Below are 57,671 nucleotides of genomic sequence, written 5' to 3'. Positions count from 1 at the left end.
CGCCGCCGAGGTCGAGCCGCTCTCGCGGCTGATCCACGAGAAGACCGGCGGCAATCCGTTCTTCGTGCTCCAGCTCCTGCTCGCGCTGCACGAGGAGGGGCTCATCGCCTTCGATGCGGACGAGGCGGCATGGCGGTGGGATATCGCCGCGGTCCGCGACAAGGGCTTCAGCGACAACGTCGTCGACCTGATGGTGGGCAAGCTGAAGCGGCTCTCGGGCCCGACGCAGGACGCGCTCAAGCTCGCCGCGTGCCTCGGCAGCAGCCTCACCCTCGACACCCTCGCGGTGGTCGCGAGCCGTCCGGCGGCGGAGCTCCGCGACGCGCTCGAGGAGGCCGTGCGCGAGGGGCTGCTCCTCTGCCAGAACGGCAGCTGCCGGTTCCTCCACGACCGCGTGCAGCAGGCCGCCCACGCGCTCATCCCGGCGGCGCAGCTCGCCGAGGTGCACCTCTGCATCGGACGGCTGCTCCTGAAGGGGCAAGGCGCGGGAGAGCGCGAGGAGGCGCTCTTCGACATCGTGGGCCACCTCAACCGCGGCGCCGCGCTCATCCGCTCTCCGGCGGAGCGGGGCGACCTCGCCGCGCTGAACCTCCGCGCCGGCCGGCGAGCGCGGGCCGCGGCGGCCCACGAGTCTGCCGCCGCCCTCTTCGCCGCGGGCATGGCCCTCCTCGGCGAGGATCGCTGGGAGACGCAGTACCAGCTGACCTATGACCTGAGCCTCGAGCGCGCGCGCTCCGCGTACATCACCGGCAGCTTCGAGGAAGCCGAGCGGCTCCTGGAAGAGATCATGAATCGCGCGAGGACCAAGATCGAGACGGCCGCGGCCGTCGAGCTCTCGGTCGCGGTCTCCCAGACCCGCGGACAGTGCGCCCGCGCGGTGGAGATCGGGCTCTCGTGGCTCCGCGCCTGCGACATCGATCTTCCGCTTCACTCCTCGGGCGCACGGGTCGAAGAGGAGGCGAAGAGCGTCTGGCAGGCCCTGCGCGACCGACCGATCGAGGACCTGATCCGCCTGCCGCCCATGACGCACCCGGAGATCAAGGTCATGATGGACGTGCTGCAGGGGGTGACGGGCCCTGCGATCTTCGTGGACCACGAACTACACTGTCTGCTCGTCACGCGCATGGTCAAGCTCAGCCTGCACCACGGCAACGCCGAGAGCTCCGCCCTCGCGTACGCCGCCTTCGCGAGGCTGATCGGCCCGAGGTTCGGGCGATACCAGGAGGCTTATCGGTTCGGCAAGCTCGGCCATGACCTGGCGGACAGGAGCGGCTCTCTCACCACGAAATCGCTGGTGTTCACCCTCTTCGGACAGATTGTCGTCTCCTGGACACGCCACTACAGAGAGACGTATCCGTACACGCGCGCCGGCTTCAGCGCCGCGGCCGATTCCGGCAATCTGAACATGGCGTGCCTCAACTGCGTCTGGGCCGCGCTGTTCCCGCTGCTCTGCGGCGAGCCGCTGGAGGACGTGGTTCACGAGGTCGAAGAGCGCCTCGGCTTCGTGCGCAGGGCCGGCTTCGCGTTCGCGCACAGCGCCCTCGTCGGCGGCCACGCCGTGATCCAGATGCTGCGAGGCAGGCCGGTCCGCTTCCCAACGCTAGATGGCGCCGATCTGGAGCAGTCGGTCTTCGAGGCGCGGCTGAAGGAGGGGGATCTACAGGGCGCTCGCGGTCTCTATTACAGCTTGACGGCCCAGGCGCTCTTCGTGCTCGGCTCTCCCGGAGAGGCGCTGGCGGCGGCGACCCGCGTGGCGGTCGAGCACCCCTGGAGGACCGAGCCGTACGCGCCCCTCGCCGAGAACGTCTATTATCTCGCGCTCGCGCTCGCGGCCCTCCGCGACGACGCGCAGCCGTCCCCGCTCGGGGCGCTCCCCGCGCAGCTCCTCGACTGCGAGCGGCAGCTCGGCGAGTGGGCCAGGAGCTGCCCCGACAATTTCCTCCACAAGCACGCGCTGGTCCGCGCCGAGATCGCCCGGCTCCGAGGGAACGATCCGGAGGCCGGCCGGCTCTACGAGCAGGCCATCGCGTCGGCGCGGGAGGGCGGCTTCGTCCAGCACGAGGCCATCGCCTGCGAGCTCGCCGCGGGGTTCTACCGCGCGCGCGGCCTGTCCACGCCCGAAGGCGCCTACCTGCAACAGGCCCGCGCCGGCTATTTCCGCTGGGGCGCCCACGCCAAGGTGGAGCAGCTCGACCAGCGCTATCCCTTCCTGGTCGAGCGCAAGCCGATCGCGCCCACCGTCACCTTCGCCGTGCGGGCCGAGCAGTTCGACGTCTTGGCGGTGGTCAAGGCCTCGCAGAGCATCTCCGGCGAGCTCAGGCTTCCGCGGCTGCTCGAGATGCTGCTGCGCATCGTGGTCGAGCACGCTGGCGCCGAGGCGGGATACGTCCTCCTGGTCCGGGAGGAGCGCCTGTCGATGGCGGCGATCGAGACGCCGGGCGGCGCGGTACGGCTGCTCGACGCGCTCGAGGCGTCGACGGCCGCGCTGCCGCGGTCCGTCCTCAACTATGTTCGCCGGAGCCACGAGCGCGTGCTGCTCGACGACACCGCCGCCAGACACCCGTTCGTGGAGGACGAGTATTTCAGGTGCAAGCGTCCGAGATCGGTGCTGTGCCTCCCCATCATGCGACAGGACCGGCTGCTCGGCCTGCTCTATCTAGAGAACAACCTCGTGACCAGGGCCTTCACCCCCGGGCGGCTCAGCGTGGTCGAGCTGCTCGCCTCGCAATCGGCCATCTCGCTGGAGAACGCCATCCTCTATTCCGAGCTCGAGCAGGAGAACGCCGAGCGGCGGCGGGCGGAGCAGGCGCTGAAGACCAACCAGCAGACCCTCCAGGCCATCATCGACAACTCGGCGGCGTCCATCTACCTCAAGGATCACCAGGGCCGACATCTGCTCGTCAACCGGCACGTGAGCAACACGTTGCGCCTGCCGCCCGAGGAGATCCTCGGCAAGACCATCGCCGATCTGCTCCCTGCTCCGCTCGCCGCGACCGTGGAAGACCACGACCGGAGGGTGCTCGCTGCGGGCGTGCCGATGGAGTGGGAGGAGGAGGTGCCGCTGGAGGACGGGCTGCACACCTTCTTGTCGGTCAAGTTCCCTCTGGGCGAGGGGCCCACGCCCCGCGCGCTCTGCGGCATTTCCACCGACATCACCGAGCGCAAGCGGGCCGAGCAGGCCGAGCGCTTCCTGGCCGAGGCGAGCCGCAAGCTGATGGCCCTCGGCTACAGCGCCACCCTCGAGAGCGTGGCGCAGCTCGCGGTGCCCGAGCTGGCCGACCAGTGCGTCATCGACGTCGACCTCGCCCGCGGCGCCCTGGAACACACGGTGACCGCGGGGATACCCGCCGAGCTGGCCGACGCGGTCATCGACGCGCTGCGGCCCCTGGCGGCGGCGTCGCTCGACCGGCCCGAGGTGGGCGACGTCCGCGCCGCGCCCCTGCTGCAGCAGCTCGGCATCCACGCCTTCCTCCGGGTTCCGCTCCTCGCGCGCGACCGGTGCTTCGGGGTCATGACCTTGCTGTCGGCCGCGCCCCGGCGCCGTTACGGCCCGGTCGACCTGTGGCTCGCCGAGGAGCTGGGGTCCCGGGCGGCGCTCGCGCTCGACAACACCCATCTGTTCGCCGAGGCCCAGCAGGCGATCGAGCGCCGCGACGAGTTCCTCCTCGTCGCCTCGCACGAGCTCAGGACCCCGCTCACCTCGCTGAAGATACAGGCGCACCTCCTCGAGCGGCTGCTGCCCCGCTACCGGCGCGCGGAGGTCGCTCCGGAGCGGATCGAAGCCGCGTTCCAGGTCTTCCATCGCCAGATCGCGCGGCTCGGCCACCAGGTCAACGAGCTGCTCGACGTGACGCGCATCAACGCCGGGCGCATGACGCTCGCGCGCGCGCCGGTCGATCTGGCCGCCCTGGCGCGCGAGATCGTCGAGCGAATGAGCCAGCAGCTCGCGGACGCCCGCTGCGACGTCCAGCTCGATCTGGACGAGCCCGTGCTCGGGCGCTGGGATCCGTCTCGCATCGAGCAGGTCCTCATCAACCTCCTGTCGAACGCGATCAAGTACGGCGCCGGCGACCTCGTTCAGGTCGTCGTCCGCCAGCAGGCCGATCGAGCGCTCCTCGTGGTCCGCGACCACGGGATGGGCATCGCGGAGGCGGATCAAGCCAGGATCTTCGAGCGCTTCGAGCGCGCGGTGTCGGTCCGGAACTTCGGTGGTCTCGGCCTCGGGCTCTACATCGTGCGCTGGATCGTGACCTCGCACGGCGGCACCGTCCGCGTGGAGAGCAAGCCGGGCGCGGGCGCCACGTTCATCGTGGAGCTCCCTCTGGATCCGGCGGAGCCGGAAGCAGAGACGGGCAGCGCCGGCGCCCTCCTCCCGCAGGCGTAGTCCTTCACCCGGTCGGCGGCCTGCGCGGCGAGGTGTCGTGGAGCCATACGACGCCAGTAACCCGGACGGGAGCGACGGCGAGGAGCCCAGCGGCGACGCGCGCTCGGCGATGAGGGCACGAGGGCGCGAGTATCGCCGAACGGCGGACGACTTCCACTCTCGTTAGGATGTGCGGCTCGAGGGCGGCACCTTCTATGCGAGCACCTACGACTCTCCCGCGAACGAGCGGCTCGAGAACGCCTTCGACGAGGACGTCGGGACGAAATGGCTCATCTTCGCGGGCCAGGGCTTCCTCCAGTACGACGCGCCGAACAACGAGGCGTACGTGCTCGGCTCGTACAGCATCTCCTCGGCGAACGACTCTCCGGAGCGCGATCCGCGCGCCTGGCGCCTCCTCGGCTCGAACGACGGCTTCACGTGGACCGTGCTCGACACCCGCTCGAACGAGAGCTTCTCGGCGCGTTTCCAGACGAAATCGTACACGGTCTCCGGCGCGCAGGCGTACCGGAAGTTCCGCCTCGAGATCCAGCAGAACTTCGGGGGTTGGGGCGAGATCCAGCTCTCCGAGCTCGCGCTCTTCGGGTCGCCGGGCACGCCGGTCCTGCCGGCGGCGCCCGTGATCACCGCGAGCGGAGAGAACGGCCCGCAGGAGACCGCGGCGAGGGCCTTCGACGGCCGCCCCATCAGCAAGTGGCTCACGTTCAGCAACACCGGCTGGATCCGCTACGAGCTGCCCACCGCGTTCACGATCGACGGGTACGCCATCTCCTCTGCGAACGACTACCCCTCGCGCGATCCGAGGTCCTGGACGCTCGAGGGCTCCAACGACGGCGTGGCCTGGACGACGCTCGACACCCGCGCGAGCCAGAGCTTCGCGAACAGGTTCCAGCGCAACCATTACTTCATCAACAACACCACGGCATACAAGAAGTACCGGTTCAACTTCACCAGCGACACCTCCGTCCTGCAACTCGGCGAGATCGAGCTCCTCCGGACCGACGATCCGTACCGCGCCGTCCTCCCGCAGACCGTCCAGTACCAGAACGTGTCCACGACCACGGGCGGACAGCGCTTCAACGACGCGATCGGCAGCACCCTCGTGCGAGACGTGCGCGAGATCTCGCGCGAGGTGGTCGAGGGGCTCTATTCACAGCCGGGCGCCTTCTGGAAGCGGAGGAACACCCTGAACATCAGGGTGGTCGACGAGTCGGGGTTCGCCTGGGCGAGCTACAGCGGTGACGTGGCCACGGTGTCGTTCAGCGCGTTCTGGATAACGATGTGTACAACAGCGGCGGGGACGTGCGGCGCACCATCATCGGCACGCTCTACCACGAGCTCGGGCACGTCTATCAGTACGACGACGTGGGGACCGGCAACGGGTACATCATCGAGGGCCTCGCCGACTCCCTGCGCCTGCGCGCCGGGCATCACGACCTCACCGTCCGGACCGCCGGCAACTTCGTGCAGAACGACGGCGAGATGGCGACGTTCCTCCTCTGGATCGAGCAGTTCAAGAAGCCCGGGTTCATCGCGGCCTTCAACAGGAGCCTCGCGCCCTACGACGCGCTCCCGTACGACGAGAGCGTCTTCGTCACGGAGACCGGGCAGACGCGCACGGCGCTCTGGAACGAGTTCCGCGACCACTACCGGTGGGGCGTGGACTTCCCCGGCCCCGGCAGCCTCTGAGGGATACCTCCCCTGACTGCGCCGCGCGCCCTCACGGCGCGCGGCGCAGCGTGCCTATCGTCCCGGCCTCCGACCCGTCGCGCTCGACCTCGACGCGCGAACGCCGCCGTAGTACGGCATCGTCGAGGAGCACCGGCTTGAGCGACACGGCCAACGTGATCGGGGGAGGCCTGAAGCGGCGCCCCTGGATCGGCGTCACGCTCGGGCTGATCGCCGGCGTCACGCTCTGTGCGCTCGCCGTCCGGATGTGGCAACGGCTGGAGTCGTTCGGGGACGCGCCGCAGCGGCTGAGCGCGGGAGAGGCGCTGCAGCGCGCGCGAACGCAACCTGTGTGGGTGGAGCTGACGGACGCGCAGTTCTCGTGCGAAGGGAGCGTCGACCTCGCCGGGACGCGGTACGGTCGCCTGCTCGCCCCCTCGCTGGGCGACGCTGTGGCCCTGGCGAGCGCGGATGGGCCGCTGTGCCCGCCGCCCGGTCGACCGCTCACGGGTGCTTTCGATACGATGACGGACCGGCAACGGTCCCTGCTGGCGGACAGGGGCTTGCGCGCAGCGGCGGATCCAGCGGCGCTGGTGCTGTCCCTCAAGGACGGTCCGGACAACGCGCGCGCGGGCGTCTGGACCCTGTTCGGCCTTGCGGCAGCGTTCTTTGCGCTCGCCCCCGTGGGCTACATGATCCGCAGCTCGGACGCGAAGGCCGCTCGGCGCGCCGCCGGTGCCCTGCCGCACGCGGAGCTTCGCCAGCGCCTCGCCCGAGGCAACCTGCGCCTGCGGCCGCGCTACCTCCTGAGCTCCCTCGCGTTGACGATCCTCTTCGTTCCCGTCCTCGGCGCGGTGACGGTGATCGCTGGCGTGGGTGCGGCTCACATCGCCCGCGAGGTGCTCACGCAGCGGGCCCGCTGGGCCGCCGCGAAGCCAGCCGCCGTCGAGGGCCCCGTCTTCGTGTCACGCCACGGTGAGACCAGCTGGACCGACGATTACCTCACGGAGCTGGCCATCAGCTTCCGCGTGGCCGGCGAGGAGCAGGAGGTGACCTATCTGGTCGCCTGGGCCCCGAGGGCGTTGCCGGACATCGAGGTCCGGGAGAACGGACACGAGTTCTTGACGAGCGCTGAGCCGGCCCTGAGGAGCCCACGGCTCGTCATCGCAGCCGCCAGCGCCGGCACCGCCGCCTCCATGCTCGTGCTGGTCCTCTGGTTCATCCGCGAGACCTGGGCGAGGTTTCGATCGCTGAGGCGCGCCGCGCGCTCCCCGGAGGTCGTGCTGCTTCGGTTGCGCGACCTCAGGGAGGTGCGCCACAATGGCTTTCTGTCGGGCTGGGAGTGCGAGTACCTCGACGCGCGAGGGAAGCAGCGCAGCGAGACGTTCGGGCGTCTCCATCCTCCCGCGCTGGACGACTCGGGTGCCCACGTGCTCGCCGTCCGCCCGCGCGACGTGCCAGGCGCCGAGCCGGTCCCGGTGGCGGCCGACGGGTACCCGTTCCGGATCGCGCCATGAAGCACAGGGCGAGGCCGCGCTCGGGTGGTGCTGTCATTTGCCCAGAGAGGGTTCACATGAAGGCGGTAAGGCGGGAAGATCATTGAGATTTTCTTCCCGCCTTACCGCCTTCATGTTCCAATGACAGCACTACCCGCGCTCGGGGCGGTCGGGGCCCTCGACTGACCGGCACTGGGCCTGGCTGGCAGGAGGTCACGGTTCGACGACGACGCTCACCGTCGCGGTGGGCATCGTGAAGGGCACCACGATGCGCGGCAGGTAGCTGGTCGGGAACCCGGAGAGCTCGTCGCGATCGAGGCCAACCTCCACGACCAGCTCGTGCGGCCCGTCCTCGACGAGCGCGCGTCGGCTGCGCGCACAGTCGGGCCAGTACGGGCCCTTACGCATCAATTGTGCCAGCAGCGCAAAATTCCAACGTCGGTCCGATGGCAGAGCCCGCCCTTCCGCCGATGTCGAGCGGCTCGATCCGCGCGCTTGACCAACCATAAGTCGTGGCTTATGGTTGGTCATGCAGAGCGCGGCGGTGGCCGAGAACAAGATCTTCCAGGCGCTGGCTGACCCCAGCCGCCGGGCGATCTTCGAGGCGCTCACGCGCGGCGAAGCAGCGGTGAAGGACCTCACGGCGCGCTTCGACATCTCGCAGCCGGCGGTCTCGCAGCACCTCGCCATGTTGAAGGACGCCGGCCTGGTGAACGGCCGGCGCGAGGGGCGCTGCGTCTACTACCGGGTGGAGCCGCGCGGGATGAAGCCGCTCCTCGACTGGATCGCGCACTACCGCGCCTTCTGGACGGAGCACGTCGATCGACTTGAACAACTGCTGGAGAAAATGGACGCGTGAACCTCATCGACAAGACCGCCCCATCGCAAACTGACTCCCTTTCATTCGAGTTCGACCTGCGTCATTCGCCGGAGAAGGTGTGGCGCGCGCTCACCGACCCGACGCTGCTCACCGAGTGGCTCCTGCCCGTCGCCGGCTTCAAGCCCGAGCCGGGGACCGCGTTCACGTTCAAGACGCAGCCGTACCCCGGGTGGGACGGCACCGTGAACTGTCGGGTCCTCGAGAGCGAAGCGCAAAGGAAGCTCAGCTACGCGTGGGTCGTCGGCGACATGGAGATCGACACCGTCGTGACCTTCACGCTCACGCCCACGGCTTCGGGGACCCGCCTGTCCCTCGTGCAATCGGGGTTCAAGCCGGAGCAGAAGCAGAACTTCGGTGGCGCGCGCTACGGCTGGAGGATGATGGGCGAGAAGCTCGTCGACCTGCTCGCGAGGAACCCATGAGCGCTCAACTCCAATCCGCTGCGGGCTCGTCTTCGGAGGGCGTCCCGTTGAGCTGGAACAGATGGGTCCGGGAGATCCACCGCTGGCTGTCCATCGCCTTCACGGTGGCCGTCATCGTCAACGTCGCCGCCATGGGACAGGAGAAGGCTCCGGTCTGGGTGGGCTTCCTGGCGCTGCTCCCGCTCGCCTTGTTGCTGTTCTCCGGTCTGTACCTGTTCGTGCTGCCGTATGCCACCCGGTGGCGCAGCGGGCGACGCGCTGACTGAGCGGGCGGCCGGCCGTACGACGAGAGGCCGCGTCGCCCACACACGGAGGGCGGCCACTCAGCGTGGATTTCGCGCCCACAGGGCACGAGTGGGTGCGGACGCCGGGATGGCAGTAGACCACCCCTTCGTCCGGGTTCACGCCCCTCAATGACCGACGACGGAGAGCCCCATCACCACGCAAGCGAGAATGAGCGCCGAGCAGATGGGCAACACGATCCAGAAACCGAGGTACGACGTGGAAGGGTGACGGAGGCGAACGACGCTGATGGCAAGGACGTAGAGCGCAGACGTCAGCGTGAAGGTGAACGCCAACGGCTTGAGCATCTTCGTCCCTTCAACCGAAAAGGCGTAGAGGGAAAGCAGCGTTGGCAGCGCGAGCACAAGGACGGTGATGATTTTGAGGAGCATACCGAACGCTCGTCCTGTCGGTCAGGGTTTCAGGTTCGCAGCAACAGCCACTTTGCGCGGGATCTGAGTCTCGAGGTGGGCTCGACTACGGCCGCCCAGCGCATGCTTCGTCGCTGCCCCACCGGGGGCGCACCTGCCGCTCGCCGGTCGCGACCGTGCCTCGCGCGTCGGTCACCACGCCCCTCACCCGGAGCGAATGGCCGATGGCACAAGCTGGCTCGCGGAGCACGGCCGGCCACCCGATGAACTCGCACCGGCCGTCCTCGAGCGCCGCGAGCTCGATCCTCCCCCGGCTGGTCGTCGCCGAGGAGGGGTCGCCGACCACGGTCGTCGTGACCTCGAGCTGGACGCCCTCGGGCTCCAGGCCGAGCGTCCGGACGCTCGTCCACAGGTGCCAGCCGCCCTGCGCGCCGTGCGCGAGCTCGACCTCCTGGCCGTCGGCCAGCGGCTCGAACCGCCACTCGCCGGTGCCGAGCTCGACGACGCCCTGCACCGGCGGCTCGTCCCCGCCAGCGCAGCCAGGAGCGAGCGCGAGGAGCACGACGAGACCGGCGGCGCAGGTCGAGCAGGCCACGGCGTGAACGCCTAGGAGCGCCGGCGGCGGCGCACGGCAAACAGCAGCCCGAGCAGCGCGCCGCCGAGGCCGCCGGCGCCGCCAGCACGGCCGCCGGCGTTGCAGCCTCCAGAGGCGGCCTCGACGGCGGGCGGCGGCACGTCGACCGGCCGGCCACCCGGGAGCGAATCGGGCAGCGGCGGGACGCGCCCGTCGTAGAAGGACGCGGGGACGGGCTCGTCAGGGAGCACGCAGGTCGTCTCCCGGCTGCCGTCGTCGGCGATGTCGCCCACCGCCACATAGCCTGTCGAGCAGCGGCAGGTCGGCGTCATGTTCATGGGCACGCACTCGCCGTGCGGGCCGCAATCGAACGTCGCGCAGGGATCCGCGAGCGGCGGCGCGTCAGGGAGCGCCCGGTCACCCGGGTTGAGGAACGACATGCGGAGGTCCTGGCAGGTCACCGTCGGCCGGCCCGACGGATCGAACGTGGTGCGCGCGGTGGTCCCGGGGACGCACGCGCAGGCGGCCACCGGCTGGGCGCCGCCCGCGACCTCGACGACGCGGCACAGGCCGCCCGCGCCGCACGCCGCAAAGTCGCACGGCGACGCGCCGGCAGCGTCGGCGCCCGGCGCGACCTCGCACAGATCGCGGCCTTCGACGTGGCGCGGGAGCACGCGGACGTTCGATACCTCGGGACCGTCGGTGCGCCGGAAGATCGGATCGACGGTCATCTCCTCGGGCGACAGGCGGGTATAGAGGCGCGTGATGGTGGCGTTGCCCTCCAGGAGCGGCAGCAGCGCGTCGCGCGCGGCCACCTGCGCCTCGTCCGAGGTCATCGTGTTGCGGACCTGCTCGGCGATGCTGGCCGTCGGTCCGCTCATCTCGGTGACGAAGCCACGACCGCCGGCCTCGTCGACGCCGCGCGCGACGAGCGCCGTCCAGTTCGTCTGCACCGGCCAGGCGTCCGACCTCCAGACGATCTGGTCGTCGTCGATCTCGACGTCCGGCCAGTTGGCCGGCCCGTAGCGCCTGTCGCCGAGGAGCATCACGGTGATGCCCATCTCCGGCTCGGCCGCGATCGCCGTCAGCCGGATCGGGATCGACGGCGACCCCGACGGGAGCGTGAAGCGGAACGGCTGGATGTCGCTGACCTCGGCGTCCGGCTGGAGCCGCAGCGCGAGGAACTTCATCCCCTCGCTCGTGTAGATACCGATGTACGGCGCCATCGCGTCGTTGACGCGGAAGCCGTTGTCGCGGAGCCAGCTGATGAGCGCCGTGGGATCGGCCGACTCGATCACGGCCACGTCGTACGGCCCGACCTCTTCCCGGATGTGCACCGTGACGCCGCCGTCGTCGACGCCGCCCGCGGTGGGCCCGCCCCCGGCGTTGAACACGGGAGGGTAGCAGCCCGGGTCGTCGGGCCACTGGAACTGCGGGCCCGTCGCCGTGTCGAGGGCGGTGAGCGCGAGCTGCGGGAACACAGCAAGGCTGTCCACCGCCGGCACCTCGGCGAGCGGGACCACCCAGGCGAAGTCCGGCGCCGCGCCCGCATACTGGATCTGCGTCACCATCGTGACCGAGCCGTCCTGGTTCGTCGCGAACAAGATCCGCTCCGCCGTCTGGTCCACCGGCTGTCGTCCGCAAAAGAATCCGCCGCACGCCTCGGCAGGTCGTGGCGCTGTCATGAGCGCCGCCGCCGCCATCACCGTAGCCGCCCACAGCTTGCGCATGGTCCAGAACCTCCTCGCCCGATCGCTCGGGCGGACGCCCTCAAGCAGACCCAGTGCCACGCTGGAAAGCAAGGCGATTCCTGGGCACGACGCCGGCGGACGGCCGACCCAGGCGGACGGCCGACCCAGGTTGAGTCCGCCGGCGGCCAACCCGGGCTGGCCGCCGACCCGACCCCGGGCCCGCCTCGTCGTTGGGCGACGAGGGACTAGCTCGATGCGTCGTAGTTGAGGTTCGGGCCGAGCCAGCGCTCGACCTCCGCGACGGTCATGCCCTTGCGCGCGTGGTAGTCGACCACCTGGTCACGATCGATCTTTCCCAGGCTGAAGTACCGGGCCTGCGGGTGCGCGAAGTACAGGCCGCTCACGCTCGAGCCGGGCCACATCGCGAACGACTCGGTGATCCGGATGCCGGTGCTCTTCTCGACGTCGAGCAGCCGCCAGAGCGTGCCCTTCTCGGTGTGATCCGGGCACGCCGGGTACCCCGCCGCGGGCCTGATGCCGCGGTATTTCTCCTCGATGAGCTCGCTCTTGGTCAGGTCTTCCTGCCGGCCATAGCCCCACTCGTCGCGCACCCGCTTGTGCAGGCACTCGGCGAACGCCTCGGCCAGGCGATCGGCGATCGCCTCCGCCATGATGGCGTTGTAGTCGTCGTAGCTCGCCCTGAACCGATCGCACAGCTCCTTCAGGCCGATGCCGGCGGTCACCGCGAAGCCGGCGATGTGGTCCGGGAGGCCGGTCTCCCTGGGCGCGATGAAATCCGCGAGCGACCGGTTCGGCTCGCCGCTCTCCTTCGCCGTCTGCTGGCGCAGGAAGTGAAACCGCTCGAGCACCTCCTTGCGCGTCGCGTCCGTGTACACCTCCACGTCGTCGCCCACGGCGCTCGCGGCGAAGAAGCCATACACGCCGCGCGCCGTCAGCAGCCTCTTCTCGATGATCATGTCGAGCAGCGCGTTCGCCTCGGAGAAGAGCTGGCGCGCTTGCTCGCCGTATTTCTCGTGCTCCAGGATCCGCGGATAGACGCCCTTCAGCTCCCACGTGTGGAAGAAAGGCGTCCAGTCGATGTACTCGCGCAAGGTGGCGAGCGGGAAGTCCTCGAGCACGCGCGCGCCGGTGAACTCGGGCACCGGCAGGTCCTCCGCGCGCCACTCGATCCGCGTCCGGTTCGCGCGCGCGGCCTCGATGGGGACGAGCTTGTGCTTCGGCGCCGCGTGGAGCCGCCGGAGCTTCTCGTACTCGGCGCGGTGCTGGGCGACGAACGCCGGCTTGCCCTCGTCGCTCAGGAGGCTCGTCGTGACGGGCACGGCGCGGCTCGCGTCGACCACGTGCACGACCGGCTCGCTGTAGTGAGGGGCCACCTTCACGGCGGTGTGCGCCTTGCTGGTCGTCGCCCCGCCGATCAAGAGCGGCAGCTTGAAGTTCTGCCGCTCCATCTCGCGGGCGACGTGGATCATCTCGTCGAGCGACGGCGTGATCAGCCCGCTCAAGCCGATCAGATCCGCCTTCTCCTGCCTGGCGCGCTCGAGGATCTTCTCGCACGGGACCATGACGCCCATGTCGATCACCTCGTAATTGTTGCACGCGAGCACGACGCCCACGATGTTCTTGCCGATGTCGTGGACATCGCCCTTCACCGTGGCGAGGACGATCTTGCCCTGCGTCTTCACGTCCTGCCCAGCGGCGGCCATCGCCGCCTTCTCCGCCTCCATGAACGGCGTCAGGTACGCGACGGCCTTCTTCATCACGCGCGCCGACTTCACCACCTGCGGGAGGAACATCTTGCCGGCGCCGAAGAGATCTCCGACGACGCCCATTCCATCCATCAGCGGGCCCTCGATCACGGCGAGCGGGCGGCCGAGCTTGGCGCGCGCTTCCTCGGTGTCGGCGTCGATGTACGCGTCGATGCCCTTGACAAGCGCGTGCGACAGCCGCTCCTCGACGGTGCCTTTGCGCCACTCCTCTTCTTTCTTCTCGGTCGCGGCGGCGCCGGCGCTCCTGGCCTTCAGCGCTTCGCCGAAATCGACCAGCCGCTCCGTGGCGTCCGGACGCCGGTTGAGCAGGACGTCCTCGACCAGCTCGCGGAGCTCGGGCTCGATCTCCTCGTACACCTCGAGCATGCCCGCGTTGACGATGCCCATGTCCATGCCGGCCTGGATGGCATGGTAGAGGAACGCCGAGTGCATGGCCTCGCGCACCCGGTTGTTGCCGCGGAAGCTGAAGGAGATGTTCGACACGCCGCCGCTGACCTTGGCGTGCGGCAGGTTCGCCTTGATCCAGCGGGTGGCCTCGATGAAGTCGACGGCGTAGTTGTTGTGCTCCTCCATGCCGGTGGCGACCGTGAGGATGTTCGGATCGAAGATGATGTCCTCGGGAGGGAACCCCACCTCGTCGACGAGGATGCCATACGCCCGCTTGCAGATCCGGATCTTGTCCTCGTAGGTGGCGGCCTGCCCCTGCTCGTCGAAGGCCATGACCACGACGGCGGCGCCGTACTTGAGGATGGTCCTCGCGTTCTCGCGGAACTTCGCCTCCCCCTCCTTGAGGGAGATCGAGTTCACGATGCCCTTGCCCTGCATGCACCTGAGGCCCGCCTCGATGACCTCCCATTTCGACGAGTCCACCATGAACGGGACCTTCGCCACCTCGGGCTCGCTGGCCAGGAGCAGCAAGAAGCGCGTCATCGCGGACACGCCGTCGATCATGCCCTCGTCCATGCAGATATCGATGACGTTGGCGCCGTTCTCGACCTGCTGGCGCGCCACGCTCACCGCTTCCTCGAACTTCCCTTCCTTGATGAGCTTCGCGAACTTCGGCGACCCGGCGACGTTGGTGCGCTCGCCCAGGATCATGTACACGCCCGGCTGCTGCGTGAACGGCTGCGAGCCGGACAGGCGCAGGGGGATCGGCGGGCCGGAGGGCGCGCCGCCGGGCTGGGCGTCAGGGGAGGTCTTCGGGCTGAGGGCGCGCGGGGGCTTGCCGGCGAGCGCCCTGGCGATGGCCGCGATGTGCTCGGGCGTGTTGCCGCAGCAGCCGCCGGCGATGTTGAGGAGACCTGCCTCCGCGAAGCCGCCGATGTGGCGGGCCATGTCCGGCGGCTCCAGGTCGAAGCCCGTGGGCGAGAGCGGGTTGGGCAGGCCGGCGTTCGGGTAGCAGGAGATCGCGGCGCTGGACTTCTCCGAGAGGTCGGCCAGGAACGGATACATGAGGTCCGGGCCGAGCGAGCAGTTCAGCCCGATGGCGAGCGGGTCCACGTGCTTCACCGCGTTCCAGAAGGCCTCGACCGTCTGCGCCGAGATCATCGTCTCTCCGCCGCGCCCGACCGCCGCCGAGATCATCACCGGCAGGGTCTTGCCGTCCTTGTCGAACACCTCTCGAATGGCGACGAGCGCGGCCTTCGCGTTGAGCGAGTCGAAGATGGTCTCGACCAGCAGCACGTCGGACCCGCCGGCGATCAAGGCGCGGATCTGGTGGACGTACGCCTGTTTCACCTGATCGAACGTCACGACGCGGAAACCGGGGTCGTCGGCGTCCGGGGAGTTGGACAGGGAGACGGTGAGCGGGCCGATGGCGCCCGCGACGAACCGCTGCCGCCCGTCGGCGTTCGCCACGCGATCCGCCCATTCGCGGCACTGCCGCGCGGACTGCTCGTTGATCTCCCAGGCGAGGTCGTTGAGGAACGGGTCGTCGATGATCCTCTGGTAGAAGGCTGGATCCTTCCGCCCGCCGTGCTCGCGCGGGTCGTCCACGAAGAACTCGCTCTGGGTGATGCTGGTCGCGCCGAAGGTGTTCGTCTCGATGATGTCCGCGCCGGCCTCGAGGAAGCGCCGGTGGATATCGCAGATCATCTTCGGCTGCGTGAGCGTGAACAGATCGCCGTTGTTCAGCAGGTCTTTCTTCGAGTCCGCGAATCGCTCGCCCCGGATGTCCGCTTCCTTCATCCCGTAGGTGCGGATGGTCGTCCCCATCGCCCCGTCGATGATGGCGATGCGGCTCTGGAGGAGCTTCTGGAGTGGATGAAGGGGAGGCGTGGGGTGGTTGGACGGCATGATCAGCCTCGCTTGGCGCTCTTGGAGGGACCGGGGGTCGGCTTGTCGGCGATCGCGAGCACGACCTGAAAATGTGGCTTTTTTGTCTCGCGGCAGGCGACGTCGGACGCGACGACATCGAGCTTCGCGCGGGTCAGCATGGCGCGGACGTCGGAGGGCGAGAAGCCGGGGTGGCGCTCGCCGTAGGGCACGGTGATCTCCCGCTGCTGGTGCGCGTCGAGCGACAGGACGACCACCCGACCGCCTGGGCGGAGCACGCGGGCGCACTCTTCCAGCGCCCGCGGCGGGTGCTCGGCGTAGGTCAGCGTGTGAAACACGAGGACCGAGTCGAAGGAGGCGTCTCCGAACGGCAGATCGTGGACGTCCGCGACCTGGACGCGGACGTGGGGCTGGGTCGAGAACCGCTCTCTCGCGGCCTCGATCATCCGGCTGCTCGAGTCGACGCAGGTGAGCGAGCGGCAGTAAGGCGCGAGCGAGCCGGCCGCCGCGCCGTCGCCCGATCCGACGTCGAGGACGTCGCCGAGGCGGAGCAGCGCGGCGATGCCGATCGCGAGCGACTGCCACGTGCGGCCTGGGGAGTAGTGCTTCTCCATCTCGCCGGCGAACGATTCGGGGAGCCCGCCGCGCCGCTCGGCGTCGAGCTCCAGGAGGCGCCGCTGGTCGCCATCCAGGGTCGGGTCGGCCGATTTCGTGGCGTCATCGAGGAGGGCCTTCGCTGTCGCGGGCAGGGTGTCGACCGCGAGCGTATAGAACGACTGCGGCCCCTGGCGCCGATCCCGGACGAACCCCGCCTCGCGGAGCCGCCCGAGGTGCGTCGAGACGCGCGACTGCGCGATGCCGGTCACGCGAACCAGGTCCGTCACCCGCAGCTCGCGCTCGCGGAGGAGCACGCAGAGCCGGATCCGGCTCTCGTCCCCGAGGAGGTTCAGCGTCTCGATGTACTCGGAAAGACCCATGTATCCCTGTATCTCGATGCGCGAATGTACTAGGACCCCCGACTTCCGGAGTCAAGCGCGCCGGGATCTTTCGTCCGCGGACTACTTCAGCTCGTACGCGTCGACCCTGGCCTCCAGCACGTGGGGCACGAGGACGCGCCCGCGCTTCGTGTCGTAGCCGATATCCGTGGGGGTCTTCTGCTCGGGGATCGCGATCTCGAAGGCGCCGCCGAGCTTCCCGCGGAGCACCGCCGACGCTTCGTGGCTGGTCACGAGGAGCGCGTCTCCGACGGAGACCAGGCCGTCGAGGCGGCCGCCGGGCGCTGTGGTGGTCACGTCCAGCCTGCCGCCCTTGTCGTCGAGGCGGAAGACCTCGGGGGCGCCGCTCGAGCAAACCACGAGCCCCTTGTCGGTCCACGCGATGCCGTTCGGCATGTGCATGTCGGTGGTCTTCGCCAGCGGCCTGGCCTTGCCCTTCTCGATGACGTACACGGCGTCGCTCGACGTCGCCTCGAGGTTGCCGGTCGCGCCGATCGTGAAGCCGGAGTCGGACACGTAGACCTTGCCGTCAGGGGCCGCCGCGACGTCGTTGAGCAACGTCGCGCCGGGGATGGCGATCTCCCCCTTCGGCGCCCCGGTCGCGAGGTCGAACATCCGCACGGTCTTGAGGTCGGCGACGTAGAGCACGCCCTTCACGATCGCCGAGCCCGTCGGCGCGTCGAGCTTGACCTTGTTCTTGCCGCCCTCGATCCACTTGAGGTTCGTCACCTGACCGTCGGGCGAGAGGACGGAGATGAAGCCGTTGTTATCCTTGTCGTTGGGATTGCCGTTGACGTTCGAGACGAGGTAGCGGTCGTTGTCCGCGTCGTAGAGCACGCTCTCCGGCATGGCGAAGCCGGTATACGTGGCCACCGGGCTCGGGGCGCCGAGCCTGGGCGCCGCGGGCGCTGGCGGAGCCGCAGGCGGCGACGCGACGCTGTCCGTCGCCGCGGGCACGACGGAAGGAGCGGAAGCCGCCGGCGCCACCGCGGGCGGAGGGGCCTCGCCCCCGCAGGAAGCCATCGAGGCCGCGACGACGACGGACGTGAGCGTGCCGAGGAACCGTGCCATGGAGTTCATGGAAGTCCGGACGCCATCCGAAGGTCAAGCCTCTCGTGGCGGCCATGGCCTGGTCATTGGCCGGCGGGCGGCTGCCAGAGCTCTACCTTGTTCCCTTCTGGATCGATGACCCAGGCGAATTTTCCGTACTCGGAATCGTCGATCTTCTCGAGGACGTTGCAGCCCTCTTCGCGCAGGACCTTGACGAGGGCGTGGAGATCCTCCACACGGTAATTGATCATGAAGGTTGCGGTGCTGGGCGCAAACTGGTCACCTTGCGCCGGACCGATCGACCAGATGGTCGTCCCGGCGACCGGCTTACCTTCACCGTCGGTCCAGGTGAACGCAGCACCGCCCCATTCCTGGACATCGATCCCGAGGTGCCGCTTGTACCAGGCCTGCAGCGCCGGAGCGTCCTTGGCCTTGAAGAAGATACCGCCAATCCCAGTGACTCGCTTCATACAAACTCCGAGGTCGGGTGATGGTGAGGGAGAGCCTGTCTTGTGCGGCCTGGCCATCAGTCGACTGGTCGACCGAAGCCGCCGGACCGGGTCTGTCTAGGGCATCGATCAGCTTGAAACACCCGGGAATGAAGAGATTTGAACCACAGAGGCACAGAGGACACAGAGGAACAGCCAAAAAACTCTGTGTCCTCTGTGCCTCTGTGGTTCACTTTCTCGGGGTTTCAACCTGTTCAGTGTCCTGGATCATCGTCTTTGTGACATCCCCCACGAAAAGTCTCACGGATCGGCGCTGTGCCGCAAGGCCCAGATGCGCGCCGCGCTCCGGGGACAGCTGCTCCGCCCGCTCCCGCTCGAGGAGCTCGGCGAGCCCGCCTTCCTGCGCTGCCGGGTCGAGGTGCCGCCAATCCTCGATGCAGAGCAGCATCTCGGCGCGATCCACGAGGGACCACGTGCCGGTGGCGACCCGGGCCGAGTCTATGCCAGGTCCGGGCTCGTGTCGAGATCGCGCGCGCGAGCCGAACGCGCGCTCGACGTCATGCGGGGCGAGCTCGCGCGCCGTGCCTCCTGCCCGAGTTGACGGCGAGCATGGCCCACGATATCAGCATCAGCGATGAGGCGACCCTGATGGCGGAGCTCGGACATCATGTCTCGGTCCCCCGCGGGGCCCCGCGAAAGCCGGTGGTCTCCCGCGCGAGCGATCTCCGGCCCCACCACCCGATCTCATCGCCTTGTCCGGGCTGAACCAGAGAGGAGCGAGCGATGCAAACAGACGAAGACACGACGATCTACAAGGTCGTGATGAACGACGAGGAGCAGTATTCCATCTGGCCGGCGGACCGAGAGAACGCGCCTGGCTGGAAGGACGCCGGCAAGTCGGGCAACAAGGAGGAGTGTCTGGCGTACATCAAGGAGGTCTGGACGGACATGCGCCCGCTCAGCCTCCGGAAGCAGATGACCGGCGGCTGAGGCCGCCAGGCTCGACGGGCCGCGTGCGCCGGCCCTTGTGCCGGGCCGCGGGCTCCCGTATCGCATCCCGGCATGCCGCCCCTCGATCTGCACGTCGCCGTGTTCGGCGCTTCCGGCGCCGGCAAGACCGTCCTCCTCGCCGCTTTCTACAGAGCGCAGACCCAGCCCTCGTTTCAGGAGGAGTACGCGTACAAGATCCAGGCGGTCAACAAGGCGCAGGGAAACCAGCTCCTCGGCCGCTTCTACCGCCTCGAGGAGGGCAAGTTCCCGGAGGGCAGCACGCGCTTCGACGAGATCGAGTTCGACTTCTTCCCGAGGGACCTGCCCGAGGCGGCGGTCCGCGTTCACTGGTACGACTACCCCGGGCGGTGGTGGGAGGACGATCCGGTCGACGCGGAGGAGCGGGAAGCGATGCGCCAGGGCCTGCTCAAGCTCGGCATGAGCCAGGTGGGCATCCTCCTCGCGGACGGCGCGAAGTACCGGAGCGAGGGCACCGGGTACATCCGCTGGCTCTTCGAGCACTTCGCGGACGAGTGCGACCGGCTGCGCCGGACGAGCGCCGCCACGGGCGACGAGGTGAGCTTCCCGCGCGAGTGGATCCTCGCCCTCAGCAAGGCGGATCTCTTCCCGCCGGACTACGGCGCGCGCGACTTCGAGCGCGAGGTCTGCCGTGACGCCGACGATCAGCTCGCGAAGCTCTGCTCGGTGCTCCGCGCCGAGCACGCGTTCGGGCACCGCTTCATGCTGCTCTCGTCGGTCGCCGCGCCAGTCAACGCGCACGCGCACGCGCAGGTCGACCCGCGGACGTCGCTCGGCGTGCGCACCCTCGCCCCCGCGATCCTGGTGAGCACGGTCGAGGGCGCGGTCCGCGAGGCGCAGGCGACGCGAAAGGAGAAGTCGGCGAAGGAGACGTTCTTCCAGGGGCTGCGCGATCTCGTGCAGTTCGTGGACTCCGTGGACGACTTCCTGCCGAAGAGATACCAGATCGTCAGCAAGATCCTGAGATTCGTGTCGATCAAGGACTTCGCGAGCACGCGGGTCGACCGGCTCAAGAAGGTGCGCGAGGACGCGCTGCGGCGGGGCGACACGTTCAAGGCTGTCCTGACCGGGATGGTGGCGGCCCTGCGCGACGAAGAGGGGCTGCGGGCCTACCACCAGAACCAGTAGCGCTGGTATGCTCGCGCCCGTGCCGGCCCTCCTCGTCGAGACATCGCGGCTCCTCTGGAGGACGCGCGGCGCGCACTGGGATTACGAGTTCATCTGCGTGCCCGAGACCCCGGCGCTCCCCGCCTGGCTCACGACGCTCGAGGCCATCGTCGGCGACGCGGACGCGGCCGCCGGCGAGCTCCGCTATGGCCTGCTCGAGGTCCACGAACAGGGGCCGAGGGAGCCGGGCGTGTTTGCCTATGTGGCGGCGCGGTTCCTCGATCCGGCGCGGAAGGACTGGACCGGGCGGCCGGTCCAGCACTTCGCCGTCTGGTTCCCTCCCGTCGCGCCGGAGGCGGTCGAGACGCTGCCCGGGGCGGTCCCCGCCGACTGGCACCTTCGCGTGCTCGCCGGGCTCGCGGCGACGTACGGCTCTGGCGAGGTGTTCGGGCTGCCGGAGGAGCAGATCCGCGCCTGGAAGCGGGGTCATCAGGTGAGCCGGGCGGCGAGCGCGATGGCGATCGTGAAGCGCACGCCCGCGCTCTCGCTGGCCGGTTGCGAGGCGGCGCCGTCGCGGTGGAGGAGGGCGCCGACGGTAAAAAAAAAGTCCCCGCCGGCGCGCGGCGAGGTGGCCCTGCAGGCGGCGGGGACAGGCGGTAAGGTGGGCGGGCGGCGGGGGTTCGGCTGCTTCGCGATCGGCGTGATGATGCTCGTCGCCCTCCAGCACCTGATGGCGTGCGGGGCGGGCTGAGCCGAAGCGGTGTTCACGGCGGACCGCGCCGATGCCGGTGGCTGAGCGCGCCGACGCCCCTTACACTCGCCGCGACCGTCGCGCCGCTCGCGGGCGCGCCCAACGCATGACGGAGATCCCCAGTGAATGACCATCCCGCATTGACGCCCGGCCGCGTGGCCGTGGTGACCGGCGCGGCGAGCGGCATCGGCCTCGCCGCCGCCCGCCGCTTCGCGCGCATGGGCCTGAAGGTCTGCCTCGCCGACCTCGACGGGCCGGCGCTGCACGAGGCGGCCGCAGGCGTGGCCGCCGTCGCGGCCGGCGGCAAGGACGACGTGCGGGCCGTGCCGACCGACGTCGCCAGGCTGGACGACGTGCAACGCCTGAAGCAGCTCGCCTACGAGGCGTTCGGCGAGGTGGCCGTGCTGATGAACAACGCCGGCGTGGGCGGCGGCGGCAAGCCCTGGCAGAGCTACGACCGCTGGCGGCACCTCATCGAGGTCAACCTCTGGGGCGTGATCCACGGCGTGCAGGCGTTCACCGAGGCGATGCTCGCGCAAGGCACCCCCGGCGCCATCGTGAACACGGGCTCGAAGCAGGGCATCACCACCCCCCCGGGCGACGCTGCCTACAACGTGAGCAAGGCCGGCGTGAAGGTGCTGACCGAGCAGCTCGCGCACGAGCTGCGCAACGTCGCCGGCTCGAAGATCACCGCCCACCTGCTGATCCCGGGCTACACCTACACCGGAATGACCGCGCGCGGCCCGGAGAAGCCCGCGGAGGCATGGACCGCCGACCAGGTCGTCGATTTCATGATCGACGGCATGGGTAGCGGGAATTTCTACCTATTATGCCCCGACAACGCGGTCACGCGCGAGATCGACGAGCGCCGCATCCAGTGGGCGGCCGACGACCTTATCCGGAACCGCCCCGCGCTGTCTCGGTGGCATCCCGATCACGCGGAAGCGTTCGCGGAGTACATGGCACGCGCGGCGAAGCCCTGACGCTCACAGCCTCCGGCTCACGAGCGGCCCGCAGGCCGCCGGCGACTCAGCTCTCCCCCCACCCCATCTCGAAGCGCTGGACCTCGGACGCGGGCCGCGGCGCGAGCCGATCCCTCGATCTCACGTACCGTATCAGGGGAAATCTACGTGCGTTTTGCCGCGCCCAGGAATCGGTATTTCAAATTGACGTGCTGATCGGAAGCCTCGGCGCAACTAGCGTAACGAGCGCAACAAGCTGTCCTTTCTCGCGGCGTGGTGTCGGTTTCTTGAGGCCTCCGTTGAGATCTTGCTATAATGTCTTCAACAGATAGTCATCCACGCCACATCCTATCGCGCTCACCATGCTGACCATCCCTGAACAGCCACTGCAGAGTCATTGGTGTCTCGATGGCACCGTGAAGGTCTGGTGCCCTGCCCCGGGGCTGATCGTCACGTGCGTCACCGGGACGCTGGTGGACGATGGAGCCGCGGCGATCGAGGAGGCGATGTTGCGCCGTGTCGCCGAGGATGGCCGGGTCCTCGTCTTCAACGACTGGGAGGCGATGACCGACTACGAGCACGCCTCGCGCACGCGGCTGACCGAGGCGACGACCTCTGTCCTCCACGCGGTCGAGGGAGGGCACTTTCTCCTCAACTCCAGGTCCGTTCACTTCGGGGTTCAGGTCGCGAACGCCGTCATCCGGAAGCTGACGGTCCATCCGTCCCGCGTCCTTTTCGAGCGCGCGCTGCAGGACGTGCTCCGCCAGCGCATCCTGTACGGCGTGGCCTGACCGGCCGATCTGGAGCCGGGGCGACGCGGCGGCGGCTCGAGGGGCTCGCCCTCCGCCGGCGACCTCACGGCGAGCCGGTGGCGCCCGCGTGACGACGCCGGGAGCGTGCTCCGCCGTTCGCGCGCCGGCCTGCCGGGCGGATCCTGCGAGCATGCTCGAGGTGCGCGCCCGCCGTGCCGTCGCCGCCGGCCTCTGCGCCGGCTTCCTCGCCCTCGCGGGCTGCAGCCGACCGGCCTCGCACTATGCCATCGAGACCGCCATGGCGAGCGCGTACAGGCCGCCTGCGCTCGCGACGATGGGGTCGCCGCCCGTGAGCGACGCGCCGGATCTGGTGCTCGCGGGCGACATGCACTGCCACCTGAGCCCGCCCGATCACCCGCGCGAGGCGTCGCGCGATGCGGCGGCGACGGTCGCGCTCGCGGCGGACGAGGGGCTCGACTTCCTGGTGCTGACGCCCCACGTGCCGGCGCGCTTCTTCGAGCACGAGGAGCTGCGCGCGGCCGTGCTCGCGGCGCAGGATCGCCTGCGGGACGAGCTCGCGGCGCGCTCGGCCGGCCGCACGGTGTACGTCATCGGGATGGAGTACACCGATCCGGTCCACGGCCACGTGGGCGCGGCGTTCGCGGATCTCCGGGCGGTGCTCGCGGACGTTCCGGTCGACGAGGCGCGCGCGCACCCCGGCCGGTTCTTCGAGCGGTTCGTGGCGCGCGGCGGCTTCCTCGTGATCAACCACCCGCTCTCCACGCCCCTGGACTCGTCGTTCGCGATGGCGCGCGCGGATCTCTCGTGGCGCCCCTTCACGAGCGCCGCTCCGGTGCCCGAGGAGATCGCGACGGTGAACCGCCTCGCGCCGGGCATCGAGGCGTACAACATGGTCGTCACGCACCTGCGGGATCGGTACCTGCTCCTCGACACGCCCCGCACCCTGCTCGCGACGATGGCCCGCGTGGATCGGGAGATCGCGGCGCAGCAGCGGCGGCTCGTGCCGGTCGGCGGCAGCGACAGCCACACCGATTACCTGCGGCCGACGACGTACGTCCGCGCGGCGGGGCGCTCGGAGGCCGCCGTCCGCGACGCCCTCGCCGCGGGCCGCGTGTGCGTCCGGAGCCCGGAGGCGTGCTCGTTCGAGGTGCGGGCGCCGGGCGGCGCGTGGCAAGGCGTCGGGGCGTCGCTCGGGGCCGCGCCGGTGATCGAGGCGCGCGCGCGAGGCGGAGACGTCGAGGTCCTGGTCGGCGGCGAGGCGGTCGCGAGCGCCGGCGACAGCGAGATCGTGCGCGTGCCGCTCGCGAAGCCAGGGTGCGCGGTGGTGCGGGCTCGCGTGGGCGACGGCTTCTCCGCGCCGATCTACGTCGGGTGTCCGTTCGCCGGTTGAGGCCCGGGGGCGCGTCCGGAGCGCGCCATCGCGCGCGTGCGCCCCGTGGACCGGCGGCGCCGGCGAGCGCCGCGCGGGAGAGGGAGCTCCGGGCGACGGGTCCGTGAGCTCTCGACCCGGAGCTGCGCGGGCGCCGTGCTATGCCGAGCCGCATGGCAACGCCGCGAATCGCCGTTGTGGGCCACGTGGAGCACGTCACGCTCGGGCGCACCGAGGGCGTCCCCGGGCCGGGCGACATCGTTCACCTCCAGGACGCGCGCTTCCTGCCCGCCGGGGGCGGCGGCCTCGCCTTCGCGCAGCTCTGCCGGAGCGACGCCGAGGTCCACCTGTTCACGGCGCTCGGGCGCGACGAGGCGGCGCGGGCGGTCGAGGAGCGCATCCGGGCCGCGAACGAGCGCGTCCACGTCCACGCGGCGCGGCGCTCCGCGGCGCACCCGCGCGTGGTGATCTTCGTCGACGCCGACGGCCGCCGCACCATCATCGTCACCGGGAGCCCGCTCCAGCCCGCGGCGACCGATCCCCTCCCCTGGTCGCTGCTCGCCGACTGCGACGCCGTGTACTTCACCGGCGCCGACCCCGAGAGCCTGCGCCTCGCGCGCGCCGCGCGCCGCCTCGTGGTGACGGCCCGCAGGGGCGCGGCGCTCCGGGCCGCGGCGGTCGCGCCCGACGTGGTCATCGGCAGCGTCGCGGATCCGCGCGAGAACGCGCCGATCGACGCCTACGACCCCCTCCCCGGCGCGCTGGTGCTCACCGACGGGCCGCGCCCGGTGCGCGTCGTCCGGCGCGGGGGCGCGACGCTGGTGGACGCGCCGCCCGCGCCCGAGAGGGTCGTCGGCGACTACGGCGCGGGCGACAGCTTCGCGGGCGCGCTCACGTTCTTCCTCGCCCACGGCCTCTCGGTCGAGGAAGCCTGCCGCCGCGCCGGCCCGCACGGGGCCGCGGTGCTGCGCGGGATCGATCCGCTGGAGACGCAGGCGCCTCTCGTCGCGCCGTGATTGTCTCGGACTGGAGGGGGCCAGGTGGCCTGTCTCGTGCGGCGGTGGATGGCCGGGGGGCCTGCGGGAGAGCCCGCATCGTCCTCGACGACTAGAACACCCTATCCCGTTGAAACCCGGAGAATTTTCACAGGGCGGCGGGGAGGAAGAAAAAAAATGAATTTCTCCCTCTCGCCGTCTCTCGCTCCCCGCCTCCCCGCCTCCCTGTGAAATTCCTGCTTTTTCTCGTGGTTTCAAACCGTTTGTCGCTCTAGCCCCACGGGGCCAGCACGGCGCGGCGGAGCGCGAGAGCGCGCGCGAGCTGATACTCCAGGCGCTCTCGCCGCAGCTCCGGGATGATCGCGGCCAGCTCGCGGAGCGCGAGGTTCGCGTGCTCTTCCTGGAGCGCACCCAGGAAGCCGTCGACCCCGCGGAGCAGGCCGTAGTCCTCCCACACGGCGAGCTCGAGGAGATCGCGCAGGAGGCCGTCGAGCGCGGCGTGGTCGCGGGCGAGCCCGAGGTAGGCGCGCTCGCTCGCCGCGAACACCTCGCCCATCCGCGCGAAGGAATCGTCGACCTGCTCCATCATCTCGATGATCGCGGTCATCGCTGCCCGGTGCAGCGCCAGGCGCTCCAGATCCGACGCCATGCTCGACTCGAGGAGGTCGATCTGGCTCTCGACGAAGCTCGCGAGCAGATCCGTGGCGCGGTGATCGTAGTAGCCATCGGGTCCGGCGAGGCTGCGGAGCGCGGGCTCGAAGCGCGCGGGCGACACAGGGAACCGAGGCCAGTGCCCCCGGAGCGCGCGCGCCTCCAGCCGTCGCCGAGGCGTGTTGCGCATCGCGTCCGTGCGGTGGCTTGGACCGCTGTGCCAGACGCGCTTCCATGCCTTCTTCAGCAGCCACTCGCTCGCCTGCTCCTCCGCGTCGAGGACACCCGCCGGAGTCCGCGCGAGGCGCTCGATCCGGCCGCGAAGGTCGACCACCTGCGCGAGCATCGCCTCGGCCGCGTCGCCGCGGATGCCTCCACTGGCTGCGCGCGCGCGGAACTCCCGCGCGATCGCGTCGAGGCCGCGCGGCTCCTCCAGCGCGAGCCGCAGGAGCCATCGATCCCAGTGGCAGAAGGCGACGCCGTCGATCTCGCGCCACGTCTCCGGGCCGTAGCGCACGCCGTCGTCGAGCGGACGCTCTGCCGGGCGCGGCAGGCGCCTGGCGCGGGCATCGGCTTTCACAAACACCTCCGCTCGGTCCGCTCCGGGGAGATCCGGTCCGAGGTGCGCCCGCTGCCGAACAGGCATGCTTCGTTGCATCCGACCTCTCGCATCGCGGCGCAGGGTACGCGACCTGCGCGGCAGAGCCAGGGAGATGAGCCATCGAATCGTGATGGTTTGCGAAAGGCCCCCAACACATTCCGACGAGCAGACGGATTTTTCCTATCCAGAGACAGGAATCTGCTGCTCCGGACGCGGAATGTTCCCGCTAGAGGATTGATAATTCATGAAGACAGTTCGGAATGCAGCAGCGCATGGAGAACGGTTCGATGCGTTCCCCGCCCGGAGCGGCGTGCGCTCGGCGTTGTCATGCACAGGAAGGCTCCACGCGAGGCATCGTTTGTGGCATGAGCTGGCGCGCAGATGACGACGGGTTGCCACAAGCCCTCGCTCCTGGACGAGCGCCGCTTCTTCCGTGGTTGTCCTCGGGACGGTCGGCTGCTTCCCGGCGCCATGCAAGCGGCGCGTGGGCGCGTCGCTCCTCGCGTCGGGTCCGCAGGCGGCGGCGCAGGGGTTGCCTGAGATGGCTGCCCGCGGTACTGGCGCGGGGTGGGCCCGCGCGAAGCTGGCCATAGAGGCAGCCTTCGCGAGCTCCGGCAGGGCTCGGGTCGACCGCGTGAGCAAGGTGGGTCACGGCCTCTCCAGCGAGGTCTATGCTGCCCACGTCGAGCTGGTGCCCGATCCAGAGGGCCGCTCTGGCGCCCATGTGGCCCTTCTGCCGGTCACGGGCAGCGCCTCGCGGACGCTTGCAAGCTGGCAGCGAGAAGGCGCTCTCCTCGAGCGGATCGCCGCCCGCACGAGCGCGATCCGCGTGCCCACCTTGACGGCGATCGTCCCCATCGGAGGGGTCCACGTCGTCGTGCGACCTTACCTCGACGGGCTCCCCCTCGACCTGCGCGCCGGCCGCCAGCCCAGCGTGGCGCCCTGGGAGGTCATCGCACGCGTCGCCGCGACGGTGCATGCCATCGACGTGGACGACATCCCCGACCTCGGGGGACACGCCACGCGGCGCGCGCACGCCCTGTCGGAGATCTCGGCCCTCCATGGAGTCTCCGAGCTCCGCGAGGCGGAGCAGTGGGCGCTCGCTCATCTGCCGCAGGAGGAGCCCTCGACGCTCGTCCATGGGGACCTCCTGGGTCAGAACATCCTGCTCCACTGGGAGAAGCCGTTCGCCGTGATCGACTGGGAGTACGCGACGCGCGGCGATCCCGCGTACGACATGGCCATCGTCACGCGCGGGGCGAGGAGGCCGTTCCAGATCGACCACGGCCTGACGCGGCTCCTGGACGCGTACGCCACGCAGGGACGGCCGCGCATCGAGGCGTCGGCGGTACGCCTGTACGAGCTTTGCCTCGCTGGACGCTGGTACCGCAATGCGCTCGAGGGCAAGGGCGGCGGAGAGCCCCCGGACCAGAGCTTGGGACACGTCGAGAGAATCCTCCGGCGAGCCCGCGCGGCGGGCGGAGGACGCGAGCAGGGGTGAGGTGGGAGGGATATCGATGGCTACAAGCTCGCCCGCAGTGCATTGCGGCACACCCGGGTCCGGACCTCCTGAAACGATCTCCGAAGCGTCCGTCATACCACTGGTCTCGAGCAGCCTGGACACCGGCTCGTGGCAGCCGCGACCAGGAAAGTCTCCTCGACGCGGAGTTGCAGGCGCGCTTGGCCCGCGAGACGACGCAGGAATCCCTGAGATCCAAGAACGATCTCCACCGCGCGCCAGCAGGGCCGCGCGTTTCTCGTTCCACGCCGGCCACCGACGCGATATGCTCTGGAAGGTATGGTGCAGGTCACGCTGGACGAAGCATTGGCTCGCCTCGACGAGCTGATGGGGGCCGCGCGCGGCGGGGAGGCGGTCGTGATCGTGCATGGAGGGGCTGCGGTACAGCTCGTTCCAGTACCGACGCCCGCCGCGACGCCCGGGAAGCGGCGCAAAGCTGGCGGGGCCGCCGGCCAGATCTGGATGGCTCCGGATTTCAACGCGCCTCTCGACGACTTCGAGGAATACGAGCGGTGAGGCTGCTCGTCGACACTCATGCTTTCCTCTGGTTCCTCGCGAACGACCCGCAGCTCAGCCCCCGTGCGAAGAGCTTCCTTGAGGAGCCCACGAATGAGCTTGTGCTGAGCGTGGCAAGCCCATGGGAGATCGCCATCAAGGTGAGCCCGGGGTAAGCTGTCCATCCCCGGCGACGTCGAGACGTTCATCAAGCACCACATGGCGATGAACGACATCGAGCTCCTCGACATACGGCTACGACACGTCGCGCGCGTGAGCGACTTGCCATTCCATCATCGCGATCCGTTCGATCGTCTCATGATCGCGCAGGCGCTCGTCGAAGACATACCCATCCTGAGCCAGGACGTGGTCTTTGACGCATACGGCATCAAGCGCATCGGCTGATCCTGACCCACGAGCTCCCCTTCACGCCGGCGCCACGCCAGACCCACGCCGCCGCCCATACGCTCGTGGTTGGGCTCGGGCACTCCGGAAATGGCGCGCGGCACGACCGAGGTGCGGCGCGATGCGGCCAGCGCAGCCGCCTGCCCGAAGCGGCGACGGGCCGCGGTCGCGACAGAAGCCGTGCTGTGCCGCGCCGCCGGGCAGGGCCTACCCGGTCCGGCACCTCCGGCTTCTCCGCCGACGGGCAGCGCCGTCATGGCCGCGTGACAGCGGCGGTCCGCTGACCTGAACGCTGTCATGGCCATGTGACGGCGGCTGTCCGCGCCGCGGTCACCTGTCGCACCGCCGTTACACCGCCGCGCCGCCGCGCCGGGAGGGCCGCGGGCGATCCGCGGGTTCCGCGCCGCTCGCGGCCATGGCATGGCGCGTGCTATCTTTTCCGGATCGCAGGGCGGCGCGCATCGCCGCCGGCATCCTCGGTCGGCAAGCGTGCCGGGACGACGGCTTGAACCTCTCCGGAGGAGGAGATCGCAATGAAGCGCTCAGTCTTTGGGCTCGGGATGGTGATGGCGGTCGGGCTCCTCGCAGCGGCTTGCGGGCCGGAGTCGCAGCTCGACGGAGAGCTCGCCGGGCCGGGGCTCGAGGCGATGGCGGGCAAGCCCGGGTCGGAGGACACCAACGGCACCCCGAAGCTCGCGTGGGACACCTGGAAGGAGCCGGTGGCCCGCGCGCTGCGATTCCCGCTGCTCAACGGCGACGGCACCATCAACCAGGTGATCCTCGACCTCTGGATCCTCGGGGACCCCAGCGGCGACGGCGCGGGCGGCGAAGACGCGGGTGGCGAGTGGGTCTCTGGCCTCGAGGTCTTCGACCACACCGTCCGCTGCGCCCTCGCGAGCGGCACCGCCGTGACCCACAACGGCAAGTCCTACGTGGGGCGAGGCATGGTGGGCGGCGCGTCGGTCTGGACGAAGCAGGGGCTCCCCGAGAACGTGCTCAACAATGTGCTGGAGTGCGTGATCGCGTTCGTCAACGACAAGACCGATGGCGTCAACGTCCTGCTCACGGGCCCGAACGTGAACGACGACAAGGGCGAGCACGCCGAGTTCATGTTCGGCGAGGCGGTCTGGTGCGCGAACGCCACCGGCCCCGTCGCCGTGGATGTCTACCCGACGCGCTCGTTCGTGAGGGGGTGCGGGGTGGACGCCAAGGCCGCGCTGGAGCAGCGGTACTGCTACGAGCCGGAGGCTTGCAACCTCGTCTACAAGGGGATCGTTGAGCTCAACGAGGAGTGCGTGCGCGTGGGCGCGCCGGGAAGCGGTCAGTACAAGTGCAACGGCCAGGCGTGCACGATGACATGGCTGAAGGACCCCGACCCCGAGTGGTGCGTGCCCCCTGCCACGACGCCTCCGACTCCCCTGCCCCAGTGAGCCCCGGCGCTCCCGTGCGGCTCAGGGCGCGGCGGGGGCCGGCGCCTCGCCCGTGAGCGCGGGCGCCTCGCCCGTGAGCCGCCGCGCCTCGGCGAGGCGCGCGCCCAGCGTCCGGGCCCGCAGCGGGTTCGCGCGGATCGCCGCCTCGAGGGCCGCCACCTCCCGCAGCGTGTCCTGCCTCCGGGCGGCCGCGTCGGGCGCCGCCGCGGCGCGCAGGCGAAAGAGCGCGCCCTGCGCCGCGAGCGCCCGGTCGTGCCGCGGGTTCAGCCCGAGCGCCGCGCCCGCGTGCCGGAGCCCCTCGGCGATGTCGTCGGCGCCGTCCTGCCGGCGGCCCACCGTCCGAAGCGCGGCGCGGGCCTCGTGGATCTCGGCCAGCACCGCGTACAGCAGCGGATCGGCCAGCGGCTCGCCCAGCAGCAGCGGGCGGAGCGGGACGAGCGCCGCGTCGAGCCGCGCCGCGTCCGGACGGCCCCGCTGCGCGCCCCACCGGAACGCGAGGAGCTCCGCCTCGGCGCGCTGCACGCGGTCCCACACGTCCCAGGGCGTCTCGGACAGGCTGCGATCGAGCGTCTCGCGCACGACCTGGATCGCGGGCGCCGGGTCCTCGCCCCGCGCCATCCGCACGCGCGCCTCGAGCATCGCCAGCATCGCCCGCAGCGACTCCGGATAGCCGGCCACGCCTGGCTCCATTTCCCGCGCGCTCGCCTGCACGCGCGCGAACGCCGGGCCGGCATCGGCGCCCGCGTCGAGCGCGTACAGCGCCAGCGTGTGATCCAGCCAGAGCCGCCAATAGGGCGCCCCGGTCCACGAAGGGTCTTTTTGACGCATTGCGTCGATCACCTCGTGCGTGCGCTGGACGACCTCCTCGGGAGAGCGGCCGGCGCGGGCGAGGTGCTCGGCCTCGTAGACGCCGGTGATCAGCCGGGAGGTGCGCGCGCTGGCGAAGCCTGGATCGAGCGCGAGGACGCTGTCGCAGCGGGCCCGGGCGCGCTCCAGGGAGCCCGTCGGATCGAGGCCGCGCAGGGACTCGTAGCGGCCGCGCTCGGCGAGGACGCCGCAGAGCTCGTGGAGGGCCCAGGCGAAGTCGGGCTCGCGCTGGAGCGCGGCCTCGTAACCCTGGATGGCGCGCTCGAGGGCCTCGCCCTGCTCGCGCCCGGTCAGGTCCGCATGGTACGCCCGCGCCCGGAAGACGGAGGCGAGGACGTACCGCGCCATGGCGTCGTCCGGGCTCGTGGCGAGCGCCTCCTCGGCGCGCGCTGCCGCCTCGCGGAGCACCGCCCCGGCGTCCTCGCCCGGGGGCATCCTGCTCGCGACCCACCAGGCGAAGGAGCTGTGGACCCAGGCCAGCTTCACGCGCGCCTCGGGGCTGCGCGGGCTCGCCGCGAGCGCCCGCCCGCAGGCCTCGCGCGCCCGCTCGAAGCTCGGGCGCATCGGGTCGCGGCGCTTTCCGGCGGCGTTCATGGTCTGCGCCCAGAGCTCGCACGCGCCGGAATGAACCGATGGGTCGGAGCGGCCATGGTCCGCGGCGATCCCGTACGCCTCGGCGGCGCGATCGAAGTGGGCCTTCATCCTGTCGAAATCGAAGGCGGCGTCGTGGCGGTAGCGGCTCCCCATCGCGAAGAGCACGTCGCCCTCGAGCTTCTTCGCCTCGTGGAGCCAGGGCGCCTCGGCGAACGCGGCGCGGGCCTTCTCCAGCGCCTCCTCGTGCCTGCCCTCGGCGAGCGCGAGCAGCCCCTCGACGTACGCGGGCGCCTCGATCGCCGCGGGCCCGCCGGCGGCGCCGGCGAGCGCCGCGCGCAGGTGCGCGGCCGCCGGGGCCCGGTACTCGGCCTCCAGCGCGGCGATCCGGGCCTCGCGCTGCGCCTTGTCGTGGACGCGGCGGGCCTCCTCCAGGCCGCGGCGGTAGAGCTCGGAGAGCGCCGCGCCGGCGGCGTAGTCGAGCCCCGGCGACCGATAGCCGGCGCGCTCGGCCTCGCGGAGGTGCTCGAGGGCGGCGCGCGGCTCCTGGAGAGCGAGCAGGCCGCGGCCGAGCGCGTACTCGCCGGGGCCGCGGCCGAGCGCGCCCGCGGTCGCCATCCGGGCCTCCACGGCCTTCAGCCGGGCGCGGACGACGTCGCGCTCGCGCTCGACGTCGTGGAGGGGCATCCCGTGGGCGCCGCGGAGGAAGAGCTCCATCTCCTTGACGGTCTCGCCGACGGTCTGGCCGAGCTCGCGGGCGAGGGCGGCCTGCTCCGCGGCGGCGCGCCGGCTCCGGACGAAGAGGCCGGCGACGACGAGCGCCGCGAGGACGAGCGCGGCCGCGCCGAGGACCGCGGCCCGGTGCCGCCGCGCCTGCCGGGCGAGGCGGCGCGCGAGGGAGGCGCGGCGCGCGAGCACGGGGTCGCCGTCGAGGAAGCGCTGCAGGTCCTCGCCGAGCGCCCGGGCCGACTCGTAGCGGGCGCCGGGCTCTTTCTCGAGGCAGCGCAGCACCACGGCCTCGAGGTCCTGGGGGATGTCGCGGTCGAGGCTCCGAAGGGGCGGCGGATCGGCCTCGAGCACCTGGCGGAGGACGTCCATCACCGCGCCCCCCACGAACGGCGGGCGGCCGGCGAGCAGCGCGTGGAGGGTCGCGCCCAGGCCGTAGACGTCGGTCCGCCGGTCGAGGGAGCGCACCCTGCCGGCCGCCTGCTCGGGGGCCATGTACGCGGGGGTTCCGAAGAGGGCGCCGCCGGTGAGGGTGAGCCCGCTCTCGCCGACGTCGCGCGCGATGCCGAAGTCCATGAGGTAGGGGCGGAGCGCGCCGTCCTCGCCTCGCTCGATGAGGATGTTGCTCGGCTTGACGTCGCGGTGCACAAGGCCGAGCCGGTGCGCCTCGTGGAGCGCCGCGGCGATGGTCCGGGCGACGCGGACCTTCTCCTCGAGGGTCAGGTCGCCGCGGGCCTCCTGGAGGGAGCGGCCCTCGATGTAGCGCATGACGATGAACGGCACGCGATCGGCGACGCCGGCCTCGTGGACCTCGCAGACGTTCTCGTGGCGGAGGCGCGCCTGGGAGCGGGCCTCGCGCAGGAAGCTGCCGTCGACCTGCGCGCCCGAGGAGACGAGCTTGATCGCGACGCGGCGGTTGAGGCGGAGATCCCAGGCGCGGTAGACGACGCCCATGCCGCCGCGGCCGAGGAGGTGGAAGTCCTCGAAGCGGGCGTGGAGGGAGGGCGGGATCGGCGAGGGGTCGGCGGGCGCGCGGGCCGCAGGGAGATCGCCGGGCTCGTCGAGGCCGAGATCGGGGGTGGCTTCGGGGGCGGCGGGCGAGGACGGGCCGGTGACAGTCGCGTCGTCGCGGCCAAGCCGCGGGTCCGGCGAGGCGGCGGCGGGGACCGCGCGGAGGTCGAGGAGGCCGAGGTCGGGGGTGGCCTCGGGGGGCGCGGGCGGGGGCGGGCCGGTGACGGTCGCGTCGTCGCGGCCGCGCCGCGGCCCCGGCGAGGCGGCGGCGCGGGGGTCGTCGGTGTCCGCGGGGAAGATCATGGGATCAGCGGGCGCGGAGGCCGTAGCGCTGGATCAGGCGGTGGACGAGCTGGCGGGAGACGCCCATCGCGTCGGCCGCCTGCGAGATGTTGCCGCCGTGCTGGCGGAGCTTCTCGGTGAGGTAGGCGCGCTCGAGCTCCTCGAGCACCATCTCCCGCGCCTCGGGCAGCGGCAGCTCGAGGAGCCGGCGGAGGCGGGCATCGCCGGGGTCTGCGGGGGGTGCTCCGGAGGGCGATGCTGCGGAGGGGGCTGCTGCGCCGGATGGCGACGCGCCGGATGGCGACGCGCCGGATGGCGACGCACCGGGGGCAGCTGCGCCGGATGGCGACGCGCCGGATGGCGACGCGCCGGATGGCGACGCGCCGGATGGCGACGCGCCGGATGGCGACGCGCCGGATGAAGCGGACCGCGCGGGCTCCGGGCCGGAGATCCCCTGCGGCGCCCGCGGCGCGGCGCTGACGATCTCGTGGAGCAGCTCGGGGAAGAGCACGAGCCGCGCGACGGTGTTGCGGAGCTCGCGCACGTTCCCGGGCCAGTCGTGGGACTCCAGCAGCGGGAGCGCGCCCGTCGGCAGATCCGCGAGCGCGCGCGGCGGCTCGCGCGCGGCCAGGAACCGCTCGACCAGGAGCGGGATGTCGTCCTTGCGCTCCCGGAGCGCGGGGACGTGGACCTCCACCACCGAGAGCCGGAAGTAGAGATCGGCCCGGAACGAGCCGTCCTGGGCCTTCGCGCGCAGGTTCCGGTGCGTGGCCGCCACGATCCGCGCGTCGAAGGGGACCCACTCGTTCGAGCCGAGCCGCCGGATCTGCCGCCCCTCGATCGCGCGGAGGAGCTTCGGCTGGAGATCGAGCGGGAGCTCGCCGATCTCGTCGATGAAGAGCGTGCCCCCGCTCGCCTGCTCGAGCAGCCCCGGCCGCGCCGCCGCGGCGCCCGTGAACGCACCCCTGGCGTGGCCGAAGAGCTCGCTCTCCACCAGGCTCGGCGCGACGGCGCCGCAGTCCACGACCACGAAGGGGCCGTCCTTGCGGCGGCTCCGGGCGTGGATCGCCCGCGCCAGGACCTCCTTGCCGGTGCCGGACTCGCCGAGCAGGAGCAGCGTCTCGTCCGTCGGGGCCGCGCGCTCCAGCTTGGCGAAGAGGACGCGCATGGTCAGGCTCCGGCCCACCGCGTCGCCGAACGCATCCGCGGCGGAGAGCGGCAGGACCGACGGCGGGCCCGCAGCGCCGACGACGAGCTCGGAGCCGCCGACCGTGGCGGGCACGCCCGGCGGGAGGAAGGCCTCGAGGATGCGGACGTCGCGGACCAGCGTGCCGTTCTTGCTGCCCAGGTCGCGCAGGAGCACGCCGCGCTCGGTCATCCGGACCTCGCAGTGCCTGCGCGAGGCGCGGGGATCGGTGAGGACCAGATCGCAGTCGGCGCCCGCCCCGATGACGAGGGGGCGCAGCTCGAGCGGCGCGGTGAGCGCGCGCCGGTCCGGGAGCGTGACCGTCGCGGAGAGCGCGGGGAGCCGCAGGGAGCGACCCTGATCGAAGCTCGTGAGCGTGAAGGTCGCCCCGGGATCCTCGCCCATGAGCGCCATGGTGACCCTGGGGGGGTCCGCGTCAACCCGGAACCGGCGCGGCCATGGGAGCGTGGACCGGCGCGCGTGTGGGACCCTGCTGGAGCGGACTGTCATGCTACCGCGACAGCGGCCGTCATGCGCGCGTTACAGGTGTCCCGGCGGCGTGTCGGCGAGGGGCTCAGCGCTCGCGGGAGACGCGGGAAGCGGCCTGAAAACGCGTCGATCCGCGCCGTGCCGGGGGCGGCACACGGGTTGCGATGGGCCCTCTCGAACGCGACGAAACGCGGATCGAGGAGGATGCGGACATGACATCTCGTGACAGCGGCGCAGGCAAGATGGAGCACAGCGGGATCTTCGGAGCGCGGCGCGGGACGAGGCTCGGGCTCGTCGCCCTCGCCGCGCTGGCGAGCGCCGTCTCCATGAGCCGCCCGGCGGCGGCGGTGAGCGCCGAGCCGGGCCTGCGCGCGATCCCGCTCGACCCGACCGGCGCGACCTTCCGCGCCGAGGTGATCGGCGACGAGCACTTCGACTACCTCCGGATGGCGGACGGCACCATCGCCGTGCTCAACGATCTCACGGACGACTACGAGGTCGCCGAGCTCGGAAGGGACGCGAGCGGCGCCCCCGCGCTCGTCCCCTCGGGGATCCTGATTCGCGATCTCCGCGAGCTGGGCGGCCGCGTGGATCCGGCGCTGCTGCCGCGCATCGACGACGAGGAGATCGACGCCCTCTGGGAGGCGGCGACAGCGCGCGCCCCGAGCCCGCTCCCGCTCGCGGCGGGGACGACCCCGATCAGCGGGATCCGGCGGCCGCTGCTCACCATCCTCCTGGAGTTCACCCAGGGGGGCGGGATCACCGCCCCGAACGCGTTCACTGGCAACTTCGAGACCGACATCGCGTACTGGAAGCAGACCCTGTACGGGAGCCTCGAGGGCTCGGTGAACCACTACTATGCGGAGATGTCGCGCGGGAAGTTCTCGTTCACCCGCGCGCGGGAGACGCAGGGCACGGCGAACGACGGCATCGTCCGGATCAAGCTGCCGTTCGCGCACCCCAACAGCAAGAAGGACTTTGGCCTGCTCCAGCCGTACCTGAAGGAGGCGCTGGCGGCGGCGAATCCGTTCGTCAACTTCGCGTCGTTCGACGCGAACGGCGACGGCAAGGTCCGGGGAGACGAGCTCAACGTGCTCTTCGTCGTGGCCGGGTACGAGACGTCGAACAGCGGCAAGACGCCGTCCGTGTGGGCCCACGCGACGGGGCTCAAGGAGCCGATCACCCTCGATGGGAAGGTCTTGAGCAGCTATGCCGCGATCGGCGAGCGGCAGGTCCACAAGATCCGCGGCGTGGCCACCACGATGCCGGCCACCGTGGGGGTCATCGTCCACGAGCTCGGGCACTCGGCGATCGGGCTGCCGGATCTGTACAAGGGGCCGACCCCGCTCGGGGCGTGGTGCGTGATGGCGAGCGGGAGCTGGGGGACGACGAGCGGCTCGCCGGCTGGCTCCACGCCGGTGGCGATGGGCGCGTGGAGCCGGGTCCGGGCCGGGTTCCTGGCGCCGATCGTGATCCATCCGGGAGCGCCGGCGCAGGATATTCCGGTGGTCCAGTCGGCGGGCGCGGAGCTCTTCGGGCAGAGCGTGGATCCGACGATCTACAAGATCGAGACGTCGGATCCGGACCAGTACTTCCTGGTCGAGAACCGGCAGAACGAAGGGTACGACCGCGGGCTGCAGAAGTGGCTCGACTTCGGGGAGGTCTCTGGCGGTGTGGGGGTGTTCCGCGTCGACGAGGCGAGGTCGGCGGGCAAAGGGAAGGTCGCGTTCATGGCGAGCAACCCGAGCTCGACGAGCTCGGTGGAGAACCTCTACAACGAGGAGGGGGGAAGGACGTTCACGCCGTTCACGGATCCGAGCAGCGACGACGGGGATGGGCAGTTCACGGGGCTGTCGCTGACGGGGTTCAATGAAGCCGGGCCGATCATGCTGGCTCACGTGAGCTACGGGCCGTTCGGGTGCAACGCGATCACGGCGTCGATCGCGGAGCATGAGATCCACGGGCGGGTGCAGAAGCAGGTCGTGGACTTCGGGGACGAGCAGATGTTCCTGGGATACCGCACCACGGGGGGGCTGGAGGGGCTGGGGGTCGACAAGAACGAGGTCGTGACGCTCCACGTGGAGGCGCCGGGGATGTGGAGCGTGGGGGAGTGCGAGTGAGCCGGGGGGCCTGCTGTTCCTGAAGCGATCTAGCCCTACTTTCGCAACGCGCGGTCCTGACGTTTAGGAAGGCACTTGCTTTCCTGGCGCTGCGTTCTGTCGGCGTCTAGATGAAGAAAGACCCGGAAGCCAGCGGTCGAGCTCGAAGATGCGCGCAGCGCGCCGCTGTTCTGCATTCAGTTCGGGCGCGAGCGGGATCGTGGGGCGCCGTCCCTGGGCGCCAGTTGCGGTCCGGACCAGCGTGGCGCGGATGTCGCCGAGGCTGTCCATCATGGCGCGGGCGGAGGCGTCGGTGCCAAGGGCGATGCGTGCCAGGCTGACGAGCATCAGCCCGAGCACCGTCGCGAAGGTGTGAAGCCGCAGCGAGCCGTCGGCCCACTGATGGGAGGGACCCCAGGGCACAACGCCTCCTTTCTTCGAGCGACGGAAGAGCTCTTCGACGTTCCACTGGCCGCGAAAGGCATGGACGATGCGTTCGGTGCTCCAGGTGTGGTGGTCGGTGCAGAGCACACGCTTGCCCAGGCGCGTTGCCTCGAGCTCTCGCCGGCGAGCGGCGTCGACCCGCCAGCTCAGTGTCGGGGCCTGCTCCTGACCGTCGATCTCGACCAAGACGAAGCTGGCCAAGTGCTCGCGCGCGAGCGCCTTGCGTACGCGCTGCTCGAGGGACGCGCGTCGAATGCGGCCGGCCTCCACCAGTGCCTCAAGCCTGCCCAGTTCCTCCTTGGCCTTGGTCAGCCGCGCTTCGATGCCGCGCTTCTGCCCCTCGAGCAGCGTGAGGCTCTCAATGACGACGAGCGTGCGGTCAAGATCGCCGACCTGGGTCCGCACGCGGGCAGCGCGTACGTCCTCGTACTGTCCGGTCAGGTGCCGCATCGCGCCTTTCTGCGCAGCTTGCTGCAGCGCCCATTCGGCCGCGCTGTGTCCCAGGGGCAACGAGATGAGGCTGTAGTAGCCGGTGACTTCCAGATGAAGCTCCAGCTGAGGGCTCCAGAAGCCACCGTCGCGTACGAGTGTCCGATGACCGGGGCTGGTTCGCTGCTCCCCGGCGTCGAGCGCGCTGTGCAGCTCGCTCAGCCCTTGCAAGCATTCCTCGAGCACGGCCTGATCCGAGCTGTTGCCGCCGAAGGCGCGGTACAAGAGCGGCACGTGCCCGGTCTCGCTCACGAGCAGGCCGAGTCCTACCACCCGCAGGTCGCTTCGTTTGCTCTTGGCATGGCCGCGACGCGCCAGCTCGCCGGGGGTCGTTGTCGCGATGTGCGTGTCGAAGTTGGTCGTATCGAACGCCAGCACGTCGGCTGACAGAGCGAACCGACCGATCGCCGCCCGAGCGATCGCCACCTGGGCGGCCTCCAGCTCCTGATCGGTGACCTGCTGCGCGATGCGGTGAAACGCCTGCCCCGTGAATGCTGACCCGGGCAGGCACGAGACCCGCGGCAATGCGCCGTCGAGGAAGTCCCCCAGGTCACACTTCGGGCCTGGCGCGCATGCGCGCTGAAGCGCGACGGCGACAGCCATCTCGCCCACCGACGGCCCGTTCTTCGAGCCGTAGTCACCGCACGCCTCGTTGATCAGCCTCACGAGGTCGAGCTGCTCAGCAACCCAAACGAGCGCGCCGACGTCCCCCAGCGCCCTCGTCCCGACCGTCCGAGTTCGCCCGAGGTCGACCGTCGGCGGCGGGTCCGCCGGCCCGAGGACAACCTGCCTCGCGACCGAGCGACCCGCTGCCGCGTCCCACACCGACTGCGCCGCGATCCGGTAGCGGCGACCGTCCACCTCCCGCTCGAAGATGTGCATTTTCGTTCATGTAGCGACGACAGGTCGCCGCATCCAGGAGACGTGCACGATTTTCGGTGCGCGCCGTGCGTCTACACAGCCAACCCCTGTCGGCTTCGCGAAAGTAGGGCTAGAGGGGTGCGCCCAGGTTGCTTATCGAGGCGGTGGTCGCTGGCAGCGTGGTGCGCGGCGCGGGGCGGCGGATGTGGTCGGGAACGGGAAGCGTGGTCGGGAGAGCGGAGATGTGGTCCTCCCCCGCTTGCGCGGACAGTCTCACTATGCCGCGAGCGCGGTCACGTAGGTCTTCAATTCGAACTCGATCGGGTTCATGTAGGCGAGCCGTGAGCGCCGTCGTTTCAGGTTGTAGAAGTTCTCGATGTAGTCTCCGATCGAGGCGATGGCGGCCGCTCGCGTCGGGTAGCGCTCGTGCTCGACCAGTTCCAGCTTCAGCGTCGCGAAGAAGCTCTCCGCCACGGCGTTGTCGTAGCAGTCGCCGGCGCGGCTCATGCTCGGGATGAGCCCATGCGCTCCGAGCATCATGCGGTAGTCGTCGCTGGCGTAGGGGCTACCACGGTCCGAGTGGTGCACCAGCCCCGGCGCGGGTCGGCGTGCGGCCAACGCGAGCGCCAGCGCGCCGAGCGCCAGTGCGCGATCGTTGATCGCGCTCGCGGCCCAGCCGACCACGCGTCGCGAGAACAGGTCCAGGATCACGGCCAGGTACAGCCAGCCCTCGCCGGTGGGGATGTACGTCACGTCCGTAACCCAGACTTGGTTGGGCGCTTGAGCGTCGAACTGCCGCTCGATCACATTCGGGGCGATCGGGCCCTTGTGCCGCGAGTCGGTGGTGCGACGGAAGCGCCGCTTCCTGCGCGCCGCGAGCCGCTCCGCGCGCATCAGCCGTGCAACCCGCTTCCTACCGACACGTATGCCGCGAGCACGCAGTTCTGCGTGGATGCGCGGGCTGCCGTATCTGCCACGGCTCTTGCGGTGCGCGACCTGGATCTGGGCGCTGAGCTGTGCGTCTGCCTTGGCTCGTGCGGACTCCGAGCGCTTGGCCCACGCGTAGTAGCCGCTGCGCGAGACCTGCAGCACCGCGCAGAGCACCAGCACCGGATAGTGCGCCTTCTCCGCGTCGATGAACTCGAACCTCACTCGTTTTCCTTCGCGAAGAAGGCCGCCGCTTTTTTTAGGATCTCGCGCTCCATCTCCAGCCGCTTCACGTCGCGGCGCAGCCGCTGCAGTTCCTCACGCTCCGGCGTCGTCAGCGCCCCCGGCGGGCCGTGGCCCGCGTCGGCGTCCGCGTGCTTGATCCAGTCGCGCAGCGCCGTCTCGGTCAGGTCGAGGTCCTTCGCCACCTGGCCGATGCTCCGGTCGCCCGCCTTCGCCAGCCGTACCGCCTCCGCCTTGAGCTCGGGCGTGAACGCCCTCCTCTTTCTCCGTCCCATCCCTGGCTCCTGGTGCCTCCGGGGGTGTCTACGGAAGCGGGGCAGGACCAGGGGACGCGGTGAAGATGCTCGACCGCCCTTCACCTCCGTCGTCCGGGCGGCTACTCTCCGAACCCGTCGCATCCGGCCCGCGGGACCATCAGACCCTGCGTCCGCGGAACGGAGCGGAGCCCTCGATGAGCAGCCCGGTTCAAGCAATCACCTCGCCGCCTGATGAGTCCGACCGCACCCGGTACTACGCCGCGGCGCTTCGCGCGCTCCGCTTCGTTGAGCGGCGTTCCCCCACGACCCGCCGGTTCGGTAGCGAAGCTGACGCTCGCTGGGCGGCGTTCCGCGGAAATCTTACGACCGCGGACAGGCTGGACCTCCTCCTTCGCGATGCCGACGCGCATTGGCCCGCGGCCTTCGGCGCTCGCAACGTGTTCGCGCTGCGCTCTGCGGCGGAGGATGAGGCGTTCGGCGCCGAGTGGACGGCGCTCGATCCCGTCGTCGCCGACGAGCTGTGGCGCAAGGTCGTCGCCGAGACCCCGCCCAATAGCGCTCACGAGACGCTGCTCGCTGCCGCATCTTCCTGGGATCTGAAGCTCGCCGCCGTCGACGCAGGCGCGATCGCTCCCACCGACAAGCTGCTCGTCGTAGGGCCGAGCGCTGTCGCCGCCGTCGTCACCTCGTTCGCGGCAGGCAAGGACCTCGACTGGGCGGCCCAGGTCGTCTGCGTCGCAACACCTCCGGCACATCGGCAGCTCGCCGCCCTCGGGGCCGCACTGCTCAACGCCACGAAGCCCACCGGGCTCGTAGCGCCAGCAAGTGGCAACCCGGCGGTGCGTGCGGGCCGCCGCCTCATCATGTCGCAGGATGCCGCAGCCGAGGATGTCGTGTGGGCGCGTGGCGCGGCGGCGAGGTGACGAAGCCAGATGCTCGCAACGTCTCGCATCGACATGGTGGGGGAGTCCCCCTACGCGTCCGACGTGGAGGCGGTCCAGTTCGCGATCGCCGAGCTACCGAATAGCGACCCCTATCGCCTCTGGGGCCTGGTCGAGCTGCTCGAGCCGACCACCGGCCGTCTCTACGAGCTCGGTATGCTCGTTCTCGGCTACTCGGCGCTCTACATCGTCGAGATCCTGAGCGGACCCGGTAGGTACGAGGGCGATCAGGTCGACTGGTACCACACGCCTCCGGATGCGCCTCGCCGTTGGATGGAGCCACCGCTCCAGCTCGCCAAGCTCAAGAAGAATATCCTGAAGAGCCGCCTGCGCTCGAAGATGAAGGACCCCGATCGGGTCCCCCACGTCGAGCCCCTCATCTTCCTCAGCAATCCGAACGTCGAGCTTCGACTCGAAGGCGACGGGCGGTCCGCCGTGGTCGGGCGAGGAGAACTCCTTGCTGCGCTCACGAAGCATGAGTTTCCGGGTGCGCCGGCGAGCCTTCGCGCGGACCGGATCGACTCCGTGCTCGCGGCCGACATCGCCCAGGCGCTTGCCGCGATCGGCGTGCGCAAGCGCAAAGGCAAGCTCTATGCAGGGGCCTACGAGCTCGGTCCGCTCGTCGACGACGGGATCTTCCAGCCCAGCGGCAGCGCGGACGGGCCAGCGGCGCCCTCGGGCTACCAGGATCGCATCGCCACGCACCGCGACACACCGAGGTTGACCCGGCGGGCGCGTGTCTACCTCGTCCCACAGCAGACCACCGTGGCGCGCCGCCAGCTCCTCCGTCGCGCCGCCGATCGTGAGGTGCAGCTCCTCTACGGCGTCCGCGAGCACCCCAACGTGCTCACCTTCGTTGAGTACGTCGCGGACGCGCCGCTCGGCCCCACCGTGCTCTTCGATGCGTTCGAGGGCGGCGTCCCGCTCGACGCGTTCCTACGACAGAACCCCGACCTCCCGTTCCACGAACGCATCACGCTCGTCGAGCAGGTCGCCCGAGCAGTCGACTACTGCCACAAGAAGGACGTCCGCCACGGGGCGCTAGGTCCTCACGCGGTGCTGGTGCGCCGCGACTCGGAGGGTGTGCTCGAGTCACGGCTCTTCAATTTCCAGCTCGGGGCCGGGCAGCAGGTCCGCAGCACCGTCCACTGGTCGGCGCTCGCCTCCGATCCCTGGGCCGTCTACCAAGCGCCCGAGCTGCGTGAAGAGGCCGGCGGGCCGACGCCAGTCTCGGACATCTTCAGCTTGGGCGCGCTAGCATACCTCGTCTTCACGGGGCGGCCTCCGGCGCCGAGCGTCCTCGAGCTTGATGCCCGCCTCGCCCGCGATCACCACCTCGATCCGCGCGCCGTCGACGACGCGATGGCGGGCCCGCTCGCCGACGTGATCGTCATGGCCACCGAGCGCGCCGTGCCCGCACGCGCGGACGACGCCGGCGAGTGGATCGAGCTGCTCCTCGATCAGATCACCCGACCGGAGCCCGTCCCCGCGGCGCCCGAGATCGATCCGCTCGACGCGCGAAAAGACGACGAGCTCGGCGGCGATCTCACCGTCAAATCGATCCTCGGCCGCGGCGCGACCTCGCGCGTGCTCCAGGTCGAGCGCGCCGTGGATCGGCGCGCCTACGCGCTCAAGGTCAGCATGGCGCCCGAGCACGACGAGCGTCTCGTCGAAGAGGTCAAGCTGCTCCGCACGCTCGACCACCCTCGCATCGTGCGCGTGGTCGAGCAGCGATCGATCGCCGATCGCACTTGCCTCCTCCTCACGCTCGCCGGCGAGCAGACGCTCCAGCGCTTCCTCGCCCGCGAGGGCAGCGTCTCGCTCGACTATGCCAGCCGTTTCGGCGAAGACCTGCTCTCCGCGCTCGAAGAGCTGGAGGAGAAGAAGATCGTCCACCGCGACATCAAGCCCGCCAACGTCGGGGTGGGCTCGCCGGGCAAGGGCGCGATGCACCTGACCCTCTTCGACTTCTCCCTCGGCCTCGCGCCGATCACCGAGATCGGCGTGGGCACCGCGGTCTATCGCGATCCTTTCCTTCGCCAACGAGGGGCGTGGGATGCGGCGGCCGATCGCTGGAGCGCCGCGGTCACCCTGCACGAGATGCTCACGGGAGCACGGCCGACCATTGACGACGACTTGACCGTGGAAGGCCTCGCTTCGCCGAAGACGACGCTCGCCGCCGAGCGCTTCGATCCGGCCGTGCGCGATCGGCTCGTCGCGTTCTTCGATAGAGCACTCGCGCCCGACGTCGAGCTGCGCTTCGCCTCCGCCCGCGAGATGCGGCGTGCCTGGATCGCCGGGTTTGAGGCGCCTCTGGCCACCGCACTCGTCCCCGCCGTCCTCCCATCGTCCGCGGCCGGTCCGGGCTCGGCCGCGACCCGTGCCCCCGAGCAGACGCCGGCGGCCTGGGATCCAGCTGATCTCACGGACGAGCAGCTCGCCGCGATCCGCCCTGAAACGCCGGCCGAGGCATTGCCGCTCTCCGCCCGCGCGCGAAACGCGCTCGACCGCGCCGGCGTCCTCTGCGCAGGCGACCTGCTCGCGCTCCCCGACAACCGCCTCTCGTCCGTGCGCGGCGTCGGACGCCGCGTGGCGCAGGAGATCCTCGGACTGCGGGAGCGCTGGAAGGCAGTCCACGCTCTGGTGCCCGTAGCGCCGACGCCTTTCTTCTCGGGTGGATACCGGGGCGACGATGTCCTCCTCACGACCACGAAGCTCGATACCGCGCTCGTCCTCGCCCTCGGCGATGCAGGGCTCCACAGCCTGCTCGCGGTCGCAGAGGCTCCCGCCGTCCAGGTGACGGCGATCGCCAGGCGGAGCGGCTTCGAGCCGTCCGTGCTGTCGGAGCTGCTCGGGCGAGAGAGCCGCGCCGCCGGCGATCGCACATGCCCGCAGACGCTCGAGGCTTGGCTCGCCGCCTTGCTTCCGGCGTCGAAGAAGCGCACGGCGTACCTGGTCTCGCTTTACGGCCTTGCGGATCCCTTCACCGCTCGCCTCGACGTCACGGTACGCGAGGTCGCCGCGCACCATCGTGTCAGCACGGCGAACGTCTACCAGCGGCTCGGCGAGGCGCGCACCGCGTGGGCAAAGCACGGGGCGATCGCCGAGCTCCGCGATCTCGCCCACGCGCTGCTCGACGAGGGCGGCGGCGCCCTCCCGCTGGACCGCGCCGCGGAAGCGCTCCTTTCTCGGCTCGCACACGATCGCGGCGCGCCCGAGGCGCTGCGGCGCGCCCGTGCGGCGGCGCTCTTTCACGTGATCGATGAGGTGGAGCACGGTCAGCCTGGGCGCCTGCGCGTCATGCGCCTCACCGGAGGGTCAGTGTGGGCCTTCACCAATGAGGACCACAAGCCCGTGGTCGAGGCGCTCGGCCACGTGGCCGACGAGCTCGCCGGCCGCGCGATCCTCGCCTCTCCCGGCGAGGCCGCGCGGCGCTTCACCGAGGTGGTGCGCGGCACTCCTCTCGCCGCGCTGGCCGTCGAGCGCCTCGTCGATCTCGCCGCTGCAGCGAGCCGTAGCGCCGCCCGCTCGACGCGCCTCGAGATCTACCCGCGCGGCCTCCCCGCGGAACGTGCCCTCGCGCTCAGCGCGGCGGTGCTCGCCTCCGGCCTGACGCCGGACGAGATCCAGAAGCGCGTCGGTGCGCGCTACCCCGACGCGGCGCCGCTGCCCGATCCGCCGGCGCTCGACGCTCTGCTCCAGCCCCACGACCTCGTGTGGAACCCGACTAGCGGCCGCTACCAGCGCCTCGGCGAGGGCCAGCCCACAAGCCTCGTCACCACGGGCCCGCAGATCCCTCGCTTGTCCACCGCCTCGACCGGCGAGCCGCGCGCGATGGATCCAGAGGCGATCGACGCGCGCTCCTTTGATGAGAAGATCGCCCACGCTCTCGACCGCCGCCTGCTCCGAGTGCTCGGCGTCCGAGCCGATTTCGCGCGCGAGGCGGCGCTCGCACTGGCGCGCCGCGCGGGCACGGCGGCGGTCTCCTTCGATGCCGAGCTCATCGCTGCGATGAAGCGCCAGATCGAGAAGCTCGGGGTGGATGCGGATCTGGTGCACGAGACCGACCGGTTGGGGCCCGCCGGTCCCGACTGGCCCAACCTGCTCCGCCTGGCCGAGCTCGCCGCAGACGACGTCGCCGCGAAGCTGTTGCCGCCGGAGCGGCCGCTGGTGCTGACATCGCCCGGGCTGCTCGCGCGCTACCGGCTCACGAGCTTCCTGGCGAAGGTGATCGAAACCTCCAAGCGGCGCGATGCCGCAGCGATCTTCCTCGTGGTGCCCGCGCATGACGCCGGCGGGCTCCCGCTCATCAACCAGGAGCTTCCGATCCGCGGCGTGTTACCGTCAGATGGGCTGTGGGTCTCTCCCCACTGGCTCGCCAACAAACACAACGCCGCTGCCTGAGTGCGAATCATGGTCGCTCGACGCAAGAATACGCAAAAAGGAACCGCGGAGCTCGAAGGGCAGAGCGATCCACGCGCGCCGCTCGACAGCAAGAGGCTTGTCGAGACCGCCAGGCCGGTGCTGCTGCGGCTCGCGGAGGATCTGCTGGCGCGGGCAAAGGCATCGCCGGCGGTGACGGCGGCGCTCGAAGCGCGGCACAAGGTGGAGCAGGAGCAGCGGCGGACGGCGGATCCGTTCCCCGTCTGGCAGATGAACATCGTCGACCAGGTGGCGGCGGCGTGGTTCCTCTCGTGCGTGTTCGTGCGGGTGCTCGAGGATCGAGGGCTGATTTCGCAGGCGCGGCTGGCGGGGCCAGGGGCTGCGGACAGCCAGCGGCAGTTCTTCGATCTGGCGCCCTCGCTCGCGGAACGCGAGTATCTGCTCACGGTGTTTCGCGAGCTGAGCCGATTTCCGGCGGCGCGGGACCTGTTCGACACGAAGCATAACCCGGTGTGGCTGCTCACGCCGTCGGCCGAGGCGGCGAAGGCGCTCCTTGCGATGTTTCGGCTGCCTAAGGCGGAGGCTCCGGCGTTCCGGTTCGGCCAGGCAGATACCAACTTTCTAGGGAACCTGTACCAGGACCTGAACGAAGCGGTGAAGCAGCGCTATGCGCTGCTCCAGACACCGCACTTCGTCCAATCGTTCATCCTGGATAGGACGCTGGAGCGAGCGATCGAACGGTTTGGGCTCGACGACACGACGGTGATCGATCCGACCTGCGGGAGCGGTCACTTCCTGCTCGGAGCGTTCGCCAGGCTGTACGATCACCGGCTGCGCAAGGAGCCGGCGCTCGGGCAGCGCGAGGCAGCGCGAAAGGCGCTCGATGCCGTCTATGGGGTGGACATCAACTCCTATGCGGTGGCCATCGCCCGATTTCGGCTGACGCTGGCTTACCTCGAAAAGGCGGGATTCAACCGGCTCGCGGACGCGCCGGCGCTGCCGCTTCATCTGGTCGTGGCGGACTCGCTGCTTCACAACGCGCAGCTTGCGCAGGCGAGCTTTCTGGAGCTGGAGGGGCAGTCGCCGGCGGCGTGGGAGGGCCAGGCCTATGCGTTGGAGGACGAGGCTGCGGCGCGAGACGTGCTTTATCGACGGTATGCGGCGGTGGTTGGAAACCCTCCATATATCACGGTAAAGGACAAGGTACTCAGGGATCGTTACCGAGAATATTATTGTTCTGCATTCCGGGAGTACTCCCTTGGTGCCGTGTTCACGGAGCGCTTCTTTCAACTCGCACGCGAAGGAGGGCGAATCGGGATGATCACGGCGAACTCGTTCATGAAGCGCGAGTTCGGCAAGAAGCTTATCGAGCAGTATCTGCCCACCGTGAATCTCGATCTTGTCGTGAACACGGAGGGAGCGTACATCCCTTGGCATGGGACGCCGACCGTTCTCCTCTTCGGGGCGGCGGAGGAGGCGCGGGGATCCGACATCTTGACCGTCCTCGGCAAACGTGGCGAGCCAACAACGCCGGAGAACGGGGAACATGGAGTCGTCTGGAGAAGCATCGCTGAGCACTGGAGCGAGGTCGGATTCGAGAACGACTACATCTCGGTTGCTACCGTTGCACGAACCAGCCTTGAGAAACACCCGTGGAGCCTTGGTGGAGGTGGAGCGGCCGAGGTGAAGGCACTCCTTGAAGAGAGGGCGATGGCTCGACTTCAGAATGCGGTCGAAGCCATTGGGTTCGTATGCATGACACGGGCCGACGACGTATACTTTGTACCTCGGAAAGCACTGCATCGCGCAGGCATTCGCGACGAGTACATCATCGAAAACGTTGAAGGCGACGTTGTTCGCGACTGGTCGATCGACCACGCGAATACTGCCCTATTCCCCTACGACGAGTCACTATTACCAACCAAGGACACTGCAGTGCTTCGCTTCTTGTGGCCATACCGGACACAGCTCTGGCTTCGCAGAGAGCCAAATGGGAACCACAGAGAGCTTGGTTTAACGTGGTGGGAGTGGAGCAGATTTCAGCGCGAACGCTATCGTGCGCCGCTCAAAATCGCGTTCGCCTTCGTCGCCTCACACAATCATTTCGTCCTCGACCGCGGCGGAAAAGCATTCAAACAATCAGCGCCGATCATTAAGCTCCCCGACGCGGCCACAGAAAACGATCATCTTATGCTGTTAGCTTACCTCAATAGCTCGACAGCATGTTTTTGGATGAAGCAGGTCTCTCACAATAAGGGTGCGTCCGCATACAACCGCTCAACTCAGGATGAGCCCGCACGCATCGCGTTCGAGTTTACTGGCACCCAGCTCGCCGAGCTCCCCTTGCTTCAAGGAGGTAACCGTACCGATCTCTCATCTCGACTTATACTACTCGCCTCCACGATCACGAAGCTTGCTGGCGAGCGGGTCAGCATCTTGAGGATGGCCGGGGAGCTGCGTAACGGCCTCAGTCGAACCGGGTCTATCAAGGACGTCGTCGCCACACTACGCGGACGCGATCTTCGCCTATTAGAGCACATGGTATGGCTCCAGGAAGAGCTCGATTGGACTGTTTATTGCGCATTTGGTCTATGCGCTGCGGATCTCCTCTGTGACGTTTCTCCGGACGAACACAGCTGGCAACGCTGCCCTCTCGGTACGAGACCATTCGAGGTCCTCGCAGCACGAGGAGGGCAGACTGTCGGTATTGACGGACAGGACCTCAGCAGCACCTTTCCAACCGACTGGCCCGAGTCCGTCCGTCGGCTCTGGGAGCTTCGACTCGAAGCAATCGCTACCTCTCAGATACTCCAATGCATCGAGGCGCCAAGCTATAAGCGCCGTTGGCTTATCACGCTTCGTGAGTCCGCTGGTCGAGTCGAAACATTCGAAGACCGCCTCGCGGTACTTGTACAATTCGTGGCCGTCGAAGAGCTTGAGCGCCACATCAAGGACCACTCTCCCGCAGCCGTAATCCGTCGATCCGAATTCGTCGCCGCAGCAAGGCCAGTGGAGCCTCTGCTCGACGTTATTCGTGAGCAGGCGGCCATCACCCTCGAGAAATTTCTTCACGATCAGTCCGTGCCTTTCCTGGCTCTTTATCGCTTCAATGCGCGGGGAATGGAGAAACGGACTCTATGGGAGCAGTGCTGGAGCGAGCAGCGCAGAGAAGACGCCCTCGGCACGCCTACCGAAATCGTGCCGCCTCCCCGCTACGATCCCACCGACTACGCGGATCTCCGCTTCTGGCAGCTCCGCGGCAAGGTGGACCTTTCCAAGGAGCCCTTCATCTCCTACCCCGGCTGCGAGAGCGACCAGGACGGCGAGCCCGTCTACGGCTGGACCGGCTGGAACCACCTCCAGCAAGCCCAAGCTCTCGCCGCCCTCTACCAGAAGCGCAAGACAGAGGAGGCGTGGGGAGCCGACCGCCTCACCCCGATGCTCGCGGGCCTGCTCGAACTGCTTCCGTGGATCAAGCAGTGGCACAACGAGCCGAGCGACGAGTACGGCGGCATGCGGCTCGGGGAGTTCTTCGAGGGCTACCTCGACGGGGAGTGTCGGGGCCTGGGGCTGACTCGCGACGACTTGCGGGCGTGGCGACCGGCGGCGAAGAAACGCGGCAAGGCAGGAGGAAGGGCGAAGAAGGCGGAGCCCATGATGACCGAGGAGGGGGCCGAGGATGGATGAAGTGCGTGTTCGCGGGTGCAGCCATCGGAGCGCCCCGGCTAACCGTCCGTCGCGGACGCCCGGGGAGAGCAAGGAACACCGCGGTAGATCGAGGATCGTGCGCGCCTGGAGTTTGCAAGGCGCGGGGGCCGAGCGCAGGCGCTTGCTCGCGCGAGGCTCGCGGTGGCAACCTGGACCGGACACGGCGGCGCGCGGCGAGGGGTGAGGACGCGATGCTCTTTCAGGTCGTCGATAGCCGGTTCACGCCCCCGAAGAAGGCGCCGTGCATCCTCCTGGAACGCAATTCGTGGGATGACTACGGCTACAAGACCTTGTTCCGCGCCCATTACGTGGATTCTGTCTCTGGTACAGAACCGCCCCAGCCGCTCGGGAGGGTCAAGATCCTTGAGAGAGGAAATCTCTCACCTTCCCTCGGCTCGAAGCCGTTCGAGGGCCTCCCCGAGGCCTTTTGCTCGCTCGGGCAGGAGAGCGAATACTACGACCGACTTCACACGCGCGGCGCTGGCGTGGCCCGCGACGTCCTCGTCGCGCTCCGAGACGTCGCCCTGACGCCCGCCATCGAGGCGGCCTTCGCGGACGCGCCGGGCTTCAAAGTCTCACTCCTCCGGTTCCCTAACGCCGAGCTTGCCCGTGCACACGCGCGCTCGCTCTTCGGGGTCGCTCGGAAAGAGAGCGAGGGCCCCCTCAAGTTCACGTTCGCCTGCAAGCTCGAAGGGTTCGAGGACGAGCACCGAGTCGACTTCGCGTTTCCCGACCAGAAGCAGGACAAGCTCGGCCGCATCGTGGCCATCGCGGGCCGGAACGGCACTGGGAAGACTCAGCTCATCGCCCGCTTGGCGCATGTTCTCAGCGGCCTCGATGCCGAGGATCCGAAGTTCGGGCGAATCGAGCCCGAGCGGCGTTCCCGCGTGGTCGTGGTGTCGTTCAATGCGTTCGATCGGTTCACCACGCCGCGGGACAACGTACCCGGCAACGATTACACGTACTACGGCCTCCGGAGCCCGTCCTCACGGACGAGCCCTCCCGAAGGGCCCCCTCGTCCCGGAGGAATTCTTCGCGGAGAGGTCGACGTGGAGCACGCCTTGGTACGGCTTGCAGCGTCCATCGAGAGCATCTGGCGGATGGGGGTGAAGCACCAGGGCGATTGGCAAACGATCCTGGGCAGCACTCGCGTCCTCGAGAACGAGCCGCAACTCGTCAATCCGTTCGCATCGCCGACGAGGGATCCGCTCGAGATGCGTGTCCGGATCCGAGACTTCGTCGCCGGCCTCAAGGGCGCCAGCGCCGGCCATCAGCTCCTCGTCTTCATCGTCACCGCACTCGTGGAGAGTGTCCGGGAGAGGAGCATCATCCTGCTCGACGAGCCTGAAACTTACCTCCATCCACGGCTCCTCTCGACGCTCGTGCGGCTCTTGTACGATATGCTCGTCGAGCGCGACGCCTACGCTGTGATCGCGACCCACTCCCCGATCGTTTTGCAGGAGATCCCCGGGCGCGCGATCCGGCTCCTGCGCATCTGCGAAGGCCGGCTTCCGCTCGTGAGGCCGTACCCGCGCGAGTCATTCGGCGAGAGCCTCGACGAGATCATCAAGGAGGCATTCGGCGTCCACGAGAACGACCGCAGCTATGCGACGATTCTGGAGCAACTGGTGAGGGATGGCCTCGGGCGCGCCGAGATCGACGGCAAGTTCGACGGGCTCGGCTACGGGGCTCGGCTCCTGCTCCGTGAGCTGCTGGAGAGCAGGGCTGCGCGATGAAAAACATCCCGGCTTACACGGGGGACGCGCTCGGGCTTTACGACGACATCGTCGAAGCGAAGCAGGGGGACGCCACGCGCCATGCCACGCTCACGCGGCTGCGGACGCCCATCGCGAAGGCCTATGCGAACTACGAGCGGTCACGCACGAAGCTGGAGACTCTGGCCGCAGAGGGCAAGCTCACCAAGAGCGACCGCAAGGCGTTGTTCCATTGTTACGACGTCGAGACCGCGCCGCTGTCTCGCGCAAAACGCGATATCCTCGAAGCATTGCCGAGAGAAGTCTACAACAAGTGCCCCTACTGCGGGCTGGACTCGACGGGCGTCGACGACAACTCCGGGGGGGAATGGGATCATTACCTGCCGCGGAGAACCAAGAGCATAAGCGGAGGTTACGCGGAATTCTCGGTCCATCCCATCAACCTCATCCCATGCTGCGGAGCGTGCAACAAACGCAAGGGCGATCGCTGGCGGAACGGTAGGCAGCGCATCTTCATCAACTTCTATAGCGACGACATCGACCAGGGGACGCCGCTCCTCGAAGCTCATATCTACGTCCGCAACGGCGAAGCCGAGGCCACGTTCGAGTACACGCGTCCACCGTTCACGGACTTCTCTTCCCTGTTCAGGCGACACTGCGAGGCGCTCAGGCTCCGCGAGCGCTACGCCCGCCAAGCACGCGAAGAGTTGGCTTTGAGACGCGGGCAAATCGTGCACGGAGCACGCAAGTACGGTCGCGGTGCAGACTGGTTTCTGCAAGACTTTCAAGACCTCGCCGAGATCGACGCCGGAATACTGGGCATCAATCACTGGAAGCCAACGCTTTATCGTGCGGCCGCCCGTTCTCGCCACTTCGTGGCACACTGCCTGGAGAGCGCGGGGATCGTCGCGGCACCGGGACCGGCTGCTGGAGGTCAGGGATCATGAACCCCGAAGCGCTGCGAGCGAATCTGAGAGACAGGAGCGCGCTGTCCGACGCGCAGCGCGCATTAATCCTGCTCGATGTCCGTGTGCAGGAAAACTTTTTCGGCACCATCGAGGGCGTCGACACGATCGATCTGGCGCTCGACGCCCTTGCGTACCCACTCGCGCGCCTCCTCTCCTTCCCCCTCGATGCAACCGAAGCGCCAAGTATTGACGACGTCCTCAACTACCTCGCGTCGCGCGACCTCATCGAGCCGGATACCGTCGAGCTGCTGGAGCGGGTGCGCGAAGGCATCAAGAAATCCACCTATGCGGGTTTGCGCCACCGAGGCGTGATCGATTTGGAGGCTGCCCGCGGCAAGCTGTACGAGCACCTGGAGGCGCTACTCTGTCTGGCCGAGGAGGCGCTCGATGGCTGAGCTCTCCTGTGCCCTCGCCACGCTCGGCCTCACCCTCGCCGATCTTCAGCGCTCGGCCGAACAGGTCGTGCTCTTCGGCTCTCGCGCCGCCGGTGTCGGGAGCGCCGGCTCGGACTGGGATCTCCTCGTCGTCGGCGAGGGTCGCACGCGCCATACACAGGCAGTCGATCTGGTATGGGTGAGCCCACGCGAGCTGGCGACGCCCGCGTGGCTCGGGAGCGAGCTGGCAGGCCACGTGGCCCGCTGGGGCCGATGGCTGCACGGGGCGCCGGACTGGGTGGCTGAAGCTGGCTGTGGCGAGATGGCTACGGAGCACAAGGCCCGGCGCCTGGCATCCCGCCTCGCCGCGCTGGAGCAGACATGGGATCTGCTCTCGCCGGCTTATCGGCGCGAGCACCTTACGCTCTTCAGGCGGGATCTCCAGCGCCATGCGCTGCTCGCGCAAGGCGAGGCGGTACCGCCGAGTGCGCTGCTCGACGAGACCTGGCAGGCATGCGCGGACGCGCCTGCGGAGATGCTCAACCTCGGGAGCCGTGCGGGGCTATGCTCGGCGTTCTTCGAGACCCTTGCGACCGCAGGGCCATGGCCGATGCAACCGACGTCTGCGTGCTCCCTCCGAAGACTTGAAAGCCATGACCGAACCCACCCGCGTCCGTGATCTCTTCGCGCTCCCCGATCAGGTCCGCAAGGGCGACTTCGTCCTCAAGCTGACGGAGGGCGTCGAGCACCCAAGAGAGACGGCGGCGACCTACGTCGTCACACCAGCCCTCGTAGACGCGTTCGACCGCGCCCTACGCCTCGTCGGCTCGGCTCTCCGCGACGGGCGCAGCCAGGCCGCCTACCTACACGGCAGCTTCGGCAGCGGCAAGTCGCACTTCATGGCGCTCTTGACCCTCCTGCTCGTGGGGCACGAGGAGGCCTGGCGCATCCCGGACCTGCACGGGCTCCGCGAGCCGCACGCCCCGATCGGCAAGAAGAAGCTCCTCCTGCTCCACTTCCACATGGTCGGGCAGGACAGCATCGAGGCGGCTATCTTCGGGCGGTACATCGAGCACGTCCGCCAGCACCACCCCGAGGCCACCATCCCCGGCCTCTTCGCCGACGAGCAGCTCTTCGCCGACGCGACCCGGATGCTAGAGGAGCTCGGTGACGCGAAGTTCTTCGGCCCGATGAACGCTGGCGCCACGGCGAAGGCCGGCTGGGGCGGGCTCAAGGCCGTCACCACCTGGAATCGGGAGCGCTTCGAGCAGTCGGCCGCATCGACGGACCCCAGGGTACGCGAGCAGCTCTTCAGCGCCTTGGTGAAGACCCGCTTCACGGCGTACGCGCAGGAGAGCCGCGCCTTCGTCGACCTCGACAGCGGCCTCGGCACGATGACGCGACACGCCCAGGGCCTGGGCTACGAGGGGATCGTGCTGTTCCTCGACGAGCTCATCCTCTGGCTCGCCCACCGCGCGTCCGAGGCCGCATGGCTGCATAACGAAACGCAGAAGATGGTCAAACTGGTCGAGGCGCAGGAGGCGCAGCGGCCGATCCCGGTCATCAGCTTCATCGCGCGACAGCGCAACCTCGCCGAGATGGTCGGCGCCCAGTACGCCGGCGCCGAAACGGCCCGCCTGCACGACTCGCTCAAGCACTGGGAGGGGCGCTACGACATGATCGCGCTCGAGGATCGAGACTTGCCGGCGATCGTCAAGGTGCGCGTCCTCAAGCACAACGACGATGCCTCCCGGCTCCTCCTGGACGAGGCGTTCGAGAAGCTCAAGCGCGCCGCAGGCGCATCATGGCAGACTTTGCTCGGGCGCGACGACGCGGCGGCCTTCCGCAAACTCTACCCCTTCAGTCCGGCGCTGGTCGAGGCGCTCGTGGCGCTCTCGAACTCGCTCCAGCGCGAGCGCACGGCGATCAAGCTCTTGATGGAGCTGCTCGTCGAGCACATCGAGGATCTGCGCCTCGGCGACGTCGTCGGCGTCGGCGATCTCTTCGACGTCCTGTCCGGCGGCGACGACCCGGCCGACGGGGTGATGAAGGCCCGCTTCGACGCCGCGAAGCAGGTCTACCGCTACCAGTTCCTCCCCATGATCCAGCAGGGCAACGGGACCACGACGCCCGAGCGATGCCAGCGCCTCCGGCCGGGATTCCCGGTCCGGATCGGCTGCTCCAACTGCGCAGAGAAGGCGTGCCGCCTCGACAACCGCTTGATCAAGACGCTTATCGTCGCCGCGCTCGTCCCCGAAGTGGGCGTATTCAAGGAGGCCACGGCGAGCAAGCTCGCGCAGCTCAACCATGGGACACTGCGTGTGCCCATCCCGGGTGCGGAGGCGACCATCATCGCCCAGAAGCTCCGCAACTGGGCGAGCACCGTAGGGCAGCTCCACGTCGGGCCACAGAGCGATCCGACCGTGCACCTCGTCCTCGAGGGCGTCGACCTGGGGCCCATTCTCCAGCAGGCGCGCGAGCACGACACCTCGGGCGCACGACAGCGCATCATCCGCGATCTGCTCTTCGACGCCATGGGCGTCGACAAGGTGGCCGATTGGGGCAAGGACCGCATCCAGCCCTGGCGCGGGACGAACCGGCTCGGACACGTGCGCTTCGGCAACATCCGCAAGCTCGGCGACGAGCAGCTCTATTGCCCCGCCGACCATGACTGGCGACTGGTCGTCGACTACCCTTTCGACGAGAAGGACTTCGGGCCCCAGCACGATCTCCGGGCTCTCGACGACCTGGTAGAAAGGAGCGGCGGGACGTGGACGCTGGCCTGGGTGCCGAGCTTCTTCTCGAAGTCGATCAACGATCTCCTCGGCGAGCTCGTCATCCTCGAGCACATCCTCGAGACCAAGGACACCGAGCGGCAGGCCGTCGCGCATCTCTCGGTCGAAAACCAGGCACGTGCGCTGAATGATCTCCGAAACCTGCGCAGCCAGAAGAAGACCCGGATCCTCGGCGTGCTCGAGCAGGCCTATGGCTTGGCACGGGAGCAGGAGGGAGACCTCGACCCGAGCAACAGCGTCGAGACGCATCTGCGGCTGCTCAAGCCCGACGCCGTGCTCCAGCCCACCCTGGCGGCCAATCTGACCGACGCACTCGACGCGCACATCATGGCGCTTCTCGATGCTCGCTACCCGCGTCATCCACACTTCGCGCCCCCGCTGAAGAGCCAACGAATCACCCGGTTGATCGAGAAATTCGGCGACATCGTGGACGCCGAGGACAAACGTATCGCCGCCGATCGGGATCTCATCAAGGAGATGGGCGGCACGCTGGCGGAGCTCGGGCTCGTGCGCGTCACCGAGACGGCGGTACACCTGCTCGAGGATCGGACGCTCCAAGATTTGGAGAAGAAGCGGCAGCAGAAGGGAGTCGACCTGCCGACGGTCAGCGAGATCCGGCGCTGGATCGACGAGAGCGGCAGGATGGGTTTGCAGCGGGACGCGCTCGACCTCGTCGTGCGCTGTTATGCCCGCGCCACCGCGCGGACCCTCGTGCGCTTCGACAAGCCGTTCGAGCCCAAGGCCGGGCAAGAGATCCCCGACGACGTCGTGCTGGAAAAGCCTCCGCTCCCAGGCCAGGTCGAGTGGGCCAGGGGGCTCGTCGTCGCCGGCGACACGTTCGGGTTCACGCTCGCCGGCAAGGCGCTGCACGCCGACAACCTCAAGCGCTTCCAGTCCTTGCTTGCCGAACGGCTCGCGCCTGTCGCAGCAGACTGCGCGAAGCTTCCCGGCTTGCTCCGGACGCGTCTGATCGAGCTCTCGCAGTCGGAGACGGCGGACCGCCTGCGCACGGCCATCGCCGCGGACCGGCTCTGCGCGAGCCTCAACCAGAAGGGCGGTCTCGAGCAAGTCAGAGTGCTCGCCGAGGCGACGTTCGACACGAGCGCGAAGGCGGTCGGGCGGAGCATCGCGTCGGCCGTCGACGTGGTGCGCGTCCTCGACGACCCGCTGGTGTTTGGCGTCTTCGGTCAGCTCCAGGCCCGGCGCGGCGACCTGGCTGGCGCCCAGGAGATCACCGAGAGCGTCGCGCAGGCGCTCCGCCAGGACGAGCTGATCGAAAAGCTTGCCCCACGGCTACGAGCGCTGGCCGAAGAGGGACAGCGCCTCCTCGTTGTCCCAGGGTCTCTGGGCCGCACTCCATCGCCGCCGCCCGCTTCTCCAGGCGCCTTCCAGCGCACCATCGAGGCGCGGGGGCGAGCCGCAACGCGGGAAAGCCTGCGAAAGGCAATCGAGGAGATCGAGACCGCGCTCGAGGCATTCGATGACGACGTGCAGCTCGTTGGGACCGTGACCATCACGGGGAGGAAGAAGGGATGAGCGAAATCCCACGGCTGAGTCGCCACGACCTCACCGAACAGCTCGAGAAGCTGTATCGGTCGGAGCGCAAGCGTCACCTCGTCGCATTCTTTGGGACCGGCGAGGAGGAGGAGCTGCGCTTCGCCAACATGGATTCCTTCCACGTCGTCCCGGTGCGGAGCGAGCTCGAGCTGCGCGAGCGGTTGCCTTCCCTCGACGACAATGATGCCCGCATCGCGTTCTTGGTGCCCTGGGGCACGGAAGTGCCGCTCGATCTCGCGGGTCGCTTCGCTCGGAGCGGGCGGATCCTCCGCGTTGGCACCGAAGCTCGGCTCCTCACCCTGCTCGGCGCAAGCGAGGTCGAGGATGAGGCCCGCAGGAGCCGGCTCGCGA

Annotated in this window: 43 protein-coding genes and 1 pseudogene (2 of these 44 cut by a window edge); 28 read left to right on the top strand and 16 right to left on the bottom strand. The window is 69.4% G+C overall.

Translation table 11 applies throughout. The annotated features are described in order from the left end of the window. Window positions 1-4,384, top strand: the 3' portion of a protein-coding gene (locus tag WME85_RS19830; protein WP_437840226.1) for an AAA family ATPase. Its footprint begins 1,613 nt before the window's first position; 4,384 of the gene's 5,997 nt are visible here — the last part of the coding sequence; its start codon lies beyond the left edge, outside the window; its stop codon occupies window positions 4,382-4,384. A 204-nt stretch (window positions 4,385-4,588) separates the two neighbouring features. Here the strand turns inward: WME85_RS19830 and WME85_RS19825 are convergent, their stop codons facing one another. Further along, complete coding sequence (locus WME85_RS19825) at window positions 4,589-5,095, bottom strand: hypothetical protein (protein ID WP_437840225.1); 507 nt, start codon at window positions 5,093-5,095, stop codon at window positions 4,589-4,591. Here WME85_RS19825 and WME85_RS19820 point away from each other — a divergent pair. After that, a pseudogene (locus tag WME85_RS19820) lies at window positions 5,001-5,273 on the top strand (discoidin domain-containing protein); the annotation flags it as partial. The gene WME85_RS19825 and the pseudogene WME85_RS19820 sit on opposite strands and share 95 nt — an antisense overlap. An 8-nt stretch (window positions 5,274-5,281) precedes the next feature. On the opposite strand, the gene WME85_RS19815 reads toward WME85_RS19820, so the two are convergent. Then, the gene (locus tag WME85_RS19815) at window positions 5,282-5,461 is read right to left on the bottom strand and encodes a hypothetical protein (protein ID WP_437840223.1); all 180 of its coding nucleotides are present in this window, start codon (window positions 5,459-5,461) and stop codon (window positions 5,282-5,284) included. Window positions 5,462-5,662: 201 nt separating this feature from the next. Here WME85_RS19815 and WME85_RS19810 point away from each other — a divergent pair, with 201 nt between their 5' ends. Next, window positions 5,663-6,070 (top strand): basic secretory protein-like protein, encoded by a 408-nt coding sequence (locus WME85_RS19810; RefSeq protein WP_437840222.1) that lies wholly within the window; start codon window positions 5,663-5,665, stop codon window positions 6,068-6,070. 137 nt (window positions 6,071-6,207) lie between these two features. Continuing rightward, the gene (locus WME85_RS19805) at window positions 6,208-7,566 is read left to right on the top strand and encodes a hypothetical protein (RefSeq protein WP_437840221.1); all 1,359 of its coding nucleotides are present in this window, start codon (window positions 6,208-6,210) and stop codon (window positions 7,564-7,566) included. Between the two features lie 192 nt (window positions 7,567-7,758). Here the strand turns inward: WME85_RS19805 and WME85_RS19800 are convergent, their stop codons facing one another. After that, window positions 7,759-7,953 (bottom strand): hypothetical protein, encoded by a 195-nt coding sequence (locus tag WME85_RS19800; protein WP_437840220.1) that lies wholly within the window; start codon window positions 7,951-7,953, stop codon window positions 7,759-7,761. A gap of 121 nt (window positions 7,954-8,074) precedes the next feature. Here WME85_RS19800 and WME85_RS19795 point away from each other — a divergent pair, with 121 nt between their 5' ends. The 3 genes from WME85_RS19795 to WME85_RS19785 are packed head-to-tail and all read left to right on the top strand — an operon-like array spanning window position 8,075 to window position 9,113. Then, entirely contained in the window at window positions 8,075-8,404 is a 330-nt protein-coding gene (locus WME85_RS19795) for an ArsR/SmtB family transcription factor (RefSeq protein WP_437840219.1), read from the top strand. After that, window positions 8,401-8,847, top strand: coding sequence for an SRPBCC family protein (locus WME85_RS19790; protein ID WP_437840217.1), 447 nt, complete (start codon window positions 8,401-8,403; stop codon window positions 8,845-8,847). The genes WME85_RS19795 and WME85_RS19790 overlap by 4 nt, the downstream gene beginning before the upstream one ends. A 47-nt stretch (window positions 8,848-8,894) precedes the next feature. Next, the gene (locus WME85_RS19785; protein WP_437840216.1) at window positions 8,895-9,113 is read left to right on the top strand and encodes a hypothetical protein; all 219 of its coding nucleotides are present in this window, start codon (window positions 8,895-8,897) and stop codon (window positions 9,111-9,113) included. A gap of 144 nt (window positions 9,114-9,257) precedes the next feature. Here WME85_RS19785 and WME85_RS19780 read toward each other — a convergent pair whose 3' ends face one another. The 8 genes from WME85_RS19780 to WME85_RS19745 form a co-directional block, all read right to left on the bottom strand. Then, entirely contained in the window at window positions 9,258-9,521 is a 264-nt protein-coding gene (locus WME85_RS19780; RefSeq protein ID WP_437840214.1) for a hypothetical protein, read from the bottom strand. Between the two features lie 85 nt (window positions 9,522-9,606). Next, window positions 9,607-10,095: a hypothetical protein gene (locus WME85_RS19775; RefSeq protein WP_437840212.1), complete on the bottom strand. Its 489-nt coding sequence runs from the start codon at window positions 10,093-10,095 to the stop codon at window positions 9,607-9,609. 11 nt (window positions 10,096-10,106) lie between these two features. Next, window positions 10,107-11,804: a DUF2330 domain-containing protein gene (locus WME85_RS19770; RefSeq protein ID WP_437840210.1), complete on the bottom strand. Its 1,698-nt coding sequence runs from the start codon at window positions 11,802-11,804 to the stop codon at window positions 10,107-10,109. Between the two features lie 206 nt (window positions 11,805-12,010). After that, window positions 12,011-15,847 (bottom strand): methionine synthase, encoded by a 3,837-nt coding sequence (metH, locus tag WME85_RS19765; protein WP_437840209.1) that lies wholly within the window; start codon window positions 15,845-15,847, stop codon window positions 12,011-12,013. A gap of 2 nt (window positions 15,848-15,849) precedes the next feature. Further along, window positions 15,850-16,803, bottom strand: coding sequence for an ArsR/SmtB family transcription factor (locus tag WME85_RS19760; RefSeq protein ID WP_437840207.1), 954 nt, complete (start codon window positions 16,801-16,803; stop codon window positions 15,850-15,852). 81 nt (window positions 16,804-16,884) lie between these two features. Next, complete coding sequence (locus tag WME85_RS19755; protein ID WP_437840205.1) at window positions 16,885-17,901, bottom strand: SMP-30/gluconolactonase/LRE family protein; 1,017 nt, start codon at window positions 17,899-17,901, stop codon at window positions 16,885-16,887. A 53-nt stretch (window positions 17,902-17,954) separates the two neighbouring features. Then, complete coding sequence (locus WME85_RS19750; RefSeq protein ID WP_437840204.1) at window positions 17,955-18,341, bottom strand: VOC family protein; 387 nt, start codon at window positions 18,339-18,341, stop codon at window positions 17,955-17,957. Between the two features lie 208 nt (window positions 18,342-18,549). Beyond that, window positions 18,550-18,783 carry a hypothetical protein gene (locus tag WME85_RS19745; RefSeq protein ID WP_437840203.1) on the bottom strand — a complete coding sequence of 78 codons (234 nt, stop codon included), beginning with the start codon at window positions 18,781-18,783 and terminating at the stop codon, window positions 18,550-18,552. A gap of 320 nt (window positions 18,784-19,103) precedes the next feature. On the opposite strand from WME85_RS19745, the gene WME85_RS19740 reads away from it, so the two are divergent. The 7 genes from WME85_RS19740 (at window position 19,104) to WME85_RS19710 (ending at window position 25,327) form a co-directional block, all read left to right on the top strand. Further along, a complete protein-coding gene (locus tag WME85_RS19740) occupies window positions 19,104-19,310 on the top strand; it encodes an MbtH family protein (RefSeq protein WP_437310948.1) in 207 nt (68 codons plus the stop codon). A gap of 72 nt (window positions 19,311-19,382) precedes the next feature. Then, entirely contained in the window at window positions 19,383-20,477 is a 1,095-nt protein-coding gene (locus WME85_RS19735; protein WP_437840202.1) for a hypothetical protein, read from the top strand. 19 nt (window positions 20,478-20,496) lie between these two features. Continuing rightward, window positions 20,497-21,207 carry a hypothetical protein gene (locus WME85_RS19730; RefSeq protein ID WP_437840201.1) on the top strand — a complete coding sequence of 237 codons (711 nt, stop codon included), beginning with the start codon at window positions 20,497-20,499 and terminating at the stop codon, window positions 21,205-21,207. A 122-nt stretch (window positions 21,208-21,329) separates the two neighbouring features. Then, window positions 21,330-22,190 carry an SDR family NAD(P)-dependent oxidoreductase gene (locus WME85_RS19725; RefSeq protein WP_437840200.1) on the top strand — a complete coding sequence of 287 codons (861 nt, stop codon included), beginning with the start codon at window positions 21,330-21,332 and terminating at the stop codon, window positions 22,188-22,190. 395 nt (window positions 22,191-22,585) lie between these two features. After that, window positions 22,586-22,960: a hypothetical protein gene (locus tag WME85_RS19720; protein WP_437840199.1), complete on the top strand. Its 375-nt coding sequence runs from the start codon at window positions 22,586-22,588 to the stop codon at window positions 22,958-22,960. Between the two features lie 151 nt (window positions 22,961-23,111). Beyond that, window positions 23,112-24,332, top strand: a complete 1,221-nt coding sequence (locus WME85_RS19715; RefSeq protein WP_437840198.1) for a hypothetical protein — start codon at window positions 23,112-23,114, stop codon at window positions 24,330-24,332. 152 nt (window positions 24,333-24,484) lie between these two features. Next, window positions 24,485-25,327 carry a PfkB family carbohydrate kinase gene (locus WME85_RS19710; protein ID WP_437840197.1) on the top strand — a complete coding sequence of 281 codons (843 nt, stop codon included), beginning with the start codon at window positions 24,485-24,487 and terminating at the stop codon, window positions 25,325-25,327. 250 nt (window positions 25,328-25,577) lie between these two features. On the opposite strand, the gene WME85_RS19705 is transcribed toward WME85_RS19710, so the two are convergent. Next, window positions 25,578-26,537: a hypothetical protein gene (locus tag WME85_RS19705; protein ID WP_437840195.1), complete on the bottom strand. Its 960-nt coding sequence runs from the start codon at window positions 26,535-26,537 to the stop codon at window positions 25,578-25,580. A gap of 655 nt (window positions 26,538-27,192) precedes the next feature. On the opposite strand from WME85_RS19705, the gene WME85_RS19700 reads away from it, so the two are divergent. The 4 genes from WME85_RS19700 to WME85_RS19685 all read left to right on the top strand — a co-directional run bounded on the left by WME85_RS19700 (window position 27,193) and on the right by WME85_RS19685 (window position 30,407). Further along, complete coding sequence (locus WME85_RS19700; RefSeq protein WP_437840194.1) at window positions 27,193-28,059, top strand: phosphotransferase family protein; 867 nt, start codon at window positions 27,193-27,195, stop codon at window positions 28,057-28,059. A gap of 297 nt (window positions 28,060-28,356) precedes the next feature. Further along, complete coding sequence (locus WME85_RS19695) at window positions 28,357-28,593, top strand: type II toxin-antitoxin system Phd/YefM family antitoxin (protein WP_437840192.1); 237 nt, start codon at window positions 28,357-28,359, stop codon at window positions 28,591-28,593. A 198-nt stretch (window positions 28,594-28,791) separates the two neighbouring features. Beyond that, window positions 28,792-28,977: a type II toxin-antitoxin system VapC family toxin gene (locus tag WME85_RS19690; protein WP_437840190.1), complete on the top strand. Its 186-nt coding sequence runs from the start codon at window positions 28,792-28,794 to the stop codon at window positions 28,975-28,977. 533 nt (window positions 28,978-29,510) lie between these two features. Next, entirely contained in the window at window positions 29,511-30,407 is an 897-nt protein-coding gene (locus WME85_RS19685) for a hypothetical protein (protein ID WP_437840188.1), read from the top strand. Window positions 30,408-30,428: 21 nt separating this feature from the next. Here the strand turns inward: WME85_RS19685 and WME85_RS19680 are convergent, their stop codons facing one another. Both WME85_RS19680 and WME85_RS19675 read right to left on the bottom strand, forming a co-directional pair. After that, on the bottom strand, window positions 30,429-33,905 hold the full coding sequence (locus tag WME85_RS19680; RefSeq protein ID WP_437840186.1) for a protein kinase domain-containing protein: 3,477 nt from the start codon (window positions 33,903-33,905) through the stop codon (window positions 30,429-30,431). A 4-nt stretch (window positions 33,906-33,909) separates the two neighbouring features. Then, entirely contained in the window at window positions 33,910-35,484 is a 1,575-nt protein-coding gene (locus WME85_RS19675; protein WP_437840185.1) for a sigma 54-interacting transcriptional regulator, read from the bottom strand. Between the two features lie 287 nt (window positions 35,485-35,771). Between WME85_RS19675 and WME85_RS19670 the strand changes: the two genes are divergently transcribed. Then, complete coding sequence (locus WME85_RS19670) at window positions 35,772-37,679, top strand: M6 family metalloprotease domain-containing protein (RefSeq protein ID WP_437840184.1); 1,908 nt, start codon at window positions 35,772-35,774, stop codon at window positions 37,677-37,679. Between the two features lie 63 nt (window positions 37,680-37,742). Here WME85_RS19670 and WME85_RS19665 read toward each other — a convergent pair whose 3' ends face one another. Both WME85_RS19665 and WME85_RS19660 read right to left on the bottom strand, forming a co-directional pair. Further along, window positions 37,743-39,473 carry an IS1634 family transposase gene (locus WME85_RS19665; RefSeq protein ID WP_437840183.1) on the bottom strand — a complete coding sequence of 577 codons (1,731 nt, stop codon included), beginning with the start codon at window positions 39,471-39,473 and terminating at the stop codon, window positions 37,743-37,745. Between the two features lie 255 nt (window positions 39,474-39,728). Next, window positions 39,729-40,897 (bottom strand): IS3 family transposase gene (locus WME85_RS19660; RefSeq protein ID WP_437840182.1). Its coding sequence is split into 2 segments (ribosomal slippage): window positions 39,729-40,642 and window positions 40,642-40,897, totalling 1,170 coding nucleotides; the frame shifts between segments, so codons are not numbered across the junction. A 176-nt stretch (window positions 40,898-41,073) separates the two neighbouring features. Between WME85_RS19660 and WME85_RS19655 the strand changes: the two genes are divergently transcribed. The 9 genes from WME85_RS19655 to pglZ form a co-directional block, all read left to right on the top strand. Continuing rightward, window positions 41,074-41,802, top strand: a complete 729-nt coding sequence (locus WME85_RS19655; protein ID WP_437840180.1) for a hypothetical protein — start codon at window positions 41,074-41,076, stop codon at window positions 41,800-41,802. A 9-nt stretch (window positions 41,803-41,811) separates the two neighbouring features. Beyond that, a complete protein-coding gene (locus tag WME85_RS19650; protein ID WP_437840178.1) occupies window positions 41,812-46,224 on the top strand; it encodes a protein kinase domain-containing protein in 4,413 nt (1,470 codons plus the stop codon). Window positions 46,225-46,233: 9 nt separating this feature from the next. Continuing rightward, a complete protein-coding gene (pglX, locus tag WME85_RS19645) occupies window positions 46,234-49,890 on the top strand; it encodes a BREX-2 system adenine-specific DNA-methyltransferase PglX (RefSeq protein ID WP_437840177.1) in 3,657 nt (1,218 codons plus the stop codon). A gap of 212 nt (window positions 49,891-50,102) precedes the next feature. Continuing rightward, the gene (locus tag WME85_RS19640) at window positions 50,103-51,647 is read left to right on the top strand and encodes an AAA family ATPase (protein WP_437840176.1); all 1,545 of its coding nucleotides are present in this window, start codon (window positions 50,103-50,105) and stop codon (window positions 51,645-51,647) included. After that, window positions 51,644-52,573, top strand: a complete 930-nt coding sequence (locus tag WME85_RS19635) for an HNH endonuclease (protein WP_437840175.1) — start codon at window positions 51,644-51,646, stop codon at window positions 52,571-52,573. The genes WME85_RS19640 and WME85_RS19635 overlap by 4 nt, the downstream gene beginning before the upstream one ends. After that, complete coding sequence (locus tag WME85_RS19630) at window positions 52,570-52,989, top strand: hypothetical protein (protein WP_437840174.1); 420 nt, start codon at window positions 52,570-52,572, stop codon at window positions 52,987-52,989. Before WME85_RS19635 ends, WME85_RS19630 begins: the two co-directional genes overlap by 4 nt. Beyond that, the gene (locus WME85_RS19625; RefSeq protein WP_437840173.1) at window positions 52,982-53,647 is read left to right on the top strand and encodes a nucleotidyltransferase domain-containing protein; all 666 of its coding nucleotides are present in this window, start codon (window positions 52,982-52,984) and stop codon (window positions 53,645-53,647) included. Before WME85_RS19630 ends, WME85_RS19625 begins: the two co-directional genes overlap by 8 nt. Beyond that, on the top strand, window positions 53,622-57,299 hold the full coding sequence (locus WME85_RS19620; RefSeq protein WP_437840171.1) for a hypothetical protein: 3,678 nt from the start codon (window positions 53,622-53,624) through the stop codon (window positions 57,297-57,299). Before WME85_RS19625 ends, WME85_RS19620 begins: the two co-directional genes overlap by 26 nt. Next, window positions 57,296-57,671, top strand: the 5' end (the start) of a protein-coding gene (gene pglZ, locus WME85_RS19615; protein ID WP_437840169.1) for a BREX-2 system phosphatase PglZ. 2,423 nt of this gene lie beyond the right edge of the window; only the first 376 of its 2,799 coding nucleotides appear in the window; it begins with the start codon at window positions 57,296-57,298; its stop codon lies off the right edge, out of view. Before WME85_RS19620 ends, pglZ begins: the two co-directional genes overlap by 4 nt.

The organism is Sorangium sp. So ce1153 (assembly GCF_051521595.1).
GTDB lineage: Bacteria > Myxococcota_A > Polyangia > Polyangiales > Polyangiaceae > Sorangium.
The sequence above is the reverse complement of the archived record's forward strand: the minus strand, read 5'-3'. Positions and strand labels throughout refer to the sequence as shown.

What these genes read in the sequence shown, in the direction of transcription:
- WME85_RS19800 (WP_437840220.1), bottom strand. Translation starts at nt 7,953, where the DNA reads ATGCGTAAGGGCCCGTACTGGCCCGACTGTGCGCGCAGCCGACGCGCG.
- WME85_RS19795 (WP_437840219.1), top strand. Translation starts at nt 8,075, where the DNA reads ATGCAGAGCGCGGCGGTGGCCGAGAACAAGATCTTCCAGGCGCTGGCT.
- WME85_RS19780 (WP_437840214.1), bottom strand. Translation starts at nt 9,521, where the DNA reads ATGCTCCTCAAAATCATCACCGTCCTTGTGCTCGCGCTGCCAACGCTG.
- WME85_RS19770 (WP_437840210.1), bottom strand. Translation starts at nt 11,804, where the DNA reads ATGCGCAAGCTGTGGGCGGCTACGGTGATGGCGGCGGCGGCGCTCATG.
- metH (WP_437840209.1), bottom strand. Translation starts at nt 15,847, where the DNA reads ATGCCGTCCAACCACCCCACGCCTCCCCTTCATCCACTCCAGAAGCTC.
- WME85_RS19760 (WP_437840207.1), bottom strand. Translation starts at nt 16,803, where the DNA reads ATGGGTCTTTCCGAGTACATCGAGACGCTGAACCTCCTCGGGGACGAG.
- WME85_RS19755 (WP_437840205.1), bottom strand. Translation starts at nt 17,901, where the DNA reads ATGAACTCCATGGCACGGTTCCTCGGCACGCTCACGTCCGTCGTCGTC.
- WME85_RS19750 (WP_437840204.1), bottom strand. Translation starts at nt 18,341, where the DNA reads ATGAAGCGAGTCACTGGGATTGGCGGTATCTTCTTCAAGGCCAAGGAC.
- WME85_RS19740 (WP_437310948.1), top strand. Translation starts at nt 19,104, where the DNA reads ATGCAAACAGACGAAGACACGACGATCTACAAGGTCGTGATGAACGAC.
- WME85_RS19735 (WP_437840202.1), top strand. Translation starts at nt 19,383, where the DNA reads ATGCCGCCCCTCGATCTGCACGTCGCCGTGTTCGGCGCTTCCGGCGCC.
- WME85_RS19715 (WP_437840198.1), top strand. Translation starts at nt 23,112, where the DNA reads ATGCTCGAGGTGCGCGCCCGCCGTGCCGTCGCCGCCGGCCTCTGCGCC.
- WME85_RS19710 (WP_437840197.1), top strand. Translation starts at nt 24,485, where the DNA reads ATGGCAACGCCGCGAATCGCCGTTGTGGGCCACGTGGAGCACGTCACG.
- WME85_RS19695 (WP_437840192.1), top strand. Translation starts at nt 28,357, where the DNA reads ATGGTGCAGGTCACGCTGGACGAAGCATTGGCTCGCCTCGACGAGCTG.
- WME85_RS19690 (WP_437840190.1), top strand. Translation starts at nt 28,792, where the DNA reads ATGGCGATGAACGACATCGAGCTCCTCGACATACGGCTACGACACGTC.
- WME85_RS19685 (WP_437840188.1), top strand. Translation starts at nt 29,511, where the DNA reads ATGAAGCGCTCAGTCTTTGGGCTCGGGATGGTGATGGCGGTCGGGCTC.
- WME85_RS19680 (WP_437840186.1), bottom strand. Translation starts at nt 33,905, where the DNA reads ATGATCTTCCCCGCGGACACCGACGACCCCCGCGCCGCCGCCTCGCCG.
- WME85_RS19675 (WP_437840185.1), bottom strand. Translation starts at nt 35,484, where the DNA reads ATGGCGCTCATGGGCGAGGATCCCGGGGCGACCTTCACGCTCACGAGC.
- WME85_RS19670 (WP_437840184.1), top strand. Translation starts at nt 35,772, where the DNA reads ATGACATCTCGTGACAGCGGCGCAGGCAAGATGGAGCACAGCGGGATC.
- WME85_RS19665 (WP_437840183.1), bottom strand. Translation starts at nt 39,473, where the DNA reads ATGCACATCTTCGAGCGGGAGGTGGACGGTCGCCGCTACCGGATCGCG.
- WME85_RS19655 (WP_437840180.1), top strand. Translation starts at nt 41,074, where the DNA reads ATGAGCAGCCCGGTTCAAGCAATCACCTCGCCGCCTGATGAGTCCGAC.
- WME85_RS19650 (WP_437840178.1), top strand. Translation starts at nt 41,812, where the DNA reads ATGCTCGCAACGTCTCGCATCGACATGGTGGGGGAGTCCCCCTACGCG.
- pglX (WP_437840177.1), top strand. Translation starts at nt 46,234, where the DNA reads ATGGTCGCTCGACGCAAGAATACGCAAAAAGGAACCGCGGAGCTCGAA.
- WME85_RS19640 (WP_437840176.1), top strand. Translation starts at nt 50,103, where the DNA reads ATGCTCTTTCAGGTCGTCGATAGCCGGTTCACGCCCCCGAAGAAGGCG.
- WME85_RS19635 (WP_437840175.1), top strand. Translation starts at nt 51,644, where the DNA reads ATGAAAAACATCCCGGCTTACACGGGGGACGCGCTCGGGCTTTACGAC.
- WME85_RS19630 (WP_437840174.1), top strand. Translation starts at nt 52,570, where the DNA reads ATGAACCCCGAAGCGCTGCGAGCGAATCTGAGAGACAGGAGCGCGCTG.
- WME85_RS19625 (WP_437840173.1), top strand. Translation starts at nt 52,982, where the DNA reads ATGGCTGAGCTCTCCTGTGCCCTCGCCACGCTCGGCCTCACCCTCGCC.
- WME85_RS19620 (WP_437840171.1), top strand. Translation starts at nt 53,622, where the DNA reads ATGACCGAACCCACCCGCGTCCGTGATCTCTTCGCGCTCCCCGATCAG.